Source organism: Mariprofundus ferrooxydans PV-1, assembly GCF_000153765.1.
Taxonomy (GTDB): Bacteria; Pseudomonadota; Zetaproteobacteria; order Mariprofundales; family Mariprofundaceae; genus Mariprofundus; species Mariprofundus ferrooxydans.
In genome coordinates this window covers 624,558-681,774 of record NZ_DS022295.1, presented here as the reverse complement: position 1 = coordinate 681,774, position 57,217 = coordinate 624,558, and the positions used below count along the sequence as shown (strand labels likewise).

Sequence of the window (57,217 nt, the reverse complement as noted above, 5' to 3'; positions counted from 1 at the left end):
GGCCTGTGCTGATGCATGCCATGGATCCATCAGCATATCTTCCAGTATCTGTTTCAGGCGTGTGTGCAGCGGCGAGCTTGCCTGACTGGTGGTACGCAGCTTCAATAGCGTAGTTTGTACCCATTGACGCCGTGTAAGTTCGGTCATGTCACGTACGACAATGGAGCATCGGCGTTTGTTTGCTGCGGTAAAAGCATGTATGGCGACTTCGCATGGAAATATCGAACCATCTCTGCGCCGGCCCTGCATTTCCCGAACCACTCCGGTGCTGCTGTGATTGCCGGCCTGCTCACTTAACCAGTTATGCAGGCTGGTGGGCGATGCATTATGATCCATCAGCAGCTTTAGAACAGATAGCTCCTGCCAGGTCTGCTCATCATAACCGAACAGTTCGTTTGAAGCCGGATTTGCGAGCAGAATCCGGCCCTCCTCATCGGTGACGAGAATGCTCTCAAGGGCATGGTCGATGACGGCAGCAAGCTTATGACGTTCCGCAGAGAGCTCCCCGGTACGTTGCGACAACTCTTTCTGTAGTTGTTCGTCAACACGGCTGCGGTTGAACAAAAGCAGCATCAGTAAGAGCGTTGTGAGTAATCCCAGCGCCAGGGTCCAGTGGGCCATATTGTCGGGAAATTGTTCAACCAGTTCAGGAACAGGCTCAGCATTGATCATAAAGTGAGCGCCGGAAAGATCAAAGCCGCCGTGCCACGCATACTGCTCCAGACCGACCTGTTTCCCGCTACCCATGCGTGAAGTATGGGTGAGAAGATGCTGCTGTCGGTGGTTGCGCAGCATCTCAATATTGATGTTCAGACCTGCGATCGGCGTATTGGATATGGCAGTTTCGAACAGCGCCTGAAGGTTCCAGTCGCTAACGACATAAGCGCGATGATCAGCCACACCTGTGGCGATAATGATACGCAGAATAGTGTGATCCGCGACCTGTTCTATTTGCCAGCTTGTGCTATCGCCCGCTGCGATCTGCCTGAGTTGTGAGGCCTGCGGCAGCGGGGTAACCACTACGATATCGTTCTGACGTATGGTCAGCGGCTCTCCCATTGCCGGCGGGGGAATCAGTGATACGGCGTTGAGTTCAGTGGGGTGAATGTCCAGCAGAGCGCGGAAAAATGTGACGGCTTCTTTTTTTTCCAGATGGGTGCGTGAGTCAAGTTCACCGTGTATGAAGGCCATGATGGCCTGAGTGGCATCCAGGTGTTGCTGCAGCTCTGCCCTGATGGCATCCGTCTTTACCTGACTGTGCAGTGCAATTGCATTGCCGATGATTTTCTCGTTCATATTCTGCATGTGGCGGTAGCTACCGAAATTGATCAGTAGTCCGATGAGCAGAATGTACAGCCAGCTGTAACGAAACAGGGTGGAGGCGGTGCTGCGACTATTTGGCATGCCGGCCCGATTCGAGCATCAGCTGTACGCAGTCGATCAATTTACTGGGAACAAATGGCTTGGAAAGAATGTGGCGGATGCCCGTTTTTCTTGCCCGCAGTTCCGACTCGCCGTAGAGGAAACCACTCATCAGCAGGATGGGCGGGAAGGCATAGCCTTGCAGTTGCATAGATTCAATCAGGTCGAGAATGTTGCCGTCGCTCAGGCTCATGTCGGTAATGATTGCATCCCAGCAGGCATCTGCCAGCAGCTGTCGCGCCTGTTCAATGGAGTCAGCTTCTGCAACCGTATCTGCCAGTTCGAACTCGCGCAGGAGATCAGAGACGATCTCGCGAATGGAGGTTTGATCTTCGATGACAAGGATGCGTTTCATAGCTGTAAACTCATGGCAAACATCTGGTCGTGCAAGTATTTCATTATGTTGGCTCTCAGCTCCTTGTCTGTCAGGTGAGTGGGTGTGGGCTATTTGCGCCGGGCATATTCGGGTTAGCAGATAACTCGAGGCAAGCAGTATGGAACGATACATATATATCGTCATGAGGGGCGGCTGCTTTAGTATTTAATTACCCCACGCCGTGTGTGCCTGTCTGTTGTGAGATCTGGACGAACGGGGGGGGATTTGGTTAAGCTGGTCGCATGATTTTTGCTTTGATGAGGCTGGAGGGTGTTGATGGGTAGAGGGGGATGAGCGTGTATGTACGTTGGGCATGGAGGCTGTGTCTGGTGCTTTATTGTCTGTTGATTTATGCCTTGTCTGCTCAATCTCATCTGCCCGTACCTCTTGCCTTTAGTGGCCAGGATAAATTGATACATGCTGCAGCCTACGCCGGCATGAGCTGTCTGTTCTGGCACTCATGGCCAGGTAGCCGTATGTTGTACCGCACGGCTGGAGCGGTGCTGTTCTGCTCGCTCTACGGTATCTCGGATGAGTGGCATCAGTCCTTTGTGGCCGGACGTGATGCCAGTGTGTTTGACTGGTTGGCTGATACTGCCGGCGCTATATTGTTGGTAAGCTTGTTGTATAAAAGGGGTGCAAAGGCAACCTGATCGAGGGATGTCAGGTGAACGGAGGGATGAATGAGTGTACGTATTTTAAGTGCCGACCAGATGCGTTGGGCGGATATGACAACAACAGAGGCAGGGATATCCGGCTTCGAGTTGATGGACAGGGCCGGTCGGGCGGTTGCCGACGCCGTGCTGGATTATATGCCGGATTTCGGACGCGTGGTTATCGTGATCGGGCCGGGTAATAATGGTGGTGATGGATTTGCCGCCGCACGCTATCTTCGTTCAAGGCGCATTCCCGTCACGCTGGTGATGCTGGTGCCGCTGGACACACTGGGCGGCGACACACTGATGCATGCTGAACTGGCCAGGGAAGCCGGCGCCAAACTGCGAGATGCCTCATCAGACAGATGCTTTGCCGAGTTGAATCGCTGGTTGTTACGCGCAGTGATGGTCGTTGATGCCATGTTTGGTACAGGCCTCACCCGTCCGCTGAGTGGACGCCTTGCCAAAGCGGTCGCCCAGATTAATCAGGCCGACCGGCCAGTACTCAGTATTGATATCGCCAGTGGTCTCAACGCCGATAGCGGTGAGGTGATGGGGGATGCGGTAAAGGCCGATTTCACCTTGCCTGTTGCCGCCTATAAATGGGGTTACTGGATGGGCGTTGGCCCGGAATTCTCAGGCAGACTGCTGCCTGCCTCAGCCATAGGTGTAGAAGATGAAACCCTGTGTCGTGCATGGGCGGCTGTGCCGGATCCATCGGTAAGCAAGGGTTCCACAGTGCTGCGCAGCGCCTGCTTTATTCATTCAGATATGATAGGACAGGCCTGGCCGAAGCGACACCGCTTGTCCCACAAGGGAAATTTCGGCCGCGTTTGGATTTTTGGCGGGTCGGCCGGCTTTACCGGAGCGCCGCGCCTTGCATCGCTGGGGGCGCTGGCTGCCGGTGCCGGTCTGGTCAGCGTGGTGTGCCCGGATGATGTCTACCCAGTGGTGGCTTCCGGCTCTCTGGAAACGATGGTGCATAGCCAGTCATCGGGTGCATGGATGCGTGAAGGGGATGGTCTGATTGATCAGGCAGATGCCATTGTTGCAGGCCCCGGCTGGGGCTGCGCCCAGACTACACTGCTGGCCCGACTATTGGATGTGGATCGCCCGTTATTATTGGATGCTGATGCATTGAACATGATCGCTGCCGATGCAGCTCTGCAATCGCGCGTGAGTGAACGCGACAGCTTGACGGTGTTGACACCGCATCCGGGCGAGGCGGCCCGCCTGCTTTCATGCACGGTGGATGATATTCAGTCGGATCGCAAAAAAGCGGTGCTGAAGCTCTGCAAACGTTATGCATGCTGGGTGGTTCTCAAGGGCAATGAAACTCTGATCGCCTCACCACAGGGCGATGTGATGCTCAATCCCTCCGGCTCTCCGCAACTGGCGGTGGCAGGCTCCGGTGATGTGCTGGCTGGTATGCTGGGGCGTCAGCTGGCAGTTTGTTACAGAAATGATACCGATGTCGGCATGATGCTTGGTGCCGGGGTCGGCCTGCATGGAGAGGCCGGTGAGCAGAACGGCTGGTATCTGGCCGGAGAGTTGGCCGGCATGGTGGCAGGCCTGCGTCAGGGTATCGAAAGGAAACATGGTGACTGAAGGGGGAGGGCGCGTAGGCTGTGTTGTTGCAGCTATGCACGAATCCGTGAAGGAGGGTTGAGGCGTGAATAATGTGGGCAAGATGAAACAGCGGCCATTGTCACCACGGCTATCGATCTATCGTTGGCAGGCGACGATGCTGGCCAGTGTTGTCCATCGGGCCAGCGGCCTGGTACTGGTGTTGTTTGTGCCGCTTTATTTATGGTTGCTGCATGGCATGACAGGCAGTCCGGAAGATTTTGTACAGGCGCAGTCCTGGCTCCATTCGGAACTGGGTAAGCTCTCCCTGTGGTTGGCCGGTATCGCGCTGTTTTTTCATTTTTGTAACGGATTGCGCTTTCTCTCGATTGATGCCGGATGGTGTGAGTCTCGACAGATGATGCGCCTGTCGGCCCGCATCGTTATTGCTCTGACGCTCGTTATTGCTCTGATACTCGGGATACTGCTATGAGGCTGGTCAAAGAACCCGGATCCGCCCGCAGCGGCTTCAGAGACTGGTATTTGCAGCGCCTTTCCGCAGTGGTGCTGGCTGTGTTGCTGCCGTTGCCCTTTGTGGTGCTGATCCTTGTCTATGCCGGTGTGGTCGATCAATTCGGACTACTCGATATTGTCGATCATTTCGTTTCCCGTCTGCTTCATACCATCCTGATTTTCGCGCTGATTATTCATGCCTATATGGGCCTGAAAGTGATGATTGAAGATTATGTGCCGGCCATCGGCTGGCGTGTCAGCCTGATTGGAGGGATGCTGGTCATGATGTCCGGCTTCGGTATCTGGTGGATGGCAATTATCTGGGCCTGGGGCGGCTGACGGTGGGAGTTTAACGATGTCATATTTATCCACGGACAAGGTGGAGCACCACTTTCACGATGTGGTGATTATCGGTTCCGGTGGTGCAGGCATGCGTTGTGCGCTGCAGCTGGCTGACGCCGGCCATCGTGTGGCGGTGATCACCAAGGTGTTGCCGACACGTTCACATACGGTGGCGGCACAGGGCGGTATCAATGCGTCACTGGGCAATGTGCTCTCCGATCACTGGCAGTGGCATATGTATGATACGATCAAGGGCTCCGACTATCTCGGCGATCAGGATGCTATTGAATATATGTGCAGGGCTGCGCCGCTGCTGGTGCGTGAACTGGAGCATCAGGGCGTTCCGTTTTCACGTCTGGAGAACGGCACAATCTACCAGCGGCCGTTCGGCGGCCAGTCGCGGGAATTCGGTGAGGGTGGCCAGGCATCGCGCACCTGTGCTGCAGCCGACCGGACAGGCCATGCGATCCTGCATAGTCTTTACCAGCAGAACCTCAGGGCAGGCACGCATTTCTATCAGGAGTTTTTTGCCCTTGACCTGATCACCGACGAGGATGGTTGTCAGGGCGTCATGGCCTGGGATATCGCTCGTGGTACATATCATATGTTTCAGGCCAAGGCGGTGGTGCTGGCAACAGGTGGCGCCGGACGTATTTTCAAGATGACAACCAACGCCCATATCTGCACCGGAGATGGTGGTGCGCTGGCCGTACGGGCCGGGTTGCCAGTTGAGGATATGGAGTTCTTCCAGTTTCATCCGACCGGCATCGCTGATGTCGGCCCGTTGATTACCGAGGGTGTGCGCGGTGAGGGCGGTTATCTGCTCAACTCGGAGAACGAGCGTTTTATGGAGCGGTATGCGCCGACGGCAAAAGATCTGGCCAGCCGTGATGTGGTGTCGCGTGCTATTGCGCTGGAGATACGGGAGGGCCGCGGCTGCGGCCCGAACAGGGATCATGTGCTGCTCAAGCTGGATCATCTGGGCGAAGAACTGATTTTATCCAAGCTGCCCAATATTCATGAGCTGGCCCTGCGTTTTGCCGGCGTGGACTGCACCAGAGAGCCGATTCCGGTGCAGCCGACCATGCACTATACCATGGGCGGCATACCGACCAACCGATTCGGTGAGGTGGTCTGTAAAGGTGATGACGGAGAAGAGGCGAGCTATCCGGGTTTATATGCGATCGGTGAAGCGGCCTGCGTGTCCGTACACGGCGCCAACCGGCTGGGTGGTAACTCACTGCTTGAGATTGTTGTCTTCGGTCGCGCCTGCGGCAATCAGGTGCTCAAGCGACTGAAGCAGCACCGTTATCACCCGACACTGGCGGAGGATTGCTGGCGGAAGGGTGTGGAGCGCGTTGAGGGGTGGTTGCGCAGTGCACAGAGGCAGGGTGGATTACCTGTTGCAGAGGTGCGCTTGCGTATGCAGACGATTATGCAGGAGCACTTCAGCGTCTATCGTACCGAGGAAGTGATGGCTGAAGGGGTGCAGCGGATTGAGGCGCTGGCGGCTGAAATGGATACAGAGGCCGTACTCACCGATGGCAGCCGGATTTTTAATACCGAACTGATTGAGGCTATGGAGCTGGAGCATTTAATGGCGCTGGCCCGGGTGACCGCTGCAGGTGCGCTGGCGCGCACGGAGTCGCGCGGAGCTCATGCCCGTGACGACTATCCGGAGCGTGATGATACGGATTGGCTCAGGCATACGCTGGCGACGATCCGTGATGACCGTGTGACGCTCGATTACAAGCCTGTGCGCATGAAGCCGATGACGGTCGCATCATTTCCGCCGAAGAAGAGGGTCTATTGATGTCTGAAATGATCAAGCTCTCCGTTTTCCGTTATGATCCTGAAAAGGACGATAAGCCGTTTATGCAGGCCTATGAAGTACCACTTTCCGGCTCCGGCATGAAATTGCTGGACGCGCTTAATTATATCAAGTGGAAACTGGACGGTACGTTAACCTATCGTCGTTCCTGCGGTGAAGGTGTCTGTGGTTCCGACGGGCTGAATATCAATGGTATTAACGGGCTGGCATGCATTACGCCGATTGCCGGTCTGAAACAGCCGATTCATGTGCGGCCGTTGCCGGGCATGGAGGTGATTCGCGATCTGGTTGTCGATATGGATCACTTCTTCGATCAGTACCGCCAGATTCAGCCCTGGCTGAAGACCACTACGCCGGTGCCGGAGCATGAGCGACTGCAGACGCCTGGCCAGCGTGCGGAGCTTGATGGCCAGTATGAGTGTATTCTGTGCGGCTGCTGTACGACATCCTGTCCTTCCTGGTGGTGGAACGGCGATCGGTTTCTGGGGCCTGCCACGCTGTTGCAGGCCAATCGCTGGATTGTCGATTCGCGCGACGAGGCCATGGGTGAGCGACTGGATCAGCTGGAGGATGCATTTCGCCTCTATCGCTGCCATCAGATCATGAACTGTATGGAAGCCTGCCCGAAAGATCTCAACCCGACGGCGGCCATTGATAATATCAAGCGCAAAATCCTGGCCCGCAAGTCCTGAAAAGATCGTTTTTACCACGAAGGACACAGAGGACACGGAGGAAATCCTTTTACTGTTTGTAATCTGTTCAGCACGGATATCAATCATAGTCAAAAACTCTCGCCGCTGATTATACAGAGGACTCAGAGGGATACGTGTTCGTAGCCCTATCATCGACTGAAGCGCTACATCCGAAGCTTCCGGCGCGCGATAGAGGTTTTTGTTTTTGGAAAAGGACACCGAGAGGGAAAGACATGTCATACGCACAGAACGTGATGTAGTGTGTAGACTTCAGGTCTCTTGTGTTCATGAGTGTCTTTCGCGGGCTCTGTGGCTCAACGCTGGTTCGGCGCTTGCTCTTCTATGTTCTTCGTGGTGATAAATACAGGTTGAGGATCCGGTCGGGTTTGTCATTCGGGGAAGGGACCCATAGGTTTACGAGATGCAGGAATCTGAACTGGCAATTCGCCGACTACGTTACCGTTTGAACAGACAGGGTATGCTGGAGCTCGATGCCTGGCTGGCCGGATTAATGCAGGCGGATTTTCAGCTTGCCGGTGTCGTTGATGCGATCGAGTCGCTGCTGTGTTGTGAACCTCCTCTCCTGCAGGCCATGATGCATGGTGAATCCCCTGTTCCGGAGGTGCTTAAGCCGTGGCTGATAAACTGATTTACACACTGTTATTGCTGATGCTGGTGGCCTGTGCTCCGGCTGGCGAGGCGATGAAGCAGGGCGGCATGGCGGAACAACAGCCGCCCGTGCATTCGGCGGATCTTGAAGCAGAGCCATCGCAGCTCGTGTTTGAACCAGACCATGTTGATGGGGGTTCTGTCAAAGAGGGCGATAAGGCTGTTGTTTTTCTGCGTGTGCGTAATGCAGGGGATCAGATGGAAAATATCGTTGCCGTGACCACATCCTGCGGTTGCTCCGTTGCCGAGCCGGAGCAGCGCCTGCTGATGCCGGGCGGATTTACGCGTATCAGGGTCACAGTCGATACCTTTGCCAAGGAGAATGATGTGCGCAAGTGGGTGGAGCTCACGGATGCTCACGGCCACCGCAGCAGGGCATGGTTGACGCTTGAGGTGACGGAGAACCCGCATATGGTCGGGTCAAAGCGGAGTATCTTCGATGGCAAGTGCGGCTCGTGTCATTTTGCGCCGGCTGCGGGAAAGAGTACGGGGCCGGCTATCTATCAGGCTGTTTGTGTAATGTGTCACGGGGCAAACGGGCAGGGAGCCTATGCGCCGAAGCTGGCCGGACATAAGGATGCAGGATTATTGGCCGCGGTCATTGCCGCGGGAACAGGCAGCCGGCATATGCCGGGTTTCGCAAAGGAGCACGGGGGTCCCCTGAGTCCGGATCAGATAGCCGTGCTCAGCCGGTGGCTATTAACGCTGGACGAATGAGCTGCCTGACGCTATAAATCGCTACCAAATTTCGAGGGGGATCACACATGAAGAAAGATCTGGTCATTGCGCCGTCCATTCTGTCGGCCGACTTTGCTAAGTTGGGCGAAGAGATTCGTGCGATAGATGAGGGTGGATGCGACTGGATTCACTTCGATGTTATGGACGGCTCCTTCGTGCCGCCGATTACCATTGGCGATAATGTATGCAAGGCTATCCGCAGTCATACCAGTAAGCCGATTGATGTGCATCTGATGGTGAATCATCCGGATACGCAGGTTGAATTCTTCGCCAATGCCGGCGCTGATATTATTACCGTGCATCAGGAAGCATGTACGCATCTGGAGCGCACCTTGCAGTTGATCCGCTCGCTGGGCAAGAAGGCGGGCGTCAGCCTGAATCCTGCCACGCCTGTATCGACCATTCAGCATGTGCTGCACTGTGTGGATCTGGTGTTGCTGATGAGTGTGAACCCGGGCTACGGCGGTCAGTCCTATATCCATGCTGTGACCCCGAAGATTCGTCAGGCGCGCAAGATGCTGGACGATGCCGGTTGTGATGCCTGGCTGGAAGTCGATGGCGGCGTTAACGTTAAAACAATTGCCGAGGTTTCAGCCGCTGGTGCGGATGCTCTGGTGGCCGGCTCAGCGGTTTACAATACGCCGGATTATGCGGCTGCTATTGCAGAATTGAGGGCGTTGGGCACCAACGTTTAAGCCTGACAGGCGAATTTCCCCTAGTATCATAGGGGTTAAATATAAGATGAATAGTGGTTAATGTTTGGGCTGGATTGGCGTGCGGATATTGTGTAGTGTATCCCCCGTTCGCCAGACAAGTAGTTATTAATTATAGGAAGCAAAAAGGGAGGGGTTCTCGATATGCGTCAAGGAATAAGTGCGACCTGGTCATTCAGGCTGGCGTGGACCGTGTTGGTATTTGCTGCGGGGTGTTTGCTCCCCTTCGGCGCATGGGCGGATGATGTAAGTAATGCACCGCAGCCGATCGAATTTCCGCATGACCGGCATGCCGGCAAGTTCGGTATAAATTGTATGTATTGTCATACCTATGCGCGGCGCAGTATTGTGGCTGGCATACCCCCTGTGGCCAAATGTATTGGCTGCCATCAGCACCTTCCTTCGGTGCGTGATAAACCTCGTATTCAGAAGTTGTTTACCTACTGGGAGCAGAAGAAGCCTATTCCATGGCTGAAGGTGCATGACCTGCCTGACTTCGTCTATTTTTCTCACAAGCGACATGTTCAGCGCTTTATTTTCAAGGATGGCCGGCCTACCCAGCAGGTTTGCGCGATGTGTCATGGCGATGTTAAGACATTCACCGTCGGCAGGAAGGTTAAGGCTCTGACCATGGGCTTCTGCCTGAGTTGTCATACACAGTTTCAGGGTGAGTCGGATATCGGCAAGCCAATGCCTGCAGAGCGCTGGATGTCTCCGGTCGCCGCTACGGACAAGCCTGTGATGAAGGTGGAGTTCCCACAGCCAGCTGTGCTGGATCCGGAGCATCCTGTAACTATGAAGGCAGCCGAAGTCAAAAAGTTGACAGATCGTTTGCCTGCCGAGGTGAGAGACCATCTCGTTCACGCGCCGCATGATTGCTGGCAGTGCCACAAGTAATAAAGACGGCGTTGGAATAGGAGATTTGAAGATGAGCGAAAACAAATCGAGCAGCAACTGGACTCGCCGCAGCTTTATAAAGGCGATGGGTCTTGGTGGCGCAGCGGGCAGTGCGCTTGTTCTCAGCGGCTGTGGAGACACCGATATTATTAATGAAGTGGATATCGAGGTTCGCAAGGAAAAAGTCGAGCCGAATGTTGACCCGCAGGATTATGTGCGTCCCGGTATCGAGATGTATTATGCATCCACCTGTCGACAGTGTCCGGCAGGGTGTGGTGTGCATGCACGCATTCGCGAAGGTCGCGTTCTGAAGCTGGAAGGCAATCCCGTTTCAGATGTGAATCATGGTCGACTCTGTCCGATGGGACAGGCAGGCCTGCAGTCCCATTATAATCCGGACCGCCTGACCAAGCCGATGCTGCGCAAGGGTGGTAAGCTGGTAGAGATTTCCTGGGATGAAGCGGAAGATGTGCTGAGAAAAAACCTGGGACGCAAAAATGCAAAGCTGGCATGGCTGAGCGGCGCAACCAGTGGACATCACAGAGCCCTGGTGGATGCCTATCTGGCGGCTGCCGGAGCAAAGAACCATTTTGTATTTGATACGCTGCCACCGGCAGTGGGTCATGCGGCTAATCAGGAGATGTTCGGCTCTTACATGCCGCGACTGGATTTTGATAAAGCCAGGCTGATTGTGTCGTTTGGTGCGGATTTCCTGGGCACATGGATGTCACCGGTGCAGTTTTCCACCCAATATGCTGAGTTCCGCAATGCACCGCGCGGTACACTGGTGCAGATTGAGCCGAAGATGACACTGACCGGCGCCAATGCGGATCGCTGGATTCCTGCACGTCCGGGTACCGAAGGGCATCTGGCTCTGGCACTGGCCTCACTGCTTGTACAAAAATCTGAATATGCCGACAGGGTTCCCGCAGATGTGGTTGCATCCCTGAAGGATGTAAACGTTGACGAAGTAGCGAAGCTGTGTGATATCCCGGTTGAGCGAATCCATCACCTGCATCATCTGATGACCGATCGCTCGCCATCACTTGTCCTGTCCGGTGCGAGTGCTGAAGGCGTACAGCATGGTTTCGAGACAGCGCGTGCGATTCTGATGTTGAACGTGCTGTTGGGTAATGTCGGTGAAACGATTTTGCCACGTAGCGAAGATCCGTTTCCTGCTCTGGCGCCGCGTATGGGCGGCTGGTCTGAAGTCAAGGCGATGGTTGATGGCCTGAATAAGGGCAGCTTTGATACGGTTGTCGTATTCGGCAGCAACCCGCTGTATCAGGCACCGGGCTTCATGCAGGCGGATAAGGCATTTGATAAGGCTAAATTCCGTATCTCGTTCTCGATGTTCCCGGATGAAACAACCATGGCCTGCGACCTGGTTCTGCCAGTTCACTCCTATCTGGAGGAGTGGAATACCACGATGCCGGCGTATGCCGCTACCGATGGTTATCTCGGCCTGCAGCAGCCTGTTATGAACCCTGTGTTCGGCAGCCATGCAACACGCTCGTTCGGTGATCTGATGCTGGATGTGCTCAAGCATATGGATCCGAATTTCAAGCAGTGGGACAGTTATCAGGCCTATGTCATGGGCGCTCTGTGGACCATGCGTCCGGCGCTGGTGAAGCAGTATAAACCTTCGGTGCCGGGCCAGACCGAAGAGGAGGCCTTCAAGCAGGGTATTCTCTCCGACGGTTTTGTGCAGATGAAGGTTGCCAAGGCTGCGAAAATTGAAGCAAAGGTCTCTGCAGTCACTCTGCCGGCAGAGAAGGCCAATGCCAATTATCCGTTCCGCCTGATCCCGTCAGCCAGACTCGGTCTGTGGGATGGCCGTCATGCCAATGTGCCATGGCTGCAGGAGCTTCCGGATCAGTTGACCGAGGTGGTGTGGGACTCGTGGATTGAGATTCACCCTAAAACGGCCGAAAAGCTGGGTGTCATTACCGGCGATGTTGTCCAGGTCGAATCATCTGCAGGCAAGGCCAAGGTAAAGGTCGTGGTCTTCCCGGGTATTCATCCGGATGCAGTAGCAATTCCGCTGGGTCAGGGTCATACCGAATATGGCCGCTACGCCAAGGGCGTAGGTGTCAACCCGTTCAGTATCCTGGCTGCCCTGTTTGACGGTAAAACAGGTGAGCTGGCGACCTATGCAACGGATGTGAAGGTTGCCAAGATTGAGAGTCGCGGCAAGCTGGTTACGCTGGCAAATGGTGACCTTGTTCTGGAAAGTAACACCAGCACACAGGCCGGACGTGAACTTGTTAAAACAACCACAGCCGAGAACTTTGATCTTACGGAAAAGGGGGCTTAAACCATGGCACTGAAACGGATGCTGGAAAACTGGTCCCGGCTGCGTCAGCAGGATTATTACGCGGAAGAACCCTATATGTGGGGTATGGCCATTGACCTGAACAAGTGCATTGGCTGCGGCGCGTGTGTGACTGCCTGTTATGCCGAAAATAACCTGCCGGTTGTTGGCAAGGAGCGTTGCGGAAGCGGCCACTCCATGCACTGGATGCGCATTGAGCGCTACTGGACCGAGCCTGAAGGTACACCTGAGATTGAACAGGAAGAGGCAAGTGATTTCCCTGAGCGTGGTGCGCACTACCTGCCGATGATGTGTCAGCAGTGTAATCATGCGCCGTGTGAGCCTGTCTGCCCTGTGGCGGCTACCTATCACTCGCCGGACGGACTGAATACGCAGGTATATAACCGCTGCGTCGGTTCCCGCTACTGCGCCAATAACTGCCCGTACAAGGTACGTTACTTCAACTTCTTTGAATTCTGGAAGGATCTGCCGCACCCGCTTGAAATGCAGCTGAATCCGGATTTGAGCGTTCGCGATAAGGGTGTGATGGAGAAGTGCACATTCTGCGTACAGCGCATTCGTGCTGCCAAGGATGCGGCCGAAGATGCAGGGCATCCGGAGCATGTCGAAGACGGCACTCTGATGACTGCCTGTCAGCAGGGCTGTCCGACTCAGGCTATTGTCTTCGGGAACCTGAAGGATCCCGAGAGCAAGGTTAAAAAATCCTGGGCATCGCATCAGGTCGAGCTGGATCGCTATGAGCAGGACAAGAGTGAGGATGTGCGCGGTTACCGTGTGCTTGAAGAGTTGAATACAGAGTCGTGTGTCATGTATCTGGATCGCGTACGCGATACAGAAGCTTGATTCGCGTTTCGCGAAATTCAGATTCTTGCGGAAGAGGGGAATAATTTAAATGAGTTCATACAGTATGAAAGACATTGAATGGGCGAGGATCAACAAGGATGTTCTAGCCAGCCTTGAGTCGCCCAGAGCTGCATTCTGGATCGTATTAGCCGTGTGTATTGCTCTGGTTCTATGCGGCGTGGCTGCAGAGGTTTACCAGTACAAGCATGGTCTGGGTGTGGCATTGATGGACAAGCCGCACTATTGGCAGCTCTATATCTCGAACTTTGTATTCTGGATCGGCATGAGTCACTCAGGTACATTGTTGTCGGCGATCCTGCTGCTGACGAAAGCCGACTGGAGAAAGCCGATTTACCGCTTTGCAGAGGCAATGACCCTGTTCTCCATTCTGACTGCTGCAATCTTTCCGGTGATCCATCTGGGTCGTGTATGGTATATGTACTGGGTTCTGCCTTACCCGAATCAGCACACCATCTGGCCGAACTTCCGTTCGCCGCTGTTATGGGATGCCGCCGCAATTACTACCTACGCACTGAGCTCAATCCTGTTCCTCTATGTCGGTATGATTCCGGATCTTGCGATCTGTCGTGATAATGCCAAGGGATGGCGCAAGAAGTTGTATACCGCATTGTCTGTAGGCTGGATGGGACGTGCTACCGAGTGGATGGCTTTCCGCAAGACTTACGTGCTGATCGCCTGCTTCCTGGTTCCTCTGGCTGTGTCGGTTCACTCGATCGTGGCTTCCGACTTTGCCATGTCGATCATGCCTGACTGGCATATCACTTCATTCCCGCCTTACTTTGTGGCCGGCGCGCTCTACTCAGGCTGTGCAGCTATCATCACGCTGTTTGTCATGCTCCGCTATATATTCAAGTTTGAAGCATATATGACTACCGAGATTATGGATAAGACCGCAAAACTGACATTTGCGATTGCCATGGTCTGGAACTTCCTCAACCTCGGTGAGTACGCTTCGATCTGGTACTCCAACGATATGTTCGAGAAGGAAGTACTGATTCAGAAGTTCATCGGTCCGTACGCACCGGTTGTATGGGGCATGTTGCTCTGCGCTATGGTTGCACCGTTTGCGATGGCCTTTGAGAAGTTCCGTCACAATATGTGGGCAATGTTCTGGCTGTCACTGGTTCTGCAGCTGGGTATGTGGCTGGAGCGTTTCCAGATCGTTAGTCCGCCACTGGCCAGCAACCACGAGCCATGGACATGGGCTGTAGTATGGCCGGGCACGGTACAGCTGACACTGACGGCTGCGAGCTTCGGCTGGTTTACCATGCTCTTCCTGATCTTCTGTAAGATCTTCCCAAGTGTGTCGATGTATGAAGTGAAGGAGATGGTCTTCCATCGCAGGCATGCAAGCTCTCGCGATGAGATGGAAGATATCGGCAAGATCAAGGATGAAGTGATGCGTTCTGAGGGAGGCTTGGCATGAGAAGAAAAAAGCAATTGCTTTTTGCCACATACGAGGACTTTGACAAGGCCAGGGACGCTGTTGCTGAACTCAAAATGCTCGATCTTAAAGAGATGATTGTGGAGAACATCGAGCTTTACTCACCGATCGAGCATCCGGAAGTGGAAGAGATGCTGGGTCACTTTAATCAGCCGATTCAGCGCTTTACCTTCTTTGGCGCCATCACCGGTACATTGTGCGCCTTCCTGCTGGTAGCAGCTGCTGCACAGGCGATGTTTACGGTTCAGCCGCAGGGCGGAAAACCGGTCATCCCTCTGCCGACAGATATTGTCATCATGTATGAAGGTACCATTCTGTTTGGTGTATTGAGCACCATTATTGCATTCTTTATCTACGCAGGTCTGCCGCGTCGTCTGAAGAAGCATTACAACCAGAAGGTCAGTGAAGATCACATCGGCATTGAAGTTCAGATGCGGCCTGAACACATGGAAAAAGTACGTACAGCATTACAAAGCAATGGCGCTTTGGAAATCAGGGAAGTGACACAATGAGAAAGATTCTGTTATTTATCTGCATTATTGCATTGCCTGTGACGGCTCTGGCCTGGCCATGGTCGCGCGACCTGATGAATCAACCCTCCATTAAGCCTCAGGAACCGCCTATCAATACCTATCCGAAGGACTCGGTGCCGGTAGGTGGCCCATGGACCAAAATCGCAGATCGCGATGCGTCCGAAGGGCTGAAGAATCCGGTTAAAGCTACACCGGCTTCCATTAACAGAGGTCATGCACTGTTTTCCATCTACTGCCTGCCTTGCCACGGCGAGTCCGGTAAAGGCAACGGCCCTGTCGGCAAGATCTTTGAAGCTACGCCGGCGGATTTGAGTTCAGACTATGTCAAGGAACTGAGCGATGGCTGGATCTGGGGTACGATCACATTCGGCAGTTATATCATGCCGCGTTATGGCTACGACACGACACCTAGCGAGCGCTGGGACTTGGTTAACTATCTTCGCAACGTGATTGAGAAGGAGATGGTTGCCAAAACCAAGGAAGAGCGCGCCAAGGAAGTGTTGTCTTCCAAGGCAAACAAGGGTAAGGAGTAGAAGATGAACTCATATGCGAATTGGGCCATTTTGATGGACAACTTCCTGTTTGCCCTTTACATGCCGCTGGCAGCAATTTTCTGGTGTGCTGTGCTGCATCTGGTAAACGGTAAATGGCGTTATGAAGTAAGATTCCTGATGTCCTCAGCCACTGCGCTGTTTCCACTGGGTTTTGTGCTGCTGCTGATTATTCTGGCTTCCGGTGCCAAGTCGTTCCCATGGATGGGAGGGGATACATTCGGCGAGCCGTTAAACGGCTGGCACAATATTATCTTCTTCGATCTGAGACAGATCGGTTTGTTCCTGGCGGTATGGGCGTTCTGCAGCTACTTTGTAAAATTGCAGAAGCAAGAGTATCCAACCGCTGATCCGGTTGCCCGCCGCAAGTTCCGTAATGTTGCGCTGCTGGTTCCGTTCATCTACTGCATCTATGGCACGATCATGTCATGGGACTTCGAGATGACTCAGATTCCGCGCTGGTGGAGCCCGATTTATGGCCCTTACCACTTTGAAAGCATGATGCGCGTATTCCTGGCCTTCTTTATCATTGCACTGTTCTTCCTGCGCAAGCGCAACCTGTTAAAGCGGCCAACGCATGATTACGTGTTCAACTACTGCGCCCAGATTATGCTGGCTCTGACCATCATCTGGACCTACGCATTCTTCATGCAGTATCTGATCATGTGGTATGGTGATCTGCCGTTTGAAATTGAGCGTTTCCACAAGATGATGGATGGTCCTAACTGGTTCCTGTTCTGGGCATTCTTCCTGATGAACTCGTTCATTCCGTTCCTGATGCTGATCTTCTCGGCTATCCGCCACTCACCGGCGCTGATGCTGTTCCCGGCATTCAGCATCCTGATGGGTACCTTCCTGGAGCGGTATATGTGGATCATCAGCCCGCATGCGGATGATATCGATCACACACCATTCTTTTCATCATGGGAAGATATCGCCATCACAGCCGGCGTGTTCCTCGTAGGCTGCTTCCTGTGGAACCGTCGCATGAAGAAAGATGGTCTCTACGGTACTGATGAAGAAGTTATGGAAAGAAGACACGCTGAAGCCTGATCTTCACTGTAACACAGATTGACCTGAACCGGGGGCGCATATGCGCCTCCGGTTTTTTTTGTGCCGATCGATTCCACCTGTTTCATATTTCGATTGTTGTTACGCCAGCAGACCTGCCGGGATGTTTATCTCTTATGACTGCATTCCGGGGTGGGGTAGTCTCAGGTGGTATTCGCGCTACTCATGGAATGACGACGGCCAGTGCAGCTGCTAGCTGACAGGCGTAGTTCGGCCAAATGCGGCCAGTCAAAAAGAGGGCTCTAACCTTTTTAATTGTTAAATAGTTAAAAGTTGTCATGCCTATAGATAAGGGGGTTGTCCTAGCTGAGAAGCAGATTACCCTAGCAGGATATGAAAAAAGAAATCGAACAGCGTCTAACTGAGTTGGAAAAGCGAGTGAGGTTGCTGAAGGGAGCGTCTTCCCGTTACCTGATAGGGCAGGACTCAGCTGAGATTATGCATATTGGAGCATTGTTACGATCATTGGTGGGAAAGGGGGATGGTAACGGGCTATTGTTTGATTTAGCGAATCATTTTGGCAAAGAATTTACTGTTTATAAGCTAGATCAAATTGGCAGTATGAACATAAAGGAAGTCACCCCCGAAGGTGAGGTGGTCCAAGATGTGACTCGGCGAGCTATCATATTTACTTTTCCAGAGCCGCTCCCGATTATATCTGCCAAATATCATGCACCACCACAGTACTCAGAGACTTCTTTGGATGAATGGGTCAATGAAGGATTTCTTCTAGACTGGGAAGCACCAAAAGAAGATGGGAGCACTCCAGAAATGGTTCCATTTACTCCGCTAAGACTAATCCATCGATATGCCGCTATTGAAGGCTCACACTCAGATGGAGGCTACGGAGTATTCAAGGCTCCTATTGAAAGCTACACGCTAAATGATGTGCCTGTTGTTCATACCTTCCTATTACATATTGCCCTGGTGGTTCTAGAAGAATCACAGAAGTTCTTGGCGGACATGGGAAGGTAAGGTGCACAAATCCGCCCTCACCCCGTACAGCTTCTATAGACTAACTTTCTATGATTGCTGAATGTCCGCTTTTGGCCGTTATGCGACCGACGAGGTTCGGCCAGAAGTGGACATTAGGCCTGTCTAGAAAATTAGTGGCGATTCAGTTTTTGTGAATCGACTAAGTATTCATCACTTAACATACGTCTTCTTCCTTTGTGGTCGTCTTAGCCAAGGAAATCAGTCTTGGGAAACATTTTGGGTCTTCCTCTCAATTCGAAGAGCAGCTTTTTCGCCTCTTGGCGTCAAGAATGCAGTATTATTGGATCTATAGAATTCGACATACCCTTTTCGAGAAAGATTTCTTATTGCCTCGATTGCCTCAAGCCGCGTAAGCACTTCCTCCCCATAATTCCCATAAGGGAGTCGATCTAAATCCAAGAAGCGGGATGGGTGTTGTCCCATGCCGTATAACAAATCGATCTGTAGTTGAGTCATTGGAAGTTTTGAATACACAAAAGAGAAGATCGAATGCCACTTTCTTACAATGAACTCCCATATTCCGATAACAGCCCAGATAAGCAATAAAATACCGGTGAGGATCATAAGCGCAAAGGCAATAGCGGGCCACGGGGCAGGGGTTGCTGGGATACTTTCGAAATACTCTGGTCCAAACTTCATCGTGAAGGTCGTGATAAAAATAGCGAGGACTATCCCACGTGATATGCCAAGATGCTTGAGTAATCCCGTCCAGTCCATTTTGCAATCCTCCCATAGTCAAAAACGTCGAGATTAGCTGCACTTACTATCTCCGCAAGCATTCCAGCACTATCGGCCACCTTCAGGAGCATAACAGGTGGCAGACTACGTTGTTCTAATCATCGATCCGAGCATTTGTCATATGTGAAAGTCCGTTTCTGGCCGTTCCTAGCCATGGTGAGGACGGGCCGATCAAAAGAAGACACCCATTCAATCACATAACGCTATATTTGTAATATAAGGGAATCATCTAAATAATAATTATGTGTTCAGACATAAATCTGAAGCCAGTTTCTTGAAGGCCGACTTTATGCCCCCGGTATAAACATTATTGTTCGCAAAAAATCGCATTGCTTCTTGAGATTCGTTATTTATTTCATAGTAGTTTTTTTCTGCTATTCCAGCATTTGATTTTAGCGAAAAAACATGCTGTGAAAGGCACTCAATAATCTGTCCCTTATGATATGAAGTACTTATATGTCCCGTTGCTATGTGATTTACGTTGATCTTCTTAAACCCCAACCCTCCAGCGACAAAGAACTTTTTTAATACTGAATCAATATCAGACTTAAGATCATTCAAGTCATAATTCTTTGTTCCGGCTAATATTCGCTGTGAATCAATGAAAGCTTGCCCTTCACTATCTGCGATTAAGTTGTTCCATTTAGCAAGGCCAAAGTTTTCGCAGTTATTTGAGCTTCCAGTCCCTATAAAATTGCAGTGCTCAAAGATAGTTTCCGGACCAAACTTACAATTTCCCCAGCGAACATGGTCAAATTTGCATCGTGTAAACGTAACTTTTGAAAAGTCATATTTTGCAATAGCGCCAAAAAAAGGGATACGCTCCAGCTTATTATTTGGAAAAAGCCTTAGAAGCAAATTTGTTCTTTCTAGCTTTTCTTTTAAGTCGGATGCTTCAACAAATCGGAATGCAACAATAAAGGCTAGCCTTCTGAGGCAGTCAAAAGAGTCGATGTATTCTGGAATAGTAATATCTGATGGATTTAGCAACCGTGAAATTAGCTTTTCTGCATCCTCTTCTTGGTCTCCAAAAGTATTGAGAAGCTGCACTAATGCAATTCCAACATCACTCAAAAAGTCATCATTAATATCGGCTTTATTAGAAAAATGAGCTACTTCACCTTCCGTAGCATTTAACAGGTAGTTTGCAAGAAAAGTTACATTTACTTGTTTTTGTGTAAAGTCCCACTGACCTGAGTCAGGAATCAAATTTATTAATGGATGCGGAGCCATATTATTCATACAGTTTTTTCTTGCATCAGGACTTAACTTTGGAGCAACAGTTTCTATGCAAAAGTCTAAGAGAATCTGGTTAGGCTCTTCTTTTTGAGCAATCTCGGCAGCGAATAGGCTTAAGATCTTTATTTGTTCAACAGCATTAATTGGTAAGTCTTGTCTTCGTTGCTCCCTCTCACAAAGAGCTGCCATCAGCCACATAAATGGGCTGTGTTTGGTCGAGTCATATGGCACAATATCATCAGGATCTGAAAACAAGTCGGCTATTAAAGACAGGGTAAAGCCCCTTCCAATGAACTCATCCTCTTGAGAATAAAGTCTACTAAACATCTCCGAAGCCATATTGACCTGGCGACCATTAACGAGTCTATTCGTGAAATATGAGCGGGCTAGGTTTGGGTCAAAAGCGCGCATTTTATATTCACTGAATGCAATAGATTTTTTGTTACTATTATCTAATTGGGAATCGATTTCAGACTCCCAAAAGGTGCTCCTCGAAGTAACTAAGATTCTAGCTGAGGTTTCAGTTGCCAGCTCAGATAGTACCTTGATGATCTCAATTGCATTAACGCGGCCATGATTTTGAAGAATATACTCATCGAACCCATCAAACACTATGCAAAACAGACCGGCTCTTAATGTTGTTTGAACAAAAATATCCTCTCGTCCAGTGGCCCATCCAATCGGTGTCTCCATATGGCGAAATGAGTGTGTAATGGTCTTCCATAGCGAGCCAATTTCTGCCGGCCCCATTGTGGCCCATTGTTCAGAGTTTATGTAGATTGGAAAAAAATCCTTATCGCTCTCCGCCAACTTCGAAACAACATACTCACTCATGAATGTTTTACCTTGCCCCGGCTGTGCAAGGAGTACAATTAGCTCTCCCGATTCCCTAGGGTCTTTGAGAGCCCCAATAATAGGGTTGGGGAATTTTCTGGTTACTCCAATTGGAACGTCAATGTTTGGGTTTATGTAGAATTTTGGACTTCTAGACTTCAGCTTCTCAGAATAATTCTTCAGCTCTTCAGCAATAAACGAAGAGAGATACTCTTTTGTGGTACATAAGTTTTTTGCTTCTTTGAATATTTCTTTATGGGCTTTAATTCTCCGATCTAATGAAGCCGGATAGACAACCCGTGTAAAGTCCTTTGTGAATGCTTGCTGATAAGCAGAGTTCAGAGATTCAACCGTTACCTTTGCATGCAAGTATAAAACTTCGAAAGCAAGTGTCTCTCCATGAATTTTGTAGTGACCTTTATACAAATCCCAACTCTTATTCTTGTCCGATTTAATTGGCTTAGGGTTAAACTCAATATTATTGGAGTTGTTTAATAGTTCTGCAATTTCCTTAAAATCAATTGGTTCCATAAAACTTTCTTCCCCTCTTAAGCATGACAAGCCCAGCCCAGAATTTGTGACTCATAAATCGCATCCAACTTATACAAAACAAACTTTAGACGACCGAATATGTTCTATCCCAACTACCGAGTCTACTTGTTAAGCTAGCTTATACAATTAATCGAGCGTCAGAATATGGCCGAACTCTGCCTGTCAGATATCCCGTTTTGATCTCAGGCGACGCATGAGCAGGAAGGCGCTGAGCGCCAACACCGGGGCGGCAACCGATTTGACCAGCAGTGATTCAAGGGGAATGCCGGCCAGCAGGGCCAGTTCCTGGCATACATAATCCAGAAGGTTGACCGTGTAATAGGTGAAGATGGCAATGGATAGCAACTCTGCCGCTTGTTGCAGCCGCAGCTGCAACTGGAAACGCCTGTTCATCGCAGCGAGCATCTCCTGATTCTGCTTTTCATGTTGCACATCAATGCGCGTGCGCAACAGTTGCGTGGTTTTGCTGACGCGCGTGGCCAGCTGAGTCAGCCAATGGGAGACCGAGTCACAGGTGTCTCTCGCAGGTTCCAGCCGACGCTCCAGAATGCCGCCGATAGTGGGCATGGTTTCGATGGGCTCTTCGTGCAGTTCATTCAGACGCTTGAATACCAGACTGAAGTAGGCCTGCGTTGCTGAAAAACGCCGGTAATGTGTAGCCACAAGGTTTTCGACAGAGGCGGCAAGTGTGGTCAGCTGGTGCATCAGGGCTTCGTCATCCACACCTTCGCCGTCGGAAATGGCGCGTGTGAGCTGCGTTAGCCTGGCATCTGCGAGCGGCAGCTCCTTGAGGAGTCTGCGCGCTTCGGGGACGGCCATAAATGCCATCATGCGATAGGTTTCCATTTCAATAAGCCGGTGAGTCAGGCGACCGATTTGAGACGGTAATTTGGCCTTCGTGAAAACAAGCAGGCGCGACATGCCATCATCGCGAATTTGAAAGTCGGTGAAGGCGACATTGCTGCTGCGACCGACCTGAGATGCGGTCAATGTAGTGGCATCGAAATATCCCGAATATTTATCCACCAGTTGCCGGGGGGAAGCATCTTCCGGATAGGGCAGGATAACGATATCGATGGCAACCAGCATCTCACCCGGGAGAGCGGCCAGCCAGCCCTCGGGGAGCAGGGCAAGCGGCGAATCCGAGAACAGGTCGTCCTGAGCCTTCGTGTCAGGCTTGCTGACCAGTTTATAGCGCGTGAACTCCTGATGCTTTTCTACTTTCATGCGGAAGATGCCGAAATCCATGCGCCAGCGGATGCTCTCTTTCGGAGTTTGTTTACCGAAGTGTTCACAAAGCGAGGCAAGGTGCGCATCTACCTGATCGTGTTGTTCCTCACCGGTCAACATGGCAATGGAAACAACGTGCTCAGGAGGGTTTAGAGGCTCATAGGGGTGAGTGTGTAACTCATCGTTGAGTCGGGAACGCATGGCAAATTCGGATGGTAATGGATAGCGCATGGGGCCATTATAGGCCTGAATCATATAATTCCTACGGGCACAATTCATGCCGGGTAAAATTATTTTCCTATCAAGAACTATTCTGTGATTTTTACGCGGGCGATCTGCTCAATCTGATCAAGCCTGGATCAGCATATGGCGGGGCAGGGGAAGCTCAGGGTTAACTGTTTGATTCGGACGAGGCTGCCTCTTCTTCGGCGGCATGAGCCCGCTTTTTCAGGAAGCGATGGCCAACCAGCGTGAGCTCAAATAGCAGGCACATCGGCAGTGCCAGCATGATCTGTGTGATGATATCCGGTGGCGTCAGAACCGCCGCGAGTACGAATATGATGAGGACAACATAGCCTCTGTTTGCCTTTAATTGTTCAGCAGTTACGGCACCAAAGTGCATCAGGAGCAATAAGACCATCGGTAGCTCAAAGGCAAGGCCGAAGGCAAAGAGCATGCGCATGAACAGCGTCAGGGATTCCTTCAGCGACGGCATGGCTGTGATCTGATCGGTCGCAAAGCCAAAGAAGAATTTGAACGCAAAAGGGAAGACGCCGAAATAGGCAAACAGGCCGCCGCCGTAAAACAGCAGTCCGCCAATGAGCAGCAGGGGGGTGAACAGGCTTCTTTCATGCTCATAGAGGCCGGGCACGATAAAGGCCCATAATTCAGACAGCAGCCACGGGAATGTAAAAAAGAAGCTGAAAAACATGGCGACCCGCAGGTAGGTGAAAAACGCTTCGTGAGGAGCGGTGAAAATCATCACCGGATGCGGGCCGAGTGCATCGCGTAACGGATGCGAGAGCCAGGCGAATAGTGTATCGGCCTGCCAGAAACAGATCAGCAGAGTCAGAATCAGTATCAGCATATAGCGCAACAGACGGTTGCGCAGCTCAATCAGGTGAGGAATCAATGTTGTTCAGTCTGTTCGGTGGGCTTGTGGTCTTTCTTCTTGACGCTCAGCGGCTCGATATCGGTTACTTCACGAATGGTGCTTTCAAAGCGGCCTTTGATGTCAGTGATCTCACCCTCCACAGGCTGACGAATCTCCTGCTGGATGTTTTTCCACTGACGCGACAGATAGCCGATCACATTGCCTATGGTTTGTGCTGCCTCAGGCAGTCGTGCCGGTCCCACGACAATCAATGCCACAAGACCAATCACAATCATTTCCATCCATCCAATGCCGAACAGTTCCATGATAATTTATGCTGGAGAGAGTTGCTTTAAGAGCCGGTCAGGACTTTTCCTCACCGTGCTTTTCCTTATCGTCATCATTTTGCAGGCCGCTACGCAAACCGTGGACAAATTTACCAAGGCCTTCTCCCAGTTCAGGCAGACGTTTGGCACCAAAAATGACCAGCACAATAACGAGAATGACTATCAGCTCCCATATTCCCAAACCAAACATATTCTACCTCCAAAATTGCATATCAGCCTTGATACTTTTGCGGCGCAAGTATGAACGCGACAATGGTGCTTGGCTAGGCCTGCGACGTTTCTGCTGCTTCCGGCAGCTGCAGTGCAAGCGGTTTTGCACATTCGGGGCAATCGTGCCATTGGGGTAATTCGGCGATTTTATCCAGCGGGATGCAGATATCCTTGCTGCAGTCAGGGCAGGTGCCTGTCGCATCGCGACCCTCTTCTGCGGTTTTCCAGCGCCGTGAAGCTACGACAATACCGCCGATGAAAAATCCGGGGACCAGCACGAAGTGAGCGATTGGAATCAGCACGCATATTGCGGCAATCAACCAGAAGCCCAACAGGGATTGCAGTGCGCGCACTTTCATCTCCTGCTGCGAAAATGCAGTCAGGTGCATCTCTGCAGGATTTGTGCTCTCGTTACTCTGGCTTTTGAACTCAATTGAGCGGGTTACATGTTCTCCCATGGTTAATCATCCTCCTTTAAGCTAAGGGCGGTCGCTATTGGCCCGGTTCTTTTTTTAGCATATCCCCGCGCACCATGATCAACGGTCGCGCACGCCGGGTCAGTACAGACGGCAGTGAAATGCCGGGTAATGACTCGAGCGCGTCCTCCGGACACGTGTTCACGCACTGCCTGCATCCTGTGCATGCATCAGGCTGAAATTCAAGGATTTTATTTGCACCAAACTCTCTGATGCCGAGAGCCTCTGTGGGGCATTGCTCAACACACTGATTGCAGGCCGTGCAGCTGGCATTTGCCTGTACCGCCCCTAATGGCAGCGATGGTATGAATGGTACGGGCGTGAAATTCGCCTGCAGGCGGGGCAGGGCACGCAGAAACAGTTGCAGGCGCACGGGTAAATGGCTGCCATGCTCGGTATCCGTTTCCGCCATCTCCGGGGCAGTGGCCTGATTGACCGCCTGCCCGATCTGGGATGCGGCCATGGCTGCGCCCTGTGTAAGCGTGGGGATCAGACTGCGGAAAAAAGCGCGACGTTGCGGCTCCGGTTCGGCTGTGGGTTGCGGTTTTTCGACCACAACTGCTTTGGCTTTGCGGGATATGTGCAGTTGAATACCCAGTGATTTGTTCAGCGTGGCATAATCTTTCTCTGTTTGCTGCATCAGGCTGGAGCCGTGACGGGCAGGGCAGGTGTCACACTGGTCGATCCCTTCCAGATGCAGTATGCGTACACCCTCAGCGGCCATGCAGGCCAGCAGCGCAGGGTCCCAGGAGGCGTGGCAGTGCACTCTCAGGCCGGGGCGGGTATCGGTAACAGCACTGCATGCTGCATTGATTTCACTTTGCCCCTGCATTACCAGCTGGCGGGCCTGTTGCAGCAGGTTCACCGGAGACAGAGCTTTATCTTCGATAGCATCGGCCGGGCAGGCAGGCACGCAGCCGGTACAGCCGGTACAGGCTGAAACATTCAGCTGCGGGACATGCTCGGCGTTCAGCGTGATGGCATCGGCAGGACATCTGTCCAGACAATGCGTACACGCAGGTTTACGTATATCGGAAAGGTGAGTGTTCAGGCAGTGTTCCGGCTGAATTTCGGGGTATGCGGCAACCATGCCGGGAATCTGCCATGCAGATGTTTCTGCGGCTATTCTATTTTAACATGATAAAATCAGAGCTGCATTGCATGATTTGAGAAGACAATGGCTTGCTTGCTGGTTATACTCCTTGAGCTTGCTTTGCGTCTCTTGACAGGGCTGCTCTGCAAAGCGAAAATCCATAATTATTTAACGGATAAAGGAGGGGCGAAATTATGAATGTGTGCCGATCTGTTTATAGTGTATGCATGGCTGTTATTGTAGTTGCTTCATGTTCCTCTGCTGCATATGCCGGGGCCGAGAGGCGTTGCCAGATGTGTCACGATTTCACCACCGGCGAGAACAGAATCGGTCCCAGCCTGAAAGGCATTATCGGTCGTACGGCGGGAACCTATCCGGGATATGAGTATACCTTTACCAAATATCTCAAGGGTAAACCATGGGTCTGGACCGAGGCAAAGCTGCGCAGATGGGATAATGACAGTGAACGGGCTGTCAGAGAGTTTACCCACAATCCGGCAGCTAAGACGAAGATGCCGCGCCAGGCGTATACCGGCGCTACAGAAGATGAAATTATTAACTATATCCAGATGGCGAGTCAGGGTGTTAAATTGCCTCCACAGGCGGGCTCGCAGGTTTCATGCAAGATGTGTCATGACTTTGTCACCGGAAAAAACAAGATTGGTCCGAGCCTGAAGGGTGTGCTGGGTCGCAAGGCGGGCACCTACCCGGGTTATAAGTACAAGTTTACCAAATACATCAAGGGTGAACCGTGGGTCTGGACCGAGGAAAAAATCCGCAAATGGGATAATAACAGTGAAGAGGCCATCAAGGAGTTCACCGGCAACCCCGAGGCGCGCACGCTGATGCCGCCTCAACACCGGACCGGCAGTGATGAGGATGAAATCATCTCCTTCATCAAGGTCACAAGTTCAGCAGATGCAGACAAGGAATAACCGGGTTACCCATTATTGATGAATCTCGTCATCATTGCGATGACGTCGGAGGAAACATGGCAGAAGATCAAGTCGATTCCAGACGCAGGAACTTTCTGTGGGGCGTCGCATCGGGACTGGGTGCTGTCGGGGTGGCCGGCGTGGCCGTTCCGTTTGTCGGCTCCATGATGCCGGCCGCCGATACCATGGCGGTTTCGACCACCGAATTTAACCTTGATACACTGGTGCCGGGTCAGCTGGTGGTGATTGCATGGCAGGGAAAACCTGTTTTTGTCGTACACCGCACCGAACCGATGCTCAGCCGCCTCAAGGAGTATGAATACAAACTCAAGGATCCTGAATCACTTGCCGATCCCAGAGTACAGGCCGACTGGATGAAGACCACCGAACAGCGGATGACACGTTCGATTAAACCCGAACATCTGGTGCTGATTGCCAACTGCACGCATCTTGGCTGTATCCCGCTGTTCAAACCGAGCCCCGGTCGTGCCGAGTGGGGCAGTTCGGTGCCCGAAGACTGGCCGGGCGGCTGGCACTGCCCCTGTCACGGATCGTTGTATGATCTTGCCGGACGCGTGATTGATGGCTCTCCCGCCCCGTTCAATCTCTATACGGTTCCGTACAAGTATCTGTCCGACACCAAAATTCTTATCGGTTAACCAGAGAGGTGCATGGTGATTGAAAAAATGCTGAATTCCCGGCTGGCGCAATGGCTTGATGAGCGAAGCGACATTGTGAAGTTGACGCGGGCGCATCTGACGGACTATCCGACACCCAAAAACCTGAACTATATGTGGAGTTTCGGTTCACTGGCGATGCTTGTGCTGACGATCCAGATTCTTTCAGGTATTTTCCTGGCGATGTACTATAAACCGAGTGCCATGATGACTTCAGGCGGTTACAGCGTCGCATTTGACTCGGTTGAGCGCATTATGCGCGATGTAAATTTCGGCTGGTTGATCCGTTACATGCATGCGGTGGGTGCATCGGCCTTTTTTATTGTGGTCTATATGCATATCGGACGCGGTATCTATTACGGTTCCTATAAGGGGCCGCGCGAGCTGTTGTGGATTATCGGCGTGGTGATCCTGTTGATTATGCAGGGGACTGCCTTCTTCGGCTATTTGTTGCCGTGGGGACAGATGTCGTTCTGGGGAGCAACGGTTATTACCAACCTGTTTGGCGCACTGCCGGTTATCGGCAGCTTCCTGCAGGAGTTGTTGCGCGGCGGCTTTGCTGTCGGCGACCCGACATTGAACCGGTTTTTCTCGCTGCACTATCTCTTCCCGCTGCTGCTGGCGGCCATTGTCGGCGGTCATGTGCATGCCCTGCATGTGGTGCATTCGAATAACCCGACGGGTGTGGATGTGCATGAAGGGAAGGGGACGATTCCGTTTCATCCCTACTATACCGTCAAGGATGCATTCGGTGTCGGCGTGTTCCTGATTCTTTATTGTTATGTGGTGTTCTTCCATCCGCAGTTGGGCGGTTATTTCATTGAGGTGGATAACTATGTAGCGGCCGATAATCTGCAGACGCCGTCTCATATTGCTCCGGTGTGGTATCTGACGCCGTGGTATACCATCCTGCGCTCGTTTGAAAACAAGCTGCTGGGCGTGATCGCGATGGGGGCATCGCTGGCCGTGTTGTTTCTGCTGCCATTCCTCGACCGAAGCAAGGTGCGTTCAGCGCGTTACCGACCGGTTTTCCGGCAGATGGTCATCCTGTTCTTCATTTCTGTGCTGGTACTGGGTTATTGCGGACATTCCGTACCTACCCCGACGCTGAAGCTGATAGGACAGCTGGCCACCATCTACTATTTTGCATTCTTCTTTATGCTGCCCTTTGTGCATAAATTCGAGAAAACCCGGCCGCTGCCGGAGGAGATTTAGCATGAAACTGAAACAGATGATGGCAGTTTCATTCATGCTGGGCGGCCTGTTTGCAGCACTTCCCGGCCATGCCAGTGAAGGGCATGGGGTTGCCCTCAAGCATGCCGATATCGATGTTACCGATCAGGCGCAGATTCGTCGGGGCCTGACTGTGTTCACCGAGTTGTGTATGGGCTGCCATTCGGCCAAGTACGTGACCTACAGGGACTTGATCGACTATCCCGAGACCAGCCTGTCGCGCGAAGATGTGGATGATTTACGCGGCGACAAGCCGTTGATTGCAGGCATGGTTACCGATCTTGCTCCGGAGGATGCAAAAGTCTCCTATGGCAAGGTGCCGCCCGATTTGTCGCTGATTGTCAGTGCCCGGCGCGGCGGCGCGGACTATGTCTATTCGATTCTTACAGGGTTTGAACACGATCCTGCAGGCCATGTGCCGGACGGCAATTTCAATGAGTACTTTCCCGGAAATCGTATTGCCATGCCTGATCCACTCTCCTGGCTGGGGCATGATGCTGCGGATACGGCCGATCTCGAACAACAGGCGCTGGATGTGTCGGCTTTCCTCGCCTATATCAGTGATCCGCACCAGAACGAACGCCGTGCCATCGGCAGGTATGTGGTGGGGTTCCTGATCCTGCTGACACTTGTATTCTACCTGCTGAAGAAAGAGATATGGAAAGATATCAAGCACTGATCTATAGATGATTGATCTTTGCAGACAAAGGGCCCGCAAGCGCGGGCCCTTTGTCTGAGCAACGCAGGCAGGCGGGTCGGAGGTGATCGGGATGGAGTGGAAATTATTGTTGTTTATGTTGCCCTTTGCGGCCTTCTGCTGGTGGGCGGGTTTCTTTGCCACCAAACGCTACCGGCAGGCAAAAAATCGTGCCAATGAGCAGTGATCGAACGGAGAGGGGCGTGGCTGCGGGGAAACAGAATCAGGGAGATGTGCCGACGGGGCAAGAGGGGAGACCACAGGTTGTACTGGCCGGTATCATGGTCCGCTTTGCCGCTGCCGTATATGATCTCGGTCTGGTGTTTGCACTGGCCTTTCTGATCTTTATTCCGATAACTGCGGCTGAACAGGCACTGGGAAGCATGCCTCAATGGATCAAGGGCGTGCTTGCCCTGGCTATCTTCTGGGCCTATTTCACCGGCTTCTGGAGTCGCTCGGGAGAAACTACGGGGATGCGACCATGGCGTTTGCTGGTCGTTACCGCTGATGACGGCGAGTTTCCGACATCGCTTGTCGCCAGCATCCGTTTCGCGGTATTGATGCTCACCTGGCTGGCATCGGCGTTTGTCATACTCTCCATCCTGACCGGGAAAACCCAGAACACGACCTATGCGACGGTTGCGCTGCTGCCTCTGCTCAGTCTTGTTTGTCTGGCTCTGACGAAAAAACGGCAAGCCCTGCATGATTTGCTGGCCGGTTGTATCGTGGTGCGGCAAAGCGCAGCTGAAAACAAGAGTAGATAAGTAAGGAGCCGCATGTATGACAAGGGTTATTAATGATAAATCGATTGTCATGGTCACCGGAGCATCCGCCGGTCTGGGACGCGCTGTTTGCGTCTCCCTGGGAAAGATGGGCGCCAATGTGATTGCGCTGGCTCGCGATGTGGATGCACTGGCCAAAACGCAGGATCTGGTTGAACAGGCGGGCGGACGTTGTCTTTGTGTGCCGTTTGATTTGCTGGAGTTTGATGCCTACGGCAAACTCTTTCTAAGGCTTAAGGATCAGATTCCGCACCTGGACGGACTGATCCATTGCGCCGGTTCACTGCAGTACTGTACTCCGATGCAGTATGTCAAAACGGATGATTTCCGTGCCATGCTCGATATCCATTTGACAGCCCCGAATATGTTAACCCAGAGCATGTTGCCGCTGATCCGGCGCGCGGAGGAAGCGACGGTGGTTTTCACCAGTTGCGAGATGCTGGATAACGACCTGCCCAACTGGCACGCATACGGACTGGCCAAGCGTGCGCTTGGTTATGCTGCTGCCATGTGGCATGCCGAGCACGCAGACAAGGCTTACCGTTTTGTAACAATTGATCCGGGCAGAATGCGCACCGCGCTGTTCAGGCGGGCCTTCATGGGTATGGACCCTATGGAAGTGCCGGGACCTGAGCAGGCGGCAGAAGGCTTCCTGCGCATGCTTGCTGCCACTGCCGATGCGGTGAACGGCAAGTCTCTGAAACTTGAGGATGCGCTCGGGTTATAGCTTCAGGACAAGTTAAGGCCATCGGTATACGAAACAGTCAGGGCAATCGCATTTAAATTATATTGTAGTCACTCAATATGAATAACATGGATGCTTCTTGAACTGGCACAATGTATATGTGATATATACTTGTCCTTTCTTTGGCGGCAAAGAAAGGACGAAAGAAAGCCGCCTCCGCTATCTCTGCCCTTCGGGTCCCCTCAGCATGAATATTTTAACGGCCACGGCTCCGCCGCTCTACTCCGCTAAAATATGCATACCGAGGCAGATCTAAAAGGAGGTTTTTTGGCAACACCGACAGTCAAAGGCTGGCGTCTTATTTCACCTGCTGCCGGATATAGGCGATCAGATCCTGAATATCGTCGTCGGAGAGGTGGGCAATATGCTCGCCTGCTCTATCCACATGGCGACCGTGGCGGATACGCAGATCAAGTTCGCGGTCATCCATATCCCGAATCGAGCGTTTTGCAGCGGCATTGCCGAAGAGTTTGATCGATGCAGGCGTGGCATGACATGTGGCGCAGTTTTTTGCGTAGAGTTTTCTGCCCTCTTTCGCGCTGGCCAGATGGCGCAGGGAGTAGACATAGTTGGCAATATCAGCGATATCGGTATTACTTAACTGGTGGCGTTTGCTGGTCATCAGTGTGCCGGGCCGACCATAGCGCATGGTATGCACGATGCCTTTCAGATCGAGGTTGGAGTAGACCAGGTTTTTGGCGCCAACGCCTGTTTTAGCCCGCCCGTCCATGCCGTGGCAACCCGAGCAAACTGCCTCGAAGCGCTTTTTGCCATTGACCAGATCCGGGGTATATTCGAAGGTGCGGATATAGTCGATGACTGCTTCAATCTGAAGCGGATCAAGGGAATATTTTTTGGGGGTCATGCTCGTCCCCTCAACGCCATTGGTGATAATCCGGCGCAGCTCGTTACGGCTGGCATATTTCGCAATGGCGCGATGATTGCGCGCAGGGTAGGGCTTCAGACTTTTGCCCATGGGAGAGATGCCGCCACTTGCGCCATGACATGATGCACAGTTTTTTGCGTAAAGCGCCTTGCCGTCTATATTGTCGGATGCTGCGGCAACTGCTGGAGCTGTGATCAGGCCGATCAGGGCAGCGATTATATATCTGTGCAGAATAGCCATCTCCTTTTTCCGGGTAAAAATATTTGCTGATTATCGTCCATGGAGCGCTATAGCGCAAGCAGGGTTTGTGCAGCGTGATGTTGTCTTCCCCGGTACAGCCGGGATTTGCTCGTATGGCTGGCCGGAGGGTGCTTCTTCCGCAGGTGTACAGAAGCAACCGTGTTGCCTGGCAGACTTAATTGTTATTGAAGACGGAGAGCTGGAAAGATGCAAAACAGCAGGTCGACCGGTCCGGGGAAAGATGCCCGAAAATAGTTCTGTCAGGACGTAGTTTTTTTTGCCATTCTTGACCGGGATGACAGTGATTCGTACACTCAGCGGCATCTTTAGGTTGATGCTTGATTCATTGCATTCTGTCCTTTAGCCGGTCACATTCCTGGAGCATTGCCTTTATCATCATGCGTGAATTTGAAAAAATAAAACGTCTCCCTCCTTACGTGTTTGCTGTTGTAAACCAGCTGAAAATGGAGCTTCGCCATGCCGGTGAGGATATTATTGACCTTGGCATGGGCAATCCGGATCAGCCGACCCCGCAGCATATTGTCGACAAACTGTGTGAAGCTGCCCAGGACGGACGTAATCATCGTTACTCGATGTCCAAGGGTATTCCCGGTTTGCGCAAGGCAATCTGCGGCTGGTACAAGACCAAATTCGATGTGGATCTGGATCCGGAAACCGAAGCGATTGCCACGATCGGCTCGAAAGAGGGGCTGGCGCATCTGGCGGTTGCCATCACTTCGCCCGGCGATCTGATTCTGACGCCGAATCCGGCTTACCCGATCCATCCCTACGGCTTTATTATTGCCGGTGCTGACATCCGTCATGTGCCGATGGGGCCCGGCCGTGATTATTTTGAGGATGTGCAGAAGGCGGTCAAAGACTCATGGCCGCGTCCCAAGATTCTGGTGGTCAACTTTCCGTCCAATCCCACCGCGCAGGTGGTGGACCTCGATTTCTACGTTAAACTGGTGGATTTCGCCCGCGAGAATGATCTGATTGTCATTTCCGATATCGCCTATGCTGAAATCACCTTTGACGGGTATCAGTGCCCTTCCATTATGCAGGTTCCCGGTGCCAAGGATGTGGCGGTCGAGTTTTATTCGCTCTCCAAAACCTACAATATGCCGGGCTGGCGTATGGGTTTTATGGTGGGCAACAAAGAGATTGTCGGTGCACTGGCCAAGATCAAGTCGTATCTCGATTATGGTACCTTTCAACCCCTGCAAATTGCAGCATGTGCGGCGCTTAATGGCCCGCAGGACTGTGTTGCCGAGATTCGTGCGATGTATCAGTCGCGGCGTGATGTGCTGATCAACGGCATGCATCAGATGGGCTGGATGGCTGAAAAGCCCAAGGCATCGATGTTTGTCTGGGCCGAGATTCCGGATGAATTCAAGGCCATGGGTTCGCTGGAGTTTTCCAAGCGCATGCTCAAGGAGGGGGGCGTTGCCGTATCACCGGGTATCGGTTTTGGTGACTACGGTGACAACTACGTGCGTATTGCGCTGATTGAGAATGAGCACAGGACTCGTCAGGCGCTGCGCGGCATGCGCCAGTTCCTGCATGCAGGCGGATGACCGGGGTGAGATCGTGAGGTTCACGCCTCACACCTTACCGCTTATCCTTCACAGAATTGGAGTTTATAAATGACTGAATTGAGAGTAGGGCTGCTGGGTCTGGGTACGATCGGTACCGGCGTGGCACGCATCCTGATTGAGCAGAGAGATCTGATCAGTCGCCGTCTCGGTAAAGAGGTGAGGCTGGTAGCGGCCGCCGATCGTGATCTGAATCGTGATCGTGGTCTGGATTTCACCGGCGTGCGTATCAGCGATGATGCCAATGATATTGTTGCGGCCGATGATATTGATCTGGTGGTTGAGTTGATCGGCGGTTATGAGCCGGCTCGTACATTTGTCTCTGCAGCACTGGCTAACGGCAAGCATGTGGTCACCGCCAACAAGGCGCTGATCGCCAAGCATGGCGAGGAGCTGTTTCCTGTTGCGGCCGACAAAGGTTTACAGATCGGCTTTGAAGCAGCGGTCGGCGGTGGTATTCCATGCATGAAAGCACTGCGCGAAGGCCTGGCCGCCAATGCCATTGAGTCGGTATATGGTATTCTTAACGGCACCTGTAATTTCATTCTGACCAAAATGGAAAATGAGGGCGCCGACTACGCCGATGTACTTAAAGAGGCGCAGGCGCTCGGTTATGCCGAAGCCGATCCGACATTTGATGTCGAGGGGATTGATACCGCCCAGAAACTTTCCATTCTGGCAGCCATGGCTTTTGGCTCGAAGATCCGCTTTGAAGAGGTGTTTACCGAAGGCATCAGCAGGATTACAGCTACCGATATTCAGGCGGCGAATGAGTTGGGTTATCGCATCAAACTGCTGGGCATTGCCAAGCCGCATGGCGATAACGGTGATGTCGATGCTGTTGAAATGCGTGTGCACCCGACACTGGTGCCGCTCTCATCCCAAATGGCGCAGGTGTCCGATTCGTATAATGCCGTGCAGATTTCCGGTGATTATGTCGAGCATACAATGTATTTCGGTCGCGGCGCCGGCGAGCGCCCGACGGCATCGGCTGTGGTTGCCGATATCATGGATATCGCCAGTGGCTTTCCTGACGGTATTGCGCATCTGGCGCCACCGATGGGGTTTGTTGAGGCGTCACGTCGTGATATAGCAACCATGCCGATGGCCGATACGGAATGTGAATATTTCATTCGTTTGATGGTCAAGGATCAGCCCGGCGTGATTGCGTCGGTCACATCGATTCTTGCCGATCATCGCATCAGCCTGGAAGCGCTGACACAGAAAGAGCGTCATGCCAGCCATAATGTACCGATTATCATGCTGACGCATGAGACAACCGAAGGAAATATGCAGGCGGCTATCAGCCGCATTATCGGCCTGGAAGCCGTAGAAGACGATGTGTTGATTCTGCGTAAAGAATCAGCCGTTGCATAAGGAATAGAGATCATGCCCAGATATGAAGGAATCATCAACCGATACCGCGCTTTTCTGCCCATAAGCAAGGATGATGCGGTGATCACGCTGTATGAAGGCGACACACCGCTGCACGAGTCGCATAACCTGCGCAATGCGATCAATCCCGAACTGAACATCTTTCTCAAGTTCGAAGGGCTGAATCCGACCGGTTCATTCAAGGACCGCGGTATGACGATGGCGGTGACACAGGCCTATAACGCCGGTTCGCGCAAGATTATCTGCGCCTCAACCGGTAACACCTCCGCCTCGGCCGCTGCCTATGCCGCCAACTCCGGTATGGAAGCCTATGTGCTGATTCCGGACGGCAAGATTGCTCTGGGCAAGATGAGTCAGGGTATGCGTTATGGCGCCAAAGTGATCCAGATTCGCGGCAACTTCGATGATGCGCTGGAGCTGGTACGTGAGATTTCAGCCGATGGCTCCATCTCGCTGGTGAATTCAGTGAATCCCTATCGTATTCAGGGTCAGAAAACAGCGTCATTCGAAATTGTCGATGAGCTTGGTTTTGCACCGGACTTCCACGCATTGCCTGTCGGCAATGCCGGTAATATCACCGCCTACTGGATGGGCTATAAGGAGTATCAGGAGAAACGCATCTCCAAAACGCTGCCGAAAATGCTCGGTTTCCAGGCGGCAGGTTCCGCGCCGATCGTGCTGGGTCATCCGGTCAATAACCCTGAAACGATTGCAACAGCCATCCGTATCGGCAAGCCGGCATCATGGAAGCAGGCTGAAGCCGCGCGCGATGAATCCGGCGGGCGTATTGATGCCGTAACCGATGAAGAGATCCTTGAGGCTTATAATATGCTGGCTTGTCTGGAAGGCGTATTCTGCGAGCCGGCATCCGCTGCATCTGTTGCCGGCATTATCAAGCTCAACAAGGCCGGTTACTTCAAGCCGGGTCAGAGCATTGTCTGTACACTGACCGGTAACGGTCTGAAAGATCCGGATACGGCGATGAAGGGCGTTGCTTCGCCGGTGACCATTGATGCCACCGAGTCTGCGGTGCGCAAGGCGCTGGAGTCGTAATAGGCGAGTGTCTATTGATCTTCTGATTATTACCGATGCACTACTTCAACATCAGGATGGGCTCCAGTGCCATCCTGATGTTTTATTATGGCAGCAGCAATTGGCAGGCAGGCGTTGCAGCTGGTATGAGTGTGCAGCCAAAAATCCGCTCGGCTGGTATTCAGCATTGACAGAGTGTGCGCCGGCGGCACTGCTGGCGGCGGCTTCGTCATCTATACCGGTAGGTACCCGACAGGTCTGGGTGGCTTCACCCTATCATGCGCAGCTGATGCGCGATGCGGTGCATGTGCTGCCGGAAGGGCAGCTGGCATGGACGGCTGATGATGCCGTGCGGCTGTGTGCTGTGTTGAATCCGCTGCTTGCCGAAGAGCAGATGCAGTTGCTGAATGTCGGCGCAGCCCTGTTGTTAACATGCAAAAAAGCGCTGGATGCATATCCGCACAGTTTTGCCGCCATTGCCGGCCATATGCTGCCGGACCGTCATCATGATGGTGAGGATGGTGGTCGCCTTGATCGTCTGCTATCCGAGCTGCAAATGCTGCTGTTTCAGCATCCATCCATGGAACGACACGAGCGTCAGGAGAGCGATATCAACGGTATCTGGTTGTGGGGCTCAGCTGAGTGGCCGCAGCTGGATGAGTTGGCTTCACGACATATACCCGTGGCGACACGTAATCCGTTTTTGCAGGCTATCGCCGATGGTCGTAGTGCACGTATGATCATCAGCGATTCCGCCCGACTGGACGAGCTGTTGCAGACGGGTTCAGCTTTGCCGGAGATGGTGATACTGGCCGGAGACGGCTATGCGGCAGTGATGAAAAAATCATGGCTGCCCGGGTGGGGTAAACCCGACTGGCAGCCGAAGTCCGTAAAGGCAGAACCGGCGTTGTTAAGCATGTTGCAGTCGCAGCTATGAGCATGAGCCTGCCTGAGCAGCGTACGGCCAAAGGCCGCCTGCTGCAGTGGCGCAACGGGCCGCTTGCCGCTGCAGATCCACTGGCTGCATGGCAGGGACTGCTGGATGCGCGCGGTTTAACCGAATCCGATGATTTCTTTTCGCCGCGTCTGGCCGATCTGCCCGATCCGTTTGCCATGAAGGATATGGACAAGGCGGCAACGCGTCTGGCCCGGGCGATCGGTAATGGCGAAGCGATTCACATCTTTGGCGACTTTGATGCCGACGGCGTTAATGGAACGGCGATACTGGTGGAAGCACTGCGTGCAGCCGGTGCTACGGTCACCTTTTCCATACCGCACCGGGCCGATGACGGTCACGGTGTCGGAGTGGAATCGGTGCGTCAGGTCGTTGCCGAATCCGCTTGCCGCATGGGCCTGAGTGTGGATACAGGTACGACCTGTTTCGATGCCTGTGACGAGGCTGCCCGCCTCGGTTTTGATCTGATTATCTCCGATCATCATCTGCCTGAGGCAACGCTGCCGGCGGCTTTTGCGCTGCTGAATCCTGCGCGCAGTGATTGCGGCTTTGCCGAGCGTGCCTTGTGCGGTACCGGTGTGGCATTTTTTCTGTTGATGGCTGTGTGGAAAAAACTGACTGATCAGGGCAACAGACCCGCCTATGACCTGCGTGCCTTGCTGGATCGGGTGGCAGTGGCGACGGTTGCCGATGTTATGGATCTGGTCGGCGTTAACCGGATTCTGGTGGCGCACGGGCTGCAGCGGTTAAACAGCGCACCATCCATCGGCATGGCCGCCCTGATGCAGGTGGCGCGGGTGAACAAGACGGTAACGGCTGAAACGATCGGTTTTCATCTGGCGCCGCGCATTAATGCTGCCGGTCGCATGCAGCATGGTGAAGCTGCCATGCGTCTGCTCTCTACCTCCGATGCCGGTGAGGCGCTGCGGCTGGCGGAGCAACTGGACGAGACCAACAAGCAGCGCCGCAAGGTGGAAGTAGAAGTATTTAAGCAGGCGGAAGAGAAGCTGGCCGATACGGATGTGCTGGCAGTGTATGATGAGCGTTGGCATGCCGGTGTTGTGGGGCTGGCTGCTGGGCGGCTGGCGCGCAAGCACGGTCGACCGGCAGCTGTCGGATTTGTCACCCCCGAGGGTGATATCCGCGTATCCCTGCGCGGTATGAACGGCTTTCATATCGGTGCGCTGTTGAATGATTGCAGTGATCATCTGGCAGGTTTTGGCGGTCATGCAGGCGCCGGTGGCGGCACGATCACGGCTGGGAACTGGGCTGCTTTTCACGCGGCATTTGCTGCTGCTGTGGCAAGGCAGGCCGAAGGTGTTTCAGATCATCTGGTTCAGCAGGTTGACGGCGTGCTGGAGGCCGGAGCCATGCATTTCGGACTGGCTGAACGACTTGCCCGTTTTGAGCCGTTCGGTCGCGCCAATCCACCGAGCCTCTGGTTGCTCCGGGATATACAGATTGCCGAGAGACGGAATTTAAAGGGTAATGTGGTGCGTTTGAAACTGACCGATGGCAGCCGCTGGCTTGATGGTATTGTATTCGGGGCAGGCGCGATGAACGGGGTGATTGAACAGGGCATGACCGTATCGCTGATCGGCCAGCTGCAAAAGGATGATTACCGCGGCGGTCAGGCTATCCAGTTTGTTATCGAGGATGCGATCGCCCCGGCCTGATCCGGCAGTTAAGTGGAGCAGGGCTGTGAATCATTCACTTCGTAGTGAACGCAGTTGCTCCTGGATCTGTACCACACGTTCGCGGGTAAGCGGGTAGAACCACATCGACAATATGGCCAGACTCAGAAAAACTACCGGAATGGCCAGATAGGCGACCCGTACCTTTAATAGCGTATCATCTGTCAGCATCGTTTCCTGACCTGCCACACCAGCCCAGGCCAGCAGCGCGCCGCTGCCCAGTGCCACGATGCCGATGGCGCTTTTATATACCAGCGCGAACACCGCACTATATACCCCCTCGCGCCGATGTCCGGTGCAGAGCTCATCCTCATCGCAGATATCGGCAGCAAACGAGCCGTTGACCGCCCAGCAGGCGCACAATCCCCAGGCAGCCACGACGACGGGGATGATCTGCCACCACGGGTGCTCGGGTGTGAACAGCCACCAGCTCGACAGGTAGCCGGTAATGGCGATGGCAAGCCCGCTGAACAGAATACTCTTTTTATCCATGCGTTCACTGGCCCAGGAGATAAGCGGCATGGCGAGAAACTGGCCGCTGACCTGAATCACGGTCATCAGGCCGCCGATCTCTGCCGCCAGCAGTTTGTCACCCTGACAGCAGTAGTAGATGCCGATGTAGGTCATGAACGGCAGCGAGAAGAACAGGCCCATGAAGACGGCAAATACCGAGCCCATCAACATGCGGAAACTCCGGTTGGCTGCCGTCAGCCCTATAGCTTTAAATAGCGGCAGATGATCTCTTTTGCGCTCAATTGCAGCAAAGCGCTCACGGCAGAAGATCGCAGGCAGCATCGTGGAGATCAGTACCAGCAGGCCGATAGCGACACCGACACACCGTGCGCCCAATACCTCATCTCCACCCAGCCATGCGCCTGTTTTTTGTGACCAGAGGTAGAGGTAACCGACCAGCAGGCTGGCGCAGAACGATGCGAGCAGCCGGTAGATCTGCAGGTTGGTGCGCTCGCTGTAGTCGTCGGTCAGCTCAATGCCGAGGCCGGAGTAGGGGATGACGAAAATGCTGAAGCTGAAATAGAAGAGCAGGCAGACCAGCGCAAAGGCCAGAAACATCTGCAGCGATGACCAGGAGATGATACCTAGCTTATTGAGCAGCGGCATATTCAGCACATCACTGGTTGGCAGAATACGTAGCGCCATCGAGACGTTCGTCGCATCGCCGTGTGAAAACAGAGCGCTTACGGTGACGACCTGCGGTATCTGCCAGTTCACAGCTGTGAAGCTCAGTTGTTGCGGATGAATGCTCAGGTGAAGCGGGGCGCTTTTGTCTGTCGTTGTCTGAATGGTAAAGCGGGTAGGGGATTCAGGCTGCCGGTGCAGGATTACGCTGAAATCAGCCGATGAGGCATTGCCGGAGAGCGTCAGATCCCTGTTGCTGACCGTAAACCAGGAGAGTGAATCGTGTAAGCCGGGTTTTTGAACTCCGGCTGTCGCGATGTCGGTATTTGACGCCTGCTGCAGATGTACCGTCACCATCTTCGGTAGTTGCGGCATCAGTGAGGGCAGAAACCAGACGCTGCTGAAAAACAGCGCCATCATCACGGAGCCGATGAGCATCCATGGTCGCCGCCGTCCCCAGCGCGAGCGCGTATTGTCTGTCAGGTTACCGATTGCCGGATCGATGAAGGCATCGGCAATGCGGGAGAGAGACATGGCCAGCCCGATAGCCAGCGTACTCAAGCCCAGCGCTACGTTAAAGATCGGGTAAACCAGCGACAGGATCGCGGCATTGGCAATATTTTCACCGAAACCGCCGACGCCCCATGCCAGCTTCTGTTTTACCGACAGTTTGCCGGCTGCTCTGTCGGAGCGGGGGCGGGAGGGCTCCAAGGTTTCTAGTTCCCCGCCTTCAGATGATCGATGACGGCCTGAGCGGTGGTGAAACAGAGTCCGGTCACGGTATCGGCACAGCCGTAATAGATGGCGATGCGACCGCTTGCTGCATCGGTGAGTGCTGCGCAGGGAAAGGTGACGTTGGGTACATCCCCGACGCACTCATACTGTTCCCACGGTGCGATGAGGAAGTTTTTAGAGCGATGAATGACCTTCCACGGCTCATCCAGATCAAGCAGGGCTGCGCCAAAGCTGTAAACGAAGCCGTTACAGGAGGTTAATACCCCGTGATAGAATAGCAGCCACCCCTCGCTTGTTTCGATCGGGATGGGGCCGGCACCGATTTTGGTGGACTGCCAGCCGCCTGTGCAGCCCATGACATGACGGTGACAGCCCCAGTGCACCATATCCGGGCTCTGGCTGAGAAAAATATCGCCGAATGGCGTGTGTCCGTTATCGCTCGGGCGCGACAACATCATGAATTTGCCGTTGATCCTGCGTGGAAAGAGCACCCCGTTGCGATTGAAGATCAGGAATGCGTTTTCGAGTTGATGAAACTCTTTGAAATCGGTGGTCCATGCCACGCCGATGGTAGGGCCGTGGTAGCCGTTACACCATGTGATATAATACCGATCTTCAATCCATACCACGCGCGGGTCGTAACCGTATTCCCAGCCGTTAATCTCCGCATCTTCATGGATGAAACGGATGCGTTCGGGGTTGATCTGCCAGTGAATACCGTCATCGCTGAAGCCGGCATGTATCTGCATCTCACGTGCCGTGGAATCGCAGCGGAATACTCCGGCGAATTTTCCGTTGAATGGCACGGCAGCGCTGTTGAATGTGCTGTTCGCACCGGGAAACGGGTTGCGGGGAATGATCGGATTGCGGCTATAGCGCCAGACGACCTCCTGTGATCCCTGCGCTCTCTCTTCCCACGGCAGGTTGGGCAAGGGCGCTCCTCCGATGACTCGTACATTGCTCATGTTGTTAGCCCCCTCTCTTTTCTGATGATGCTAACCGCTCCGGTAAGCTGGAGCGGTCCATGGCTGGTACAGACGCCAAACGTGATCTGTACGCAGAATGTTCAGCGCGCGTGCAGATTATGACCGGCAGCGGAATGCACTGTACAGGGATTTATATCTGTTGTGTAAAGTGGGAGAGGCGTAGCGCTGGCAAAACGCTGTTTATTCGGGTGCAGCTCCCGACTCTACGGATGTCCGTAATTTATCTGGCAATGAATTGTGGAATCCCGCGTGCTATTGTGTCGGGATGAATCCAGTCAGCCAACAGCCCATCGATGTGACAGTACAAAGCGAATATGCAGCCGCTCATTCCGATCCTGCACATGATCGTTATGTCTTCATATACCACATTACGATTCGTAACCATGGGGCACAGCCGGTTCAGCTGATCTCGCGGCACTGGTTGATCAGCGATGCAAACGGTCATGTCGATGAGGTGAACGGGGAAGGTGTTATCGGTGAGCAGCCGGTGATCAGACCGGGCGATGCGTACGCTTATAGCAGCTTCTCTGTTCTGGCCACGCCGGTGGGTTGTATGCAAGGCAGTTACCAGATGGTTTCTGCAGATGACACGGCGTTTGATGCGCCGATTCCACCCTTTACACTGGCTTGTCCCGGTAGCCTGAATTGATGCTGCCTGTTCTTTACAGCTTTCGTCGTTGTCCCTACGCCATGCGAGCTCGCATGGCGCTGCTCTATGCCGGCGTGAAGTGTGAATTGAGAGAGGTGGTGCTCAGGGATAAGCCGGCCGAGATGCTGGAAAAATCGCCCAAGGGGACGGTGCCTGTACTGGTCCTGACGGACGGGGCGGTTATCGATGAAAGCCTGGAGGTCATGCAGTGGGCGCTTATACACCATGATCCGGATGGTTGGCTAAAGGCTGATGACCTGTTGCCGGAGATCATCGCGCGCAATGACGGGGATTTTAAATATCACCTGGATCGTTATAAGTATCCCGAACGCTACGCTCCGGAAACGGATGCAGTGTTTCACCGGAAGCAGGCGGAACGCTTTGTTGCCGAGTTGGATGACCGCCTGTGCCAACACAGGTATTTGTGCGGAGAGCAGACAAGTCTGGCAGATGTGGCACTGTTTCCGTTCATCCGCCAGTTTGCAGCCGTGGAGCCGGCGTGGTTCGCAGCAACACCCTACGGGTCCCTGCGTGCATGGTTAGCCGCATGGCAGCAGAGCGAGTTGTTCAGCGCTGCGATGATCCGATATCCCCAATGGCATGCCGGTGATGTGCAGCAGCTGTTGCCGTGTAACTCCTAGTGCTGGTGTCCACCAGGTCCGTGGACATGGCCATGGCTGATCTCTTCCTGCGTAGCATCGCGCACTTCGACGACATCGATAGCAAAATTCATCGTAACACCGGCCAGCGGATGATTGTGATCCACGGTGACCGTGTCATCACCGACTGCGACGACCGTTACCATTTCAGTGGCGCCGCCGGCATTTGCCGTTTGAAATAACATGCCTGCTTCAAGCTGTTCGATATCGCCGAACATATCGCGTCCGACTTCCCTGATAAGACTTTCATCGCGCAAGCCATAACCGTCTTCCGGCTGTACTGTTACCTTAAAGCTGTCACCGGCCTGCCTGCCTTCCATTTGCTCCCGCAGAGCAGGTTTTAAGGCAGCCGAACCATAGATAAAAGCCAGCGGCTCCTGTCCTTCGGTGGAGTCAATCACCTCTCCATCGTTATCAGACAGGGTATAGTCAAACCTGATTACTTTCTGCGGGCCGAATTTCATGAGCTTCTCCGTGTGATGTCATCAGGATTCTCTGCAATGAGAAGAACCTGAACAGAATGGCGGCACACTGCCATATTCATTGCCTTTGGTCGAACAGGCCGAATTGTCCCAATAATAAGTAGAAACCCCGATTTTATCGGGGTTATGGATACACTATCAGCGGCCTGTTTCAGCTCAGCGATTGCCAACACGGAAGGTTGGCGCACAAGCCTATGGTTGTCAGGGCAATCGTATTAAAATGCGCCTTTATTCATTTACTGAATATTCAATCCGTAGCCGTGCCGTAGCTGATCGTAATATCAAGTAAGGACTGCATCAGTATTTACCTGTCCTTTTTGTGATTCGGGGCTTCCTGCCCCTCACCCGTGGGCGAGCTAAAGCCCGTCCAAACGGCTCCTGCCTATTTGTGATTCAAGCCTCATGGCTTTCACCCTACGGGCGAGCTAAAGCTCGTCCAAACGGCTCCTGCCTTTTTGTGATTCAAGCCTCCTGGCTTTCACCCTACGGGCGAGCTAAAGCTCGTCCAAACGGCTCCTGCCTTTTTGTGCCGCCAAAGAAAGGACAAGTATATTTCCAGTTCTAGATCATCCATGTACTCATATTGGTGACTACAATATTTTAATTCGATTGCCCTGCTATGGTTGTAGTTAGTTACTCTGCATCGCGGGCTGCAAGCGCATTGCGTGCAATCACCGAGGCGCCGAGCAGACCTGCATGATCGCCGAGTGTCGTTCGATATACATTGACAGTGCTTCTGAGCGGAGGAATCAGTCGCTCATCCAGCGTCTTTACCAGGGCAGGGTGCAGGAGAGGCCATGCGCCTGTCAGGCCGCCGCTGATCGTGACGTTATGGATATCCAGCAGCTTGATCGCTTCGGCAATGGCAGCCCCCAGATAATGACCTGCTTGTTCAATGATGGTTTTCGCCTGTTGATCGCCTGCGACGGCAAGCTGATAGATCGTCTCGGCACTATGTTGTTCTCCGCTCTCTTCCTTATAACGATCGGATACAGCTGTAGCAGAGGCATAGGCTTCTAGACAGCCGTGCAGACCGCAGCCGCAGAGCCGTTCTTCGGCTACGCGCAAGTGGCCTATCTCCATGGCCATGCCGAATTCACCGCTCCATGCCCGCTTGTTCAGGATCAGACCGCCGCCAATGCCGGTGCCCAGTGTCATATGCAGCAGGTTTTGTGAGCCTCTGCCCGCACCGAACTGATGTTCTCCGAGAGCGGCGCACAGTGCGTCGTTCTGCACGGCTACGGGTAGGTCGAGGGCTTCATGCAGGCGATCAGCCAGCGCCAGTTCGCTGATGTTGGGCAGATTAGGGGAAGCGGCCAACATACCGCTGTCACCGCGAAAAAAGCCGGGGAAGCCAAGGCCGACAGCCGTAATATGATGTTTAAGCATCGGACGCAGCAGACCGGCGATAATGGTGATAATCGCGTCTGCGCTCAGCTCAGGGTCGCTTAGCCGGGCTGTGACGTTATGCTCATGCAGCAGTGTGCCGTAGCTATCAACGACAGCTGCCCGAATATTGGTGCCGCCAATATCGGCAGCCAGTATCAAAGACATCAGCGTTACCGATTTAGCAGTTGATTGTACAAGTGCGCATAGTCCGCAGCCGATGCTTCCCAGGAAGAATCTCTTTTCAGAGCGCGTGTGCGGATATCCGACCAGTGGTGAGGTTGACGGTAGGCGGCTATGGCAGCTTCAAGTGCATGATCAAATGCTTCGGGAGTTGCATCGGTAAAATGGAAGCCTGTGGCATTCTCCGGATTGGAGGTGTGATCGGTGACCGTGTCTTTCAGGCCGCCGGTAGCGCGTACAACTGGCACCGTGCCGTAACGCATGGCCATCAGCTGACCCAGTCCGCACGGTTCGAAACGCGACGGCATCAGGAAGATATCTCCGCCGGCATAGATCTGGCGAGCCAGCGTTTCATTAAAGCCGCGCCAGAAATAGAGGCTGGACGGGTAGGCATCAGCCAGAGCGTGCAGACTATGCTCATCCTGTGGATCACCGGAGCCCAGTACAATGATCTGATAACCACGCTCCACCCATTGGGCTGCATTGGCCAACAGCAGGTCGATACCTTTCTGCTCTGCCAGTCGTGAAATCAACACCAGCAGTGGAGTGTCGGCAGAGACACTCAGTCCGCATTGTTGTTGCAGTAATGCCTTGCATTGCTTTTTACCTGCTATGTTGCCGGCTCCATAGGTGGCGGCAATAGATGTGTCTGTTTGCGGGTTCCATTGATCGATATCCAGCCCGTTGACGATGCCGCTTAACTTGTAGGCATGATTGCGCAGGAAGCCCTCGATATGACAGCCGTACTCCGGTGTCAGGATCTCTTCAGCATAAGTGGGACTGACCGTTGTCAGTGCATCGGCATAGGCAATCGCTGCTTTCATGCAGTTAATCTGGTCGTGAAACTCATAGCCTTCGGGGTGATAATGATGTGAGGGCAGCCCCAGACGGTGAATCCATGTGGCCGGGAAATAGCCCTGATAGGCAAGGTTATGAATGGTATATACGGTTTTTGCACGGGCGATATTCGGTTGGTGCTGGTACTGGGTTTTGAGCAACACCGGAATCATGCCTGTTTGCCAGTCATGGCAATGCAGGATATCAACCGGATGATCCAGCAGGGCGGCAGCTTCCAGCGCAACGCGGTCGAACAACAGGAAGCGCAGCAGATTATCTTCATAGGCGCCGCCGGCTGGTCCGTAGATACCCTCCCGGTCGAACAGGTCATCCTGTTCAACCAGAATGAAACGTAACCCATCGCACTCTGTCTGGTGCAGCGGACAGATGCGCTGCATACCATCAGCCCACATTTCAATGCTCTGATTCATCGGCGTGGTTGTAATACCTGCTTGTTGCAAATGGTGTCGATAGAAGGGGATGATCACTGTCAAATCATGTCCCAGATGTTTCAAGGCATGTGGTAATGAACCGGTTACATCAGCCAGGCCGCCGGTCTTGGCCAATGGCGAGGCTTCAGATGCTATGAATACAATATTTAGTGCTGACATGTGTTTGCTCCCTTCATGATCAGGCGTGAAGACTAGCACATTCCGGGCAGGATGAACTAATGTAAGAATTTTATCGCCGGTATATCTATTACGACATAGAGGGATCATGGCGTGGTGTAATTTATTTGGCCTTCCACCTCCTGAGTCGGTACTATATGTGCATTGTGATGAGTACATGCTGGAGGGGACACGTGTCTGATTTGACGCAACTGAATTCATGGAAAAAGCTGGCGGCGCATGCTGAAGAAATGAAACAGGTACATATGCGTGAGCTGTTTGCGGCTGATGCCAATCGATTTGATACATTCTCTGCGCACTTCAATGATATTCTCGTTGATTATTCCAAGAACATCATTACCAAAGAGAGTATGAAAATGTTGATAGAGCTTGCCAGGGAGTGTGATGTCTCCGGCTGGACGGAGCGCATGTTCAACGGTGAAAAGATCAACAATACCGAAAATCGGGCCGTCCTCCACACCGCGCTACGAAATCGATCGAACAGGCCTGTCATGATGGATGGGCAGGATGTGATGCCCGATGTAAACAGGGTGTTGAAGCAGATGCGTGAGTTTACCGAAGCGGTTCGTTCAGGGGAGTGGCTGGGCAGTACAGGTAAACCGATTACCGATATTGTGAACATCGGTATTGGCGGTTCCGATCTCGGACCTGTGATGGTAACCGAAGCGCTGACGCCGTTTGGTCGCGATATGCTCCATATGCATTTTGTATCCAATATTGATGGCACTCATATGGTGGAGACACTGCGCCATCTGCATAGGGAAACGACACTGTTTGTCATTGTCTCCAAAACGTTCACAACACAGGAAACGATCACCAACGCGCGTACGGCTCGCGACTGGTTCCTTACCCGTGGCGGCAGCAAGACGGCCGTAGCCAAACATTTTGTTGCCGTATCCACCAATGCCCGGGCTGTTGCCGCATTCGGGATCGATCCGGCTAATATGTTCGAATTCTGGGACTGGGTGGGTGGCCGCTACTCGTTGTGGAGTGCTGTGGGACTCTCCATTGCGCTGTATATCGGCATGGATAATTTTGAGAAGCTGCTCTCCGGCGCGCACGAGATGGATGAGCATTTTCGCCATGCTCCGCTGGAGGAGAATATTCCCGTTATTCTGGCTGTGCTGGGCGTGTGGTATAACAACTTTTTTGACGCGGATTCACATGCGTTGTTGCCTTATGATCAGTATATGCACCGTTTTCCGGCCTATTTTCAACAGGGTGATATGGAGAGCAGTGGCAAGCGGGTCAAACATGATGGCACGCTGGTTGATTACTCCACAGGTCCAATCATCTGGGGGGAGCCGGGCACCAACGGCCAGCATGCCTTTTACCAGTTGATCCATCAGGGTACCAAGCTGGTACCCTGTGATTTTCTTGCGCCGGTTGAAACAAAAAATCCGGTCGGGCGTCATCATCCGATGCTGATGTCCAACTTCTTTGCCCAGACCGAGGCGCTGATGCTGGGGAAAACTGCAGAGGAAGTGCGCCAGGAGCTGATCGAAGAGGGGTTGAGTGGCGAAGCGCTGGAAGCGCTGGTGCCGCATAAGGTGTTTCCGGGCAATCGGCCGACCAACTCGATTCTGTTTCAAAAGTTGACGCCGCATGCGCTCGGCAGCCTGATCGCGATGTATGAGCACAAAACATTCGTGCAAAGTGTGATATGGGATGTGAATGCGTTTGATCAGTGGGGCGTGGAGCTGGGTAAACAACTGGCCCGGAAGATTCTGCCGGAACTGGACGACTTTGAAGATACCCATGGACATGACTCGTCCACCAATGGTCTGATTAATTACTATAAAAAGCACCAGAAAGAGTAGGCGCATTGATGTTTTGACGTCTTAATGTGTTGACTTTACACTCGTGGATGAGAGAGGTGCGAAATATGGCGGAAGCAAAAGCAAAACAGTGCACGGTTTATTTTGATGAGCATATTCACAGGGCTCTGAAGCTGAAATCGGCAGGTACAAACCGTTCGATATCGGATGTGGTGAACGAAGCTGTTAAGGCTTTGCTGGCAGAGGATCATCAGAACCTGATGGCTTTTGAGGCGCAGGATTACGAACCGGTCATCAGCTATGAAGATTTACTCAATGATTTAAAGTCGGAAGGGAAAATCTGATTCGGAAGCTGTCACTCCCGCTGGCGTTGTGCTTGCGGTGCGGGTGAATACGCCGTTAAAATACATTCATCTGTGACGCAGATCACAAGCAGTTCAAACAAATGTTTTGCAAGATTGCGACCAATAATTTGTACAGGCTTTGTACACAGGAGCGCTAAATGAAATCCAGACTGTTACTGGCGGGATTCGCTGCCGCGATGACTGTTTGCCAACCCGTATTTTCAGCAGAACCTGGCCATAAAACGGCTCAGGATGCGTTATATCCTGTGTCGCCGTTAATTGTTACCAAGGGCGTGGATAGCATCTACCCCTCAGTGGCTGGCGATTTTATGGTGTATAGCACGATGGTACCGGATCATAGTGGCGTGGTTCGTGTTTCTAAATTCTCTCCCAAGGCGGCAGTGCGCGAAGTAAAGCCGATGGTTGTGGATGAAGCTATCCGATTCGGCGTGGCTGTGCAGGATGGCTCGGTCGGCTATGTCAGTAATCGACTGGGGCCGATTTCCGCCTGGATGTGGCGCGGTCACGGGGAGAGCCACCTCGCTATTATCTCGGGTGCGACCTACCGTGGCGGCGTGATTCCCTATCACCTCAATGCCAGCAGTGATGGTCAGGTCTGGTGCTTTGATACGCCGTTTCAGAAATTGCGCCAGAATGAGATGCTGAGCTCTTTTGGCAAGCATCCGGATTCCGAACTGATCGGACAGCTCTGGCGCACCTATGATGGCGATAACTTCAGAATCAAGGCCGGTTATAAGGCCACCAAGGCAGGCAATGATAATAAATTCGATCCACCATCGCTGTATATACTTGACCGAAAGAGCGGTGATCTGACGATGATTCCCAATGCCTTTGACGGCACTATTTCACCGGATGGACGAAAAGTGATATTTGTGCGTGAAACGAAGGGTAATTACGATCTGTGGATGCAGGAGATCAACGGTGGTGAACTGGTCCAGTTGACCGACTCTCCATTCGGTGATTTTGAGCCGGCATGGAGTCCGGATGGCAGTCGTGTGCTGTTTGTATCGAATCGGGACTCAGCCGGTGCAGTCACCCGCACTTCTATCTATATGATGGATCTGAACACCAACAGTATAACTCGCCTGACCAATGCCAGCCGCGCTGTTGATGGCGGACCTGCGTGGATGGATAAGGATACAGTCGTGTTTCACTCTAATCGCGATCCTGAAAAGCCCCAGACCGAGCTGACGTCGGGCTGGAATATCTGGCAGTTGAAGCTGAAGTAGGGATCAGCGTCTGTGAAGCAATCTTTTGTCAGCCTGACCCTTCTGCTGCTGCTGTCTGTGCCTTCTGCGTCGCAGGCGGCAGATCTGATGGACTGGCTGGAAGAGGCAGGCAAGGCACTGCATACGGATGAGTCGGCTGACGCGGGTGATCATGCCAGCCTGCTGACCCTGGAGCCCGGTGAAAATGAGATGTATCCCAGGGTTTCACCGGATGGTAACCATCTGCTCGTGGTGTCGACGCATCGCGGTAAATCGATTATATCGCAGCGGATGCTTGAAAATGGTGATCCGATCAATGTGGTCAGCGACTACGATCAGCAGGTAATGGATTCAGCCGCATGGTATGGACCGGACAAGGTGACATTTCTTTCCTACCGTGAGAACAGCCTGGATTTATGGGAGAAGCCGGTAGACGGTGGATCAGTCAGAAAGTTGTATCGTCGTCTGGACGGCGAATTGCGATTCCCGGTGCTACTCAACAATGGCGAGATGATTGTTGCGCGCATGACCCCAAAACATGGCACTGCTGTTGGACATCGTGGTAGACAGACAGAGGCCACATTCATCGATTGGGACAGACGTGGTTATCAGTACAACCTTACCCTGATCACTGAGCAGGGGGCTGAAAAGGTGCTCTCTCCCGGCTCTAACCCGGCGCTCTCGCCGGATGGTTCACGCCTGGTATTTACCATGCAGGATGGACATTTCTGGCATCTGTTCATGATGAATACAGACGGCTCGGACCTGGTACAACTGACCTCCGGTGAGCATGTTGATGCCCAGCCTGTCTGGAGCCCCGATGGCAGCTGGATCGCATTTACCTCGAATCGCGGTGATGAGGATGAAGATGATAAAGATGGCGGGCATAGTAGTAAGCAGCAGCGTAATTGGGACATCTGGCTGATCGGTCGTGATGGTAGCAATCTGACGCGTCTGACCACCAACAAGGCCAGCGACGGCGCGCCCAGCTTTGCCAATAATGGCAGAATCTATTTCCATTCGGACCGCAAGGTCAGTCGTGAAGAGAGTAAAAGCCACCAGGTACGCGGAAGAACGTCCGGCTTCCATATCTGGACGATTCTCCTGCCCGCAAAAGTCAGTTGAGTTTTTACTCCTGTATGACTGGTCAGAGAGATTCGTCCGCTGCATGCTTACACGAAGGAGCAAGATCTCTTGGTAAGCACAAATAGACCTGATAAGGCAATATCAGGGGCTGAACAGGCAGCTGTTGCATGCAGTGATCAACCCGCCGCTGAAAAATCGAAACGAATCATTATGTTCTGCGATCTGCGGGACTCCACTGATATTCTGCTGAATTTTGAGCAGGGTATGTACCGAAATAACAGTGACAGCCAAGAACAGGAATTCACATACGATAAATTCATTCTCGATGTGCATAAGACCTCTTATGAATACCTGTATCTGGGACACAATAAAACGCACACGGAAATTTATGGCGACGGATTGATGGCCATCTTCCCCGAAGATAATACCAAATACATCCTGGAAAATATTTATCGCCTGACCGGACGTATGCGTGTGTATAATGAATCAACGGATGCAGGCGTGACCCGGCCGAATATTGATGTCGGTTTTGGCATTACAGTCGGGGATATAGCGCTGGTCTATTACTATCTGGATCAACGCAATCACCCGATCGGCATCGGTGTACATGAAGCAGCCCGAATAGAGGGGATGTCCAAGTTCTATGATGCCAGGATTCTGATTTCAGAGAGTTTTTTCAACAGTGCTGAAGTATATATCAAAGGCGATGCGAGATTTTCCTGGCGATTCATTGACCGGGTACGATTGAAAAACTTTCGCGAGCCGGTAGCTCTGTATGAGCTTCTCGTTGATAATGACCCGAGATTTGACAAAAAAATGAACTCTATCCCTTACTACTCAGAAGCCTACGACTTATTCTGCAAGCGCGAGTGGGTTGCTGCAAAAGCGCTGTTTTTAAAAGTATACCGTGACTTCGGCCTGGGTATAGGGCGTGTGATGGCTGATCGCTGTGACCAGTTATCTCAACACCCGCCTGCATCAGACTGGGACGGGGTGTGGGATTTGAAAGACAAATAAGCCCGTAGCCGGAGAACTATCTCCTGGCGCTGGAGTGAGCGTTGTGGGTATCAGACGCCGGTTTCCCTGTGCAGGATGTCATGCAGTCGCTGCTGCTGCTCCCGGCTCAGCCGGATGTGACCGTAATTGGTTTGTTGCATCATCTCGGTTGCCTTATGGATCAGGTGCATGTTTTCAGTGTAGTTCCGGCAATTTCCGCACACCGACAAATGGATGTGAAAACGCAACTTCTCCAACAGGGAGAGTGGGCGATCCAGACTGTCGGATGCCAGCCTGCTGACCTCCTGGCATGCATGCTTCATGACTTCTCCTCCTGATTGAACCAGTGGTGTTGCAGGCAGTAACGCAACGCCATACGCGCCCGATGCAGTAGTACGTGCAGGTGAGTCGCGCTGATGTCGCAGGTATTACATACGGCCTCACTCTCTTCTCCGCTGACATCGCGCATACGGAATACCAGCTGCTGCTTCTCGGGTAACTTTTCGATACATCGATCCAGTACAGTATGGAACTGTCCGCTGGCGCACAGTGCTTCGGGGTTTTCATGCCAGGCCTGCGGCGCTTCATGCCAGCTGCCATCAGCATCGAAATAGGCTGAGGTAGGGTCCGACTCCACGCTTTCCACCAGATTGCGCTCGCGAATCTCTTTACGGATATGATCGATAATCTTGTGTTTCATGATGCCAACCAGCCAGGTGCGAACCGATGAGCTGCCGGAAAATCCTGCATGTCCTTTCCAGCCGGCCAGTAGTGTCTCCTGCAGCAGGTCGGATGCCAGCTCCTCATCATGCAGCCGGGACATGGCATAGCGATAGAGGTAGTCGCCGTGATCGTTCAGCCAGTTGTGCGGATTATTGTTGTCGGTCACAGTGATATCAGCCTTCAAGCACTGTCGAACAGCTCTTCGCCACGATATTGCAGTGCTTCTGCAATATGGCTGCTGTCAATCTGTTCTGCGGCAGCCAGATCAGCGATGGTGCGTGCCACCTTCAGGATACGGTGATAGCTCCGTGCTGACAGGGAAAAACGGTTCATTGCTTCATCAAGCAGTTTGGCAGCTGCCGCATCCGGTCGGGCGTATCGCTCAATGTCACGGGTAGTCATGCGTGCATTAACGCAACCCTCTCCGAGTCTGTGGTATTGAATATGTCGTGCGTTCAGCACGCGCTTGCGGATGGATGCAGAATTCTCTCCCGCCTGCATGCCGGAAAGCTCTTCACGATCAACCGGAGGGATATGGATGCGCAGGTCAAAACGATCCAGCAGAGGGCCTGAGATCCGGCTGATGTAGCGTCTGATCTCTGACGGGCTGCAACGGCATGCTTTGGCAGGGTGGCCAAGATAGCCACACGGACAGGGGTTCATGGCGGCGATCAGCTGAAAGCGGGCAGGGAAGACAACGGAATCAGCGGCCCGCGCGATACGTACTTTTCCCTCTTCCAGCGGTTGCCGCAGTGTCTCCAGCACAATGCGTTTATGCTCGGCTAACTCATCGAGAAACAGGATGCCGAAATGGGCTTTGGATATCTCACCGGGTCGCGGATTGCCGCCTCCGCCGATGATGGCCACGTCGGATGCAGAGTGGTGCGGCTGCCTGAGCGGTGGCTGCAGGTTCATCGGAGGACGACTGGTATCGCCGGAAATACTGTAGATACGTGTGACCTCCAGCGCCTGTTCGCGCGTCAGGGGCGGCATAATGCCGGGCAGTCGCTGTGCAAGCATGCTCTTGCCTACACCGGGGCTGCCGGTCATCAGTAAATGATGCCCTCCGCTTGCAGCAATCTCCAGTACACGGCGTGCCTGCTGCTGGCCGCGTACATCTGCCATATCGGCAGATAATGCGGGCAGCAAGGCTGTGTCAGGAGTGATGCTGGCAGGCGGAAGCATTGCGCTGCCCTCGATGTGACGTACAACCGCTAACAGGTTCGGGGCGGGATATACATGCATACCATCAATGGCCGCCGCCTCCTGTTCATTGCCGGCAGGTACGATGACATGGTGAAAGCCGTGCTTGCGGGCGAAGAGAACCAGCGGCAATACGCCGGATACCGGGTTCAGTCGTCCATCCAGCGCCAGTTCTCCGATCAGAAATGGCATATCCGCTTGTTGTTGATACGACTGATGAGGCTCTGCAGTCAGGGCGAGTTTTTCCTGGCGATTGAGTTGCCCGGAAGCCATGAGGAGACCGATGGCGATGGGCAGGTCGAAATGCGATCCATCCTTGCGTCTGTCGGCAGGGGAGAGGTTGACCGTGATGCGCCTGAGTGGAAATTCAAACCCGGAATTGACGACGGCTGCGCGCACCCGGTCCCGCGCCTCCCTTACCGCTGCCTCACCAAGCCCTACCAGCGTCCAGCAGGGCAGGCCTCTGGAGAGGTCCACCTCTACATCCACATGTTCCGCATCCAGTCCTCTCAGGGATGCGCTGTGTAATCGGGCTAACATGATGGCAGCCTACGATTGTTGAATTGGGAAATCACGAACTTCGCGATATGCAGGAAATGACTTTGCTGCAATACAAAGGGGTTAGCCGTCAAAGAGGGTTTGTATTAACCTTGAATAATATAATGAACTTATTTAAAATGGGGCGCATGACGGAGTGGATATGACTCAATCAGGGTTTATCGATTGCCCGCATTGCGGCGTACGCAATCGCATACCGGTTCTCGGCAAGACTCAGCAGGTACGCTGCGGTCGTTGCGGTGCTGACCTGCCTGTTAATCCGGTTATGCATTGTAACGAATCAGATTTTGCAGAAACGGTGTTGAGCTCTCCCATCCCGGTATTGGTGGATTTCTGGGCTGCGTGGTGCGGCCCGTGCAAGATGCTGGCTCCGGAGCTGGAGAAGCTGGCGACAAGCTTTGCAGGCAAAGTCAGGGTAGTGAAGGTCGATATTGACAAAAACCCCGCGTTGGCCGATCGCTATGCTATTCGTTCAGTTCCGACGATGTTGGTGGTGAGAGATGGCAAAGTGGTGGATACCCTGAATGGAGCCATGCCTGCTGCGGCATTGGCTCAGCGATTGCAGCCCTGGCTTTCATAAGTCATATATCAACGTGTCGTTGTTGATGTTGGCAGCGACAGCTCAGTCTGCTTCTGTTCGTTGCAGTCTGTATCCGGATTGTGTGTGGATATGGTTATCCCGCCGGCTAAACAGAATGATGTCAGAGGAGAATTGAGCGATGAGTATTAAAATGCGAATGCTGAACTGGTTGCATTGCCCGTCCATGACCATGCTGGTTTTTGCAGCAATATTGCTGGGCGTAATGCCGGTCTTCCCTGAACCGCATCTGCTGCAAAAAGTACGCATGCTGTTTGACGGGACACTGGTCAAACCGGTAGATATTTTTGATCTGTTCTGGCATGGCTGGCCGATTTTATGGATAGTATTGCGCTTGCTCACTCCGGGTGCTGAAACCAGTTGCAGGATACCAAATGAACACGGCCATTGATTTTTTTCTGTTTCTGCTGATTGGAGGGGCGTGCTGGTACGGGTATCACTATCGCCAGACCTGGTTTTGCATGACTCCATACCTGTTGTGGCGTCTTTGCCGGGGCAGGGGGCCTGGCCGGCAGCTGCTTGTGTTCGGGCCGACCGTGGTTGGATGGCTGTTATTATGTCACTGGCTTAATGCCCATGAATGGCATGCTACGGCTGCCGGTGGTATGTTGTTTGCCATGACGCTTGGACTGGAAGCCATGCGCAGCGCGGAAGAACGACAAAAAGAGAGGGATGCCTTATGAAAACCATGCGATGGATGGCGGCGACCGCTATGATGATTCCGACGAGCGCACTGGCGGACCCGCTGGATACAGGCGAAGCCTATACCACCCGGCAGACACCGCCGGAATGGATGGACAATGTGGATCTCAGCCTGTTACTGGTTGATTATGCTATCTTTGCACTGATGCTGGTCGGTTTTGGCTGGCTGTTGTTCAAGCGTCCGCATTATTTTCTGAAACTGGAAGCAATACTGAAAGCACCGTTTAAGGCGATTTTTGCGGCGGGTAAACGAGCCGGCGGCGTCACTGAGTTTATCCTGCAAATGGTGGGCGGTATTGCAGTATTTCTCTCCCTGGCTGCATGGGTGTTTTTCTGCCAGTGGTTGAAATCAAAAGGATTGGGCGCATTTTCCATGATCGGGCTGGCACTGATGGCGCTGATGCTGGTGCGTCTGATCAAGGGTGATGAAAAACCAAGGCCGGTTTCCTGAATACCTGAGCATTCGCTAATGGCACCCTCCTTTGCCGGCAATCTGACAAGACAGCATTGTTTTGATGATGGCAAGGGCTTGAGCAGCTCTACTTATCTCCAGGTCAGCAGATAGGTCATTGTATAGCCGCCTCCGATCAGCCAGATAAATAGCAGAGCGGCTAATACAAACGGTTTAATACCGACTCCCTTTAGCTTTTTCACACTGGTTTCCATACCCAGTGCCGTCATGGCCATGGTCAGCAGAAACTGATCGACCTGCTGTAACTGCTCCACCCGGGATGCAGGCAACAGGTGCAGTGAGTTAAATAACACGACGCCGAGAAATCCCAGTGCGAACCAGGGTATGGTCAGCGGCGCGCGCTTATTGCTTGTCTCTACTATTTGTTGCCTGGCCCACCACCAGCCGACCAATAATAGTGTGGGTACAATCAGCATCACCCGTGTCATTTTTACAATGACAGCATCATCGCACACCGTTTGCCCTATATCACTGGCTGCACCAACCACCTGCGCGACTTCATGTACGGTTGCGCCGATATAAATGCCCCAACCGCTGCTGCTCAGGTTAAGTATTCCCAGATCAAACAACATCGGATAGAGCAACATGGAGATTGTGCCGAACAAGACTACAGTCGCGACTGCCGCCGCTGTCTGGTGGCCTTTGGCCTTGATGACCGGTTCAAAAGCCAGAATGGCTGCAGCGCCACATATTGCACTGCCGGCACCGGTTAACAGGGCTGTTTGTTTGTCCATACCCAATAGATATACGCCCAGCCAGTAAGCCAGTAACAATGTGCTGCTCATCATAATGGCAGCAGTGCCGGCACCTGCCCAGCCAATGGCCAGCACCTCCTGAATGGAGATATAAAAACCATAGAGAATGACAGCCAGTCGCAGTATTTTTCGGGCTGAAAAACTGATGCCTGGCAACCACTCTTCAGGCAGCCGGTGATGCAGCGTATTGGCATACAGAATGC

Annotated in this window: 59 protein-coding genes (2 of these 59 only partly in view); 39 read left to right on the top strand and 20 right to left on the bottom strand. The window is 52.9% G+C overall.

Going from position 1 to position 57,217, the window contains the following annotated elements; all coding sequences use genetic code 11:
- Both SPV1_RS10145 and SPV1_RS10140 read right to left on the bottom strand, forming a co-directional pair.
- Positions 1–1,404: the 5' portion of a sensor domain-containing protein gene (locus SPV1_RS10145; protein ID WP_009851098.1), read on the bottom strand. 1,968 nt of this gene lie to the left of the window's left edge; 1,404 of the gene's 3,372 nt are visible here — the first part of the coding sequence; the start codon lies at positions 1,402–1,404; its stop codon lies beyond the left edge, outside the window.
- Positions 1,394–1,777 carry a response regulator gene (locus SPV1_RS10140; RefSeq protein ID WP_009851097.1) on the bottom strand — a complete coding sequence of 128 codons (384 nt, stop codon included), beginning with the start codon at positions 1,775–1,777 and terminating at the stop codon, positions 1,394–1,396. Before SPV1_RS10140 ends, SPV1_RS10145 begins: the two co-directional genes overlap by 11 nt.
- A gap of 311 nt (positions 1,778–2,088) precedes the next feature.
- Here SPV1_RS10140 and SPV1_RS10135 point away from each other — a divergent pair, with 311 nt between their 5' ends.
- The 17 genes from SPV1_RS10135 (at position 2,089) to SPV1_RS10055 (ending at position 18,188) form a co-directional block, all read left to right on the top strand.
- Positions 2,089–2,451, top strand: coding sequence for a VanZ family protein (locus tag SPV1_RS10135; RefSeq protein WP_009851096.1), 363 nt, complete (start codon positions 2,089–2,091; stop codon positions 2,449–2,451).
- Between the two features lie 30 nt (positions 2,452–2,481).
- Positions 2,482–4,062: a bifunctional ADP-dependent NAD(P)H-hydrate dehydratase/NAD(P)H-hydrate epimerase gene (locus SPV1_RS10130; protein ID WP_009851095.1), complete on the top strand. Its 1,581-nt coding sequence runs from the start codon at positions 2,482–2,484 to the stop codon at positions 4,060–4,062.
- A 64-nt stretch (positions 4,063–4,126) separates the two neighbouring features.
- Complete coding sequence (sdhC, locus tag SPV1_RS10125; RefSeq protein WP_040881817.1) at positions 4,127–4,513, top strand: succinate dehydrogenase, cytochrome b556 subunit; 387 nt, start codon at positions 4,127–4,129, stop codon at positions 4,511–4,513.
- Positions 4,510–4,872, top strand: coding sequence for a succinate dehydrogenase, hydrophobic membrane anchor protein (gene sdhD / locus SPV1_RS10120; protein WP_009851093.1), 363 nt, complete (start codon positions 4,510–4,512; stop codon positions 4,870–4,872). Before sdhC ends, sdhD begins: the two co-directional genes overlap by 4 nt.
- A gap of 16 nt (positions 4,873–4,888) precedes the next feature.
- Positions 4,889–6,688, top strand: coding sequence for a succinate dehydrogenase flavoprotein subunit (gene sdhA, locus SPV1_RS10115; RefSeq protein ID WP_009851092.1), 1,800 nt, complete (start codon positions 4,889–4,891; stop codon positions 6,686–6,688).
- Entirely contained in the window at positions 6,688–7,398 is a 711-nt protein-coding gene (locus SPV1_RS10110; protein ID WP_009851091.1) for a succinate dehydrogenase iron-sulfur subunit, read from the top strand. Before sdhA ends, SPV1_RS10110 begins: the two co-directional genes overlap by 1 nt.
- A gap of 421 nt (positions 7,399–7,819) precedes the next feature.
- The gene (locus SPV1_RS10105; RefSeq protein ID WP_009851090.1) at positions 7,820–8,047 is read left to right on the top strand and encodes an Sdh5/SDHAF2/SdhE family assembly factor; all 228 of its coding nucleotides are present in this window, start codon (positions 7,820–7,822) and stop codon (positions 8,045–8,047) included.
- Positions 8,032–8,784, top strand: a complete 753-nt coding sequence (locus tag SPV1_RS10100) for a DUF1573 domain-containing protein (RefSeq protein WP_009851089.1) — start codon at positions 8,032–8,034, stop codon at positions 8,782–8,784. The genes SPV1_RS10105 and SPV1_RS10100 overlap by 16 nt, the downstream gene beginning before the upstream one ends.
- Positions 8,785–8,831: 47 nt before the next feature.
- Entirely contained in the window at positions 8,832–9,500 is a 669-nt protein-coding gene (rpe, locus tag SPV1_RS10095; RefSeq protein ID WP_009851088.1) for a ribulose-phosphate 3-epimerase, read from the top strand.
- Positions 9,501–9,662: 162 nt separating this feature from the next.
- Positions 9,663–10,415 (top strand): cytochrome c3 family protein, encoded by a 753-nt coding sequence (locus SPV1_RS14525; RefSeq protein ID WP_009851087.1) that lies wholly within the window; start codon positions 9,663–9,665, stop codon positions 10,413–10,415.
- Between the two features lie 31 nt (positions 10,416–10,446).
- The gene (locus SPV1_RS10085) at positions 10,447–12,732 is read left to right on the top strand and encodes a molybdopterin-containing oxidoreductase family protein (protein WP_009851086.1); all 2,286 of its coding nucleotides are present in this window, start codon (positions 10,447–10,449) and stop codon (positions 12,730–12,732) included.
- A gap of 3 nt (positions 12,733–12,735) precedes the next feature.
- On the top strand, positions 12,736–13,593 hold the full coding sequence (locus tag SPV1_RS10080) for a 4Fe-4S dicluster domain-containing protein (RefSeq protein ID WP_009851085.1): 858 nt from the start codon (positions 12,736–12,738) through the stop codon (positions 13,591–13,593).
- Between the two features lie 64 nt (positions 13,594–13,657).
- On the top strand, positions 13,658–15,040 hold the full coding sequence (locus SPV1_RS10075; protein ID WP_009851084.1) for a polysulfide reductase: 1,383 nt from the start codon (positions 13,658–13,660) through the stop codon (positions 15,038–15,040).
- Entirely contained in the window at positions 15,037–15,570 is a 534-nt protein-coding gene (locus SPV1_RS10070) for a DUF3341 domain-containing protein (RefSeq protein ID WP_009851083.1), read from the top strand. Before SPV1_RS10075 ends, SPV1_RS10070 begins: the two co-directional genes overlap by 4 nt.
- The gene (locus tag SPV1_RS10065; RefSeq protein ID WP_009851082.1) at positions 15,567–16,124 is read left to right on the top strand and encodes a c-type cytochrome; all 558 of its coding nucleotides are present in this window, start codon (positions 15,567–15,569) and stop codon (positions 16,122–16,124) included. Before SPV1_RS10070 ends, SPV1_RS10065 begins: the two co-directional genes overlap by 4 nt.
- Positions 16,125–16,127: 3 nt before the next feature.
- Positions 16,128–17,195, top strand: coding sequence for a polysulfide reductase NrfD (locus tag SPV1_RS10060; protein ID WP_009851081.1), 1,068 nt, complete (start codon positions 16,128–16,130; stop codon positions 17,193–17,195).
- Positions 17,196–17,546: 351 nt separating this feature from the next.
- The gene (locus SPV1_RS10055; protein ID WP_009851080.1) at positions 17,547–18,188 is read left to right on the top strand and encodes a hypothetical protein; all 642 of its coding nucleotides are present in this window, start codon (positions 17,547–17,549) and stop codon (positions 18,186–18,188) included.
- Positions 18,189–18,407: 219 nt separating this feature from the next.
- Here the strand turns inward: SPV1_RS10055 and SPV1_RS10050 are convergent, their stop codons facing one another.
- From SPV1_RS10050 to SPV1_RS10015, 8 genes are all read right to left on the bottom strand, one after another.
- Positions 18,408–18,926 (bottom strand): helix-turn-helix domain-containing protein, encoded by a 519-nt coding sequence (locus SPV1_RS10050; RefSeq protein WP_009851079.1) that lies wholly within the window; start codon positions 18,924–18,926, stop codon positions 18,408–18,410.
- Between the two features lie 261 nt (positions 18,927–19,187).
- On the bottom strand, positions 19,188–21,551 hold the full coding sequence (locus tag SPV1_RS10045; RefSeq protein WP_009851078.1) for an NACHT domain-containing protein: 2,364 nt from the start codon (positions 21,549–21,551) through the stop codon (positions 19,188–19,190).
- Positions 21,552–21,734: 183 nt separating this feature from the next.
- A complete protein-coding gene (locus SPV1_RS10040) occupies positions 21,735–23,033 on the bottom strand; it encodes a DUF3422 family protein (RefSeq protein WP_231288374.1) in 1,299 nt (432 codons plus the stop codon).
- Between the two features lie 160 nt (positions 23,034–23,193).
- Positions 23,194–23,934 (bottom strand): twin-arginine translocase subunit TatC, encoded by a 741-nt coding sequence (gene tatC, locus SPV1_RS10035; protein ID WP_009851076.1) that lies wholly within the window; start codon positions 23,932–23,934, stop codon positions 23,194–23,196.
- Positions 23,931–24,221: a Sec-independent protein translocase protein TatB gene (gene tatB, locus SPV1_RS10030; RefSeq protein ID WP_009851075.1), complete on the bottom strand. Its 291-nt coding sequence runs from the start codon at positions 24,219–24,221 to the stop codon at positions 23,931–23,933. The genes tatC and tatB overlap by 4 nt, the downstream gene beginning before the upstream one ends.
- Positions 24,222–24,258: 37 nt before the next feature.
- Positions 24,259–24,432: a Sec-independent protein translocase subunit TatA/TatB gene (locus SPV1_RS10025; RefSeq protein WP_009851074.1), complete on the bottom strand. Its 174-nt coding sequence runs from the start codon at positions 24,430–24,432 to the stop codon at positions 24,259–24,261.
- Positions 24,433–24,505: 73 nt separating this feature from the next.
- Positions 24,506–24,910: a hypothetical protein gene (locus SPV1_RS10020; protein WP_009851073.1), complete on the bottom strand. Its 405-nt coding sequence runs from the start codon at positions 24,908–24,910 to the stop codon at positions 24,506–24,508.
- Between the two features lie 34 nt (positions 24,911–24,944).
- On the bottom strand, positions 24,945–26,018 hold the full coding sequence (locus SPV1_RS10015; protein ID WP_009851072.1) for an ATP-binding protein: 1,074 nt from the start codon (positions 26,016–26,018) through the stop codon (positions 24,945–24,947).
- 230 nt (positions 26,019–26,248) lie between these two features.
- Between SPV1_RS10015 and SPV1_RS10010 the strand changes: the two genes are divergently transcribed.
- The 6 genes from SPV1_RS10010 (at position 26,249) to SPV1_RS09985 (ending at position 31,072) form a co-directional block, all read left to right on the top strand.
- Positions 26,249–26,956 carry a c-type cytochrome gene (locus SPV1_RS10010; RefSeq protein WP_009851071.1) on the top strand — a complete coding sequence of 236 codons (708 nt, stop codon included), beginning with the start codon at positions 26,249–26,251 and terminating at the stop codon, positions 26,954–26,956.
- Between the two features lie 56 nt (positions 26,957–27,012).
- Positions 27,013–27,615: a ubiquinol-cytochrome c reductase iron-sulfur subunit gene (gene petA / locus SPV1_RS10005; RefSeq protein WP_009851070.1), complete on the top strand. Its 603-nt coding sequence runs from the start codon at positions 27,013–27,015 to the stop codon at positions 27,613–27,615.
- A gap of 12 nt (positions 27,616–27,627) precedes the next feature.
- On the top strand, positions 27,628–28,848 hold the full coding sequence (locus SPV1_RS10000) for a cytochrome b (protein ID WP_009851069.1): 1,221 nt from the start codon (positions 27,628–27,630) through the stop codon (positions 28,846–28,848).
- Between the two features lies 1 nt (position 28,849).
- Complete coding sequence (locus SPV1_RS09995; RefSeq protein WP_009851068.1) at positions 28,850–29,545, top strand: cytochrome c1; 696 nt, start codon at positions 28,850–28,852, stop codon at positions 29,543–29,545.
- Positions 29,546–29,739: 194 nt separating this feature from the next.
- Positions 29,740–30,327: an RDD family protein gene (locus tag SPV1_RS09990; protein ID WP_009851066.1), complete on the top strand. Its 588-nt coding sequence runs from the start codon at positions 29,740–29,742 to the stop codon at positions 30,325–30,327.
- A 16-nt stretch (positions 30,328–30,343) separates the two neighbouring features.
- On the top strand, positions 30,344–31,072 hold the full coding sequence (locus SPV1_RS09985; RefSeq protein ID WP_009851065.1) for an SDR family NAD(P)-dependent oxidoreductase: 729 nt from the start codon (positions 30,344–30,346) through the stop codon (positions 31,070–31,072).
- Between the two features lie 316 nt (positions 31,073–31,388).
- Here SPV1_RS09985 and SPV1_RS09980 read toward each other — a convergent pair whose 3' ends face one another.
- Positions 31,389–32,216, bottom strand: coding sequence for a c-type cytochrome (locus SPV1_RS09980; RefSeq protein ID WP_009851064.1), 828 nt, complete (start codon positions 32,214–32,216; stop codon positions 31,389–31,391).
- A gap of 398 nt (positions 32,217–32,614) precedes the next feature.
- On the opposite strand from SPV1_RS09980, the gene alaC reads away from it, so the two are divergent.
- The 5 genes from alaC to recJ all read left to right on the top strand — a co-directional run bounded on the left by alaC (position 32,615) and on the right by recJ (position 38,869).
- Positions 32,615–33,793, top strand: coding sequence for an alanine transaminase (alaC, locus tag SPV1_RS09975; protein WP_009851063.1), 1,179 nt, complete (start codon positions 32,615–32,617; stop codon positions 33,791–33,793).
- 69 nt (positions 33,794–33,862) lie between these two features.
- Positions 33,863–35,188, top strand: coding sequence for a homoserine dehydrogenase (locus SPV1_RS09970; protein ID WP_009851062.1), 1,326 nt, complete (start codon positions 33,863–33,865; stop codon positions 35,186–35,188).
- A 12-nt stretch (positions 35,189–35,200) separates the two neighbouring features.
- A complete protein-coding gene (gene thrC, locus SPV1_RS09965) occupies positions 35,201–36,259 on the top strand; it encodes a threonine synthase (RefSeq protein WP_009851061.1) in 1,059 nt (352 codons plus the stop codon).
- A gap of 7 nt (positions 36,260–36,266) precedes the next feature.
- Positions 36,267–37,175: a threonine synthase gene (locus SPV1_RS09960; protein ID WP_081441987.1), complete on the top strand. Its 909-nt coding sequence runs from the start codon at positions 36,267–36,269 to the stop codon at positions 37,173–37,175.
- Positions 37,172–38,869 (top strand): single-stranded-DNA-specific exonuclease RecJ, encoded by a 1,698-nt coding sequence (gene recJ / locus SPV1_RS09955; RefSeq protein ID WP_009851058.1) that lies wholly within the window; start codon positions 37,172–37,174, stop codon positions 38,867–38,869. The genes SPV1_RS09960 and recJ overlap by 4 nt, the downstream gene beginning before the upstream one ends.
- 30 nt (positions 38,870–38,899) lie before the next feature.
- Here recJ and SPV1_RS09950 read toward each other — a convergent pair whose 3' ends face one another.
- Positions 38,900–40,735: an MFS transporter gene (locus SPV1_RS09950; protein WP_009851057.1), complete on the bottom strand. Its 1,836-nt coding sequence runs from the start codon at positions 40,733–40,735 to the stop codon at positions 38,900–38,902.
- Between the two features lie 5 nt (positions 40,736–40,740).
- Positions 40,741–41,724, bottom strand: coding sequence for a glycoside hydrolase family 130 protein (locus SPV1_RS09945; protein WP_009851056.1), 984 nt, complete (start codon positions 41,722–41,724; stop codon positions 40,741–40,743).
- Positions 41,725–42,010: 286 nt separating this feature from the next.
- On the opposite strand from SPV1_RS09945, the gene apaG reads away from it, so the two are divergent.
- Complete coding sequence (gene apaG, locus SPV1_RS09935) at positions 42,011–42,394, top strand: Co2+/Mg2+ efflux protein ApaG (protein WP_009851055.1); 384 nt, start codon at positions 42,011–42,013, stop codon at positions 42,392–42,394.
- Positions 42,394–43,035 carry a glutathione S-transferase gene (locus tag SPV1_RS09930; protein WP_081441986.1) on the top strand — a complete coding sequence of 214 codons (642 nt, stop codon included), beginning with the start codon at positions 42,394–42,396 and terminating at the stop codon, positions 43,033–43,035. Before apaG ends, SPV1_RS09930 begins: the two co-directional genes overlap by 1 nt.
- Here SPV1_RS09930 and SPV1_RS09925 read toward each other — a convergent pair.
- From SPV1_RS09925 to glgA, 3 genes are all read right to left on the bottom strand, one after another.
- Positions 43,032–43,517, bottom strand: a complete 486-nt coding sequence (locus tag SPV1_RS09925) for an FKBP-type peptidyl-prolyl cis-trans isomerase (protein ID WP_009851053.1) — start codon at positions 43,515–43,517, stop codon at positions 43,032–43,034. The genes SPV1_RS09930 and SPV1_RS09925 overlap by 4 nt on opposite strands.
- Before the next feature lie 651 nt (positions 43,518–44,168).
- Positions 44,169–45,089: an ROK family protein gene (locus SPV1_RS09920; RefSeq protein ID WP_009851052.1), complete on the bottom strand. Its 921-nt coding sequence runs from the start codon at positions 45,087–45,089 to the stop codon at positions 44,169–44,171.
- A gap of 5 nt (positions 45,090–45,094) precedes the next feature.
- Entirely contained in the window at positions 45,095–46,552 is a 1,458-nt protein-coding gene (glgA, locus tag SPV1_RS09915; protein WP_009851051.1) for a glycogen synthase GlgA, read from the bottom strand.
- Positions 46,553–46,743: 191 nt separating this feature from the next.
- On the opposite strand from glgA, the gene pgi reads away from it, so the two are divergent.
- The 5 genes from pgi to SPV1_RS09890 all read left to right on the top strand — a co-directional run bounded on the left by pgi (position 46,744) and on the right by SPV1_RS09890 (position 52,024).
- Positions 46,744–48,390: a glucose-6-phosphate isomerase gene (gene pgi, locus SPV1_RS09910; protein ID WP_009851050.1), complete on the top strand. Its 1,647-nt coding sequence runs from the start codon at positions 46,744–46,746 to the stop codon at positions 48,388–48,390.
- A gap of 65 nt (positions 48,391–48,455) precedes the next feature.
- Positions 48,456–48,692, top strand: a complete 237-nt coding sequence (locus SPV1_RS09905; RefSeq protein ID WP_009851049.1) for a plasmid partition protein ParG — start codon at positions 48,456–48,458, stop codon at positions 48,690–48,692.
- A gap of 158 nt (positions 48,693–48,850) precedes the next feature.
- On the top strand, positions 48,851–49,942 hold the full coding sequence (locus SPV1_RS09900; protein WP_009851048.1) for a TolB family protein: 1,092 nt from the start codon (positions 48,851–48,853) through the stop codon (positions 49,940–49,942).
- A gap of 12 nt (positions 49,943–49,954) precedes the next feature.
- On the top strand, positions 49,955–51,046 hold the full coding sequence (locus SPV1_RS09895; RefSeq protein WP_009851047.1) for a TolB family protein: 1,092 nt from the start codon (positions 49,955–49,957) through the stop codon (positions 51,044–51,046).
- Positions 51,047–51,217: 171 nt separating this feature from the next.
- Positions 51,218–52,024 carry an adenylate/guanylate cyclase domain-containing protein gene (locus SPV1_RS09890; RefSeq protein WP_009851046.1) on the top strand — a complete coding sequence of 269 codons (807 nt, stop codon included), beginning with the start codon at positions 51,218–51,220 and terminating at the stop codon, positions 52,022–52,024.
- A gap of 50 nt (positions 52,025–52,074) precedes the next feature.
- Here the strand turns inward: SPV1_RS09890 and SPV1_RS09885 are convergent, their stop codons facing one another.
- The 3 genes from SPV1_RS09885 to SPV1_RS09875 are packed head-to-tail and all read right to left on the bottom strand — an operon-like array spanning position 52,075 to position 54,469.
- Positions 52,075–52,326 (bottom strand): zf-HC2 domain-containing protein, encoded by a 252-nt coding sequence (locus tag SPV1_RS09885; protein WP_009851045.1) that lies wholly within the window; start codon positions 52,324–52,326, stop codon positions 52,075–52,077.
- The gene (locus tag SPV1_RS09880; RefSeq protein ID WP_231288372.1) at positions 52,323–52,892 is read right to left on the bottom strand and encodes a sigma-70 family RNA polymerase sigma factor; all 570 of its coding nucleotides are present in this window, start codon (positions 52,890–52,892) and stop codon (positions 52,323–52,325) included. The genes SPV1_RS09885 and SPV1_RS09880 overlap by 4 nt, the downstream gene beginning before the upstream one ends.
- A 14-nt stretch (positions 52,893–52,906) precedes the next feature.
- Positions 52,907–54,469 (bottom strand): YifB family Mg chelatase-like AAA ATPase, encoded by a 1,563-nt coding sequence (locus tag SPV1_RS09875; RefSeq protein WP_009851043.1) that lies wholly within the window; start codon positions 54,467–54,469, stop codon positions 52,907–52,909.
- Between the two features lie 160 nt (positions 54,470–54,629).
- Here SPV1_RS09875 and trxC point away from each other — a divergent pair, with 160 nt between their 5' ends.
- The 4 genes from trxC (at position 54,630) to SPV1_RS09855 (ending at position 56,238) form a co-directional block, all read left to right on the top strand.
- Positions 54,630–55,067 carry a thioredoxin TrxC gene (gene trxC / locus SPV1_RS09870; RefSeq protein WP_009851041.1) on the top strand — a complete coding sequence of 146 codons (438 nt, stop codon included), beginning with the start codon at positions 54,630–54,632 and terminating at the stop codon, positions 55,065–55,067.
- A 139-nt stretch (positions 55,068–55,206) separates the two neighbouring features.
- Positions 55,207–55,476, top strand: coding sequence for a hypothetical protein (locus tag SPV1_RS09865; RefSeq protein ID WP_009851040.1), 270 nt, complete (start codon positions 55,207–55,209; stop codon positions 55,474–55,476).
- Positions 55,460–55,768 carry a hypothetical protein gene (locus SPV1_RS09860; protein WP_009851039.1) on the top strand — a complete coding sequence of 103 codons (309 nt, stop codon included), beginning with the start codon at positions 55,460–55,462 and terminating at the stop codon, positions 55,766–55,768. The genes SPV1_RS09865 and SPV1_RS09860 overlap by 17 nt, the downstream gene beginning before the upstream one ends.
- Positions 55,765–56,238 carry a hypothetical protein gene (locus SPV1_RS09855; protein ID WP_009851038.1) on the top strand — a complete coding sequence of 158 codons (474 nt, stop codon included), beginning with the start codon at positions 55,765–55,767 and terminating at the stop codon, positions 56,236–56,238. Before SPV1_RS09860 ends, SPV1_RS09855 begins: the two co-directional genes overlap by 4 nt.
- Before the next feature lie 92 nt (positions 56,239–56,330).
- On the opposite strand, the gene SPV1_RS09850 is transcribed toward SPV1_RS09855, so the two are convergent.
- Positions 56,331–57,217, bottom strand: partial view of a YeiH family protein gene (locus tag SPV1_RS09850; protein ID WP_009851037.1) — the 3' portion only. It continues 142 nt past the right edge of the window; only the last 887 of its 1,029 coding nucleotides appear in the window; its start codon lies off the right edge, out of view — the gene reads right to left on this strand; it ends in the stop codon at positions 56,331–56,333.

Coding starts and splice junctions, on each gene's coding strand:
- recJ (WP_009851058.1), top strand. CDS start 37,172: ATGAGCATGAGCCTGCCTGAGCAGCGTACGGCCAAAGGCCGCCTGCTG.
- SPV1_RS10140 (WP_009851097.1), bottom strand. CDS start 1,777: ATGAAACGCATCCTTGTCATCGAAGATCAAACCTCCATTCGCGAGATC.
- SPV1_RS10000 (WP_009851069.1), top strand. CDS start 27,628: ATGGTGATTGAAAAAATGCTGAATTCCCGGCTGGCGCAATGGCTTGAT.
- SPV1_RS10110 (WP_009851091.1), top strand. CDS start 6,688: ATGTCTGAAATGATCAAGCTCTCCGTTTTCCGTTATGATCCTGAAAAG.
- alaC (WP_009851063.1), top strand. CDS start 32,615: ATGCGTGAATTTGAAAAAATAAAACGTCTCCCTCCTTACGTGTTTGCT.
- sdhD (WP_009851093.1), top strand. CDS start 4,510: ATGAGGCTGGTCAAAGAACCCGGATCCGCCCGCAGCGGCTTCAGAGAC.
- SPV1_RS09855 (WP_009851038.1), top strand. CDS start 55,765: ATGAAAACCATGCGATGGATGGCGGCGACCGCTATGATGATTCCGACG.
- SPV1_RS09930 (WP_081441986.1), top strand. CDS start 42,394: ATGCTGCCTGTTCTTTACAGCTTTCGTCGTTGTCCCTACGCCATGCGA.
- SPV1_RS09885 (WP_009851045.1), bottom strand. CDS start 52,326: ATGAAGCATGCATGCCAGGAGGTCAGCAGGCTGGCATCCGACAGTCTG.
- SPV1_RS09990 (WP_009851066.1), top strand. CDS start 29,740: ATGAGCAGTGATCGAACGGAGAGGGGCGTGGCTGCGGGGAAACAGAAT.
- SPV1_RS10070 (WP_009851083.1), top strand. CDS start 15,037: ATGAGAAGAAAAAAGCAATTGCTTTTTGCCACATACGAGGACTTTGAC.
- SPV1_RS14525 (WP_009851087.1), top strand. CDS start 9,663: ATGCGTCAAGGAATAAGTGCGACCTGGTCATTCAGGCTGGCGTGGACC.
- SPV1_RS10055 (WP_009851080.1), top strand. CDS start 17,547: ATGAAAAAAGAAATCGAACAGCGTCTAACTGAGTTGGAAAAGCGAGTG.
- SPV1_RS10050 (WP_009851079.1), bottom strand. CDS start 18,926: ATGGACTGGACGGGATTACTCAAGCATCTTGGCATATCACGTGGGATA.
- SPV1_RS09945 (WP_009851056.1), bottom strand. CDS start 41,724: ATGAGCAATGTACGAGTCATCGGAGGAGCGCCCTTGCCCAACCTGCCG.
- petA (WP_009851070.1), top strand. CDS start 27,013: ATGGCAGAAGATCAAGTCGATTCCAGACGCAGGAACTTTCTGTGGGGC.
- glgA (WP_009851051.1), bottom strand. CDS start 46,552: ATGTCAGCACTAAATATTGTATTCATAGCATCTGAAGCCTCGCCATTG.
- SPV1_RS10075 (WP_009851084.1), top strand. CDS start 13,658: ATGAAAGACATTGAATGGGCGAGGATCAACAAGGATGTTCTAGCCAGC.
- SPV1_RS10045 (WP_009851078.1), bottom strand. CDS start 21,551: ATGGAACCAATTGATTTTAAGGAAATTGCAGAACTATTAAACAACTCC.
- SPV1_RS09920 (WP_009851052.1), bottom strand. CDS start 45,089: ATGTCTTTGATACTGGCTGCCGATATTGGCGGCACCAATATTCGGGCA.
- SPV1_RS09925 (WP_009851053.1), bottom strand. CDS start 43,517: ATGAAATTCGGCCCGCAGAAAGTAATCAGGTTTGACTATACCCTGTCT.
- rpe (WP_009851088.1), top strand. CDS start 8,832: ATGAAGAAAGATCTGGTCATTGCGCCGTCCATTCTGTCGGCCGACTTT.
- SPV1_RS10130 (WP_009851095.1), top strand. CDS start 2,482: ATGAGTGTACGTATTTTAAGTGCCGACCAGATGCGTTGGGCGGATATG.
- SPV1_RS10040 (WP_231288374.1), bottom strand. CDS start 23,033: ATGCGCTATCCATTACCATCCGAATTTGCCATGCGTTCCCGACTCAAC.
- SPV1_RS09865 (WP_009851040.1), top strand. CDS start 55,207: ATGAGTATTAAAATGCGAATGCTGAACTGGTTGCATTGCCCGTCCATG.
- SPV1_RS10060 (WP_009851081.1), top strand. CDS start 16,128: ATGAACTCATATGCGAATTGGGCCATTTTGATGGACAACTTCCTGTTT.
- SPV1_RS10080 (WP_009851085.1), top strand. CDS start 12,736: ATGGCACTGAAACGGATGCTGGAAAACTGGTCCCGGCTGCGTCAGCAG.
- tatB (WP_009851075.1), bottom strand. CDS start 24,221: ATGGAACTGTTCGGCATTGGATGGATGGAAATGATTGTGATTGGTCTT.
- SPV1_RS09905 (WP_009851049.1), top strand. CDS start 48,456: ATGGCGGAAGCAAAAGCAAAACAGTGCACGGTTTATTTTGATGAGCAT.
- SPV1_RS09875 (WP_009851043.1), bottom strand. CDS start 54,469: ATGTTAGCCCGATTACACAGCGCATCCCTGAGAGGACTGGATGCGGAA.
- SPV1_RS10025 (WP_009851074.1), bottom strand. CDS start 24,432: ATGTTTGGTTTGGGAATATGGGAGCTGATAGTCATTCTCGTTATTGTG.
- SPV1_RS10010 (WP_009851071.1), top strand. CDS start 26,249: ATGGCTGTTATTGTAGTTGCTTCATGTTCCTCTGCTGCATATGCCGGG.
- SPV1_RS10015 (WP_009851072.1), bottom strand. CDS start 26,018: ATGGTTGCCGCATACCCCGAAATTCAGCCGGAACACTGCCTGAACACT.
- SPV1_RS10065 (WP_009851082.1), top strand. CDS start 15,567: ATGAGAAAGATTCTGTTATTTATCTGCATTATTGCATTGCCTGTGACG.
- trxC (WP_009851041.1), top strand. CDS start 54,630: ATGACTCAATCAGGGTTTATCGATTGCCCGCATTGCGGCGTACGCAAT.
- apaG (WP_009851055.1), top strand. CDS start 42,011: ATGAATCCAGTCAGCCAACAGCCCATCGATGTGACAGTACAAAGCGAA.
- SPV1_RS10135 (WP_009851096.1), top strand. CDS start 2,089: ATGAGCGTGTATGTACGTTGGGCATGGAGGCTGTGTCTGGTGCTTTAT.
- SPV1_RS09985 (WP_009851065.1), top strand. CDS start 30,344: ATGACAAGGGTTATTAATGATAAATCGATTGTCATGGTCACCGGAGCA.
- SPV1_RS10020 (WP_009851073.1), bottom strand. CDS start 24,910: ATGGGAGAACATGTAACCCGCTCAATTGAGTTCAAAAGCCAGAGTAAC.
- SPV1_RS09970 (WP_009851062.1), top strand. CDS start 33,863: ATGACTGAATTGAGAGTAGGGCTGCTGGGTCTGGGTACGATCGGTACC.
- SPV1_RS09995 (WP_009851068.1), top strand. CDS start 28,850: ATGAAACTGAAACAGATGATGGCAGTTTCATTCATGCTGGGCGGCCTG.
- SPV1_RS09900 (WP_009851048.1), top strand. CDS start 48,851: ATGAAATCCAGACTGTTACTGGCGGGATTCGCTGCCGCGATGACTGTT.
- sdhA (WP_009851092.1), top strand. CDS start 4,889: ATGTCATATTTATCCACGGACAAGGTGGAGCACCACTTTCACGATGTG.
- thrC (WP_009851061.1), top strand. CDS start 35,201: ATGCCCAGATATGAAGGAATCATCAACCGATACCGCGCTTTTCTGCCC.
- SPV1_RS10105 (WP_009851090.1), top strand. CDS start 7,820: ATGCAGGAATCTGAACTGGCAATTCGCCGACTACGTTACCGTTTGAAC.
- SPV1_RS09890 (WP_009851046.1), top strand. CDS start 51,218: ATGTTCTGCGATCTGCGGGACTCCACTGATATTCTGCTGAATTTTGAG.
- SPV1_RS09980 (WP_009851064.1), bottom strand. CDS start 32,216: ATGGCTATTCTGCACAGATATATAATCGCTGCCCTGATCGGCCTGATC.
- SPV1_RS09860 (WP_009851039.1), top strand. CDS start 55,460: ATGAACACGGCCATTGATTTTTTTCTGTTTCTGCTGATTGGAGGGGCG.
- SPV1_RS10085 (WP_009851086.1), top strand. CDS start 10,447: ATGAGCGAAAACAAATCGAGCAGCAACTGGACTCGCCGCAGCTTTATA.